The organism is Acinetobacter sp. BZX-2 (assembly GCF_055179795.1).
The window spans coordinates 403,700-461,370 of sequence record NZ_CM143686.1; the positions used below are offsets into that span (position 1 = coordinate 403,700).

Annotated in this window: 51 protein-coding genes (2 of these 51 running past the window's edge); 30 read left to right on the plus strand and 21 right to left on the minus strand. The window is 37.9% G+C overall.

The genetic code is table 11. From position 1 onward, the window contains the following. Both ubiE and ACY45D_RS01835 read right to left on the minus strand, forming a co-directional pair. A protein-coding gene (ubiE, locus tag ACY45D_RS01830) for a bifunctional demethylmenaquinone methyltransferase/2-methoxy-6-polyprenyl-1,4-benzoquinol methylase UbiE (protein WP_463108208.1) crosses the window boundary here: on the minus strand, positions 1–929 show its 5' portion. The gene continues 16 nt to the left of window position 1, outside the view; only the first 929 of its 945 coding nucleotides appear in the window; it begins with the start codon at positions 927–929; the stop codon falls past the left edge of the window. A 473-nt stretch (positions 930–1,402) separates the two neighbouring features. Then, the gene (locus ACY45D_RS01835; protein ID WP_463108209.1) at positions 1,403–2,107 is read right to left on the minus strand and encodes an FFLEELY motif protein; all 705 of its coding nucleotides are present in this window, start codon (positions 2,105–2,107) and stop codon (positions 1,403–1,405) included. Positions 2,108–2,310: 203 nt separating this feature from the next. Between ACY45D_RS01835 and pap the strand changes: the two genes are divergently transcribed. Next, entirely contained in the window at positions 2,311–3,729 is a 1,419-nt protein-coding gene (pap, locus tag ACY45D_RS01840; protein WP_463108210.1) for a polyphosphate:AMP phosphotransferase, read from the plus strand. Between the two features lie 411 nt (positions 3,730–4,140). Here pap and ACY45D_RS01845 read toward each other — a convergent pair whose 3' ends face one another. Next, positions 4,141–4,653 carry a hypothetical protein gene (locus tag ACY45D_RS01845; RefSeq protein ID WP_089605324.1) on the minus strand — a complete coding sequence of 171 codons (513 nt, stop codon included), beginning with the start codon at positions 4,651–4,653 and terminating at the stop codon, positions 4,141–4,143. A 186-nt stretch (positions 4,654–4,839) separates the two neighbouring features. Here ACY45D_RS01845 and ACY45D_RS01850 point away from each other — a divergent pair, with 186 nt between their 5' ends. The 3 genes from ACY45D_RS01850 (at position 4,840) to recD (ending at position 14,218) form a co-directional block, all read left to right on the plus strand. Next, positions 4,840–8,559, plus strand: a complete 3,720-nt coding sequence (locus ACY45D_RS01850) for an exodeoxyribonuclease V subunit gamma (RefSeq protein WP_463108211.1) — start codon at positions 4,840–4,842, stop codon at positions 8,557–8,559. Then, entirely contained in the window at positions 8,559–12,365 is a 3,807-nt protein-coding gene (locus ACY45D_RS01855; RefSeq protein WP_463109398.1) for a UvrD-helicase domain-containing protein, read from the plus strand. The genes ACY45D_RS01850 and ACY45D_RS01855 overlap by 1 nt, the downstream gene beginning before the upstream one ends. A gap of 83 nt (positions 12,366–12,448) precedes the next feature. After that, on the plus strand, positions 12,449–14,218 hold the full coding sequence (gene recD, locus ACY45D_RS01860) for an exodeoxyribonuclease V subunit alpha (RefSeq protein ID WP_463108212.1): 1,770 nt from the start codon (positions 12,449–12,451) through the stop codon (positions 14,216–14,218). 602 nt (positions 14,219–14,820) lie between these two features. Here the strand turns inward: recD and ACY45D_RS01865 are convergent. Then, positions 14,821–16,119: a serine hydrolase domain-containing protein gene (locus ACY45D_RS01865; RefSeq protein ID WP_463108213.1), complete on the minus strand. Its 1,299-nt coding sequence runs from the start codon at positions 16,117–16,119 to the stop codon at positions 14,821–14,823. 357 nt (positions 16,120–16,476) lie between these two features. Here ACY45D_RS01865 and rpsO point away from each other — a divergent pair, with 357 nt between their 5' ends. The 3 genes from rpsO to ACY45D_RS01880 all read left to right on the plus strand — a co-directional run bounded on the left by rpsO (position 16,477) and on the right by ACY45D_RS01880 (position 20,465). After that, positions 16,477–16,746, plus strand: a complete 270-nt coding sequence (gene rpsO / locus ACY45D_RS01870; protein WP_111858039.1) for a 30S ribosomal protein S15 — start codon at positions 16,477–16,479, stop codon at positions 16,744–16,746. Between the two features lie 257 nt (positions 16,747–17,003). After that, on the plus strand, positions 17,004–19,091 hold the full coding sequence (gene pnp / locus ACY45D_RS01875) for a polyribonucleotide nucleotidyltransferase (RefSeq protein ID WP_463109399.1): 2,088 nt from the start codon (positions 17,004–17,006) through the stop codon (positions 19,089–19,091). Between the two features lie 150 nt (positions 19,092–19,241). Then, positions 19,242–20,465 carry a magnesium transporter CorA family protein gene (locus ACY45D_RS01880; RefSeq protein ID WP_463108214.1) on the plus strand — a complete coding sequence of 408 codons (1,224 nt, stop codon included), beginning with the start codon at positions 19,242–19,244 and terminating at the stop codon, positions 20,463–20,465. Positions 20,466–20,472: 7 nt separating this feature from the next. Here the strand turns inward: ACY45D_RS01880 and ACY45D_RS01885 are convergent, their stop codons facing one another. The 6 genes from ACY45D_RS01885 to ACY45D_RS01910 all read right to left on the minus strand — a co-directional run bounded on the left by ACY45D_RS01885 (position 20,473) and on the right by ACY45D_RS01910 (position 27,713). Further along, the gene (locus tag ACY45D_RS01885) at positions 20,473–20,742 is read right to left on the minus strand and encodes a YdcH family protein (RefSeq protein ID WP_463108215.1); all 270 of its coding nucleotides are present in this window, start codon (positions 20,740–20,742) and stop codon (positions 20,473–20,475) included. 131 nt (positions 20,743–20,873) lie between these two features. Beyond that, positions 20,874–21,212: a chaperone modulator CbpM gene (locus ACY45D_RS01890; protein WP_463108216.1), complete on the minus strand. Its 339-nt coding sequence runs from the start codon at positions 21,210–21,212 to the stop codon at positions 20,874–20,876. Between the two features lie 38 nt (positions 21,213–21,250). Then, a complete protein-coding gene (locus ACY45D_RS01895) occupies positions 21,251–22,213 on the minus strand; it encodes a DnaJ C-terminal domain-containing protein (RefSeq protein ID WP_463108217.1) in 963 nt (320 codons plus the stop codon). 252 nt (positions 22,214–22,465) lie between these two features. Further along, positions 22,466–23,341 carry an Hsp33 family molecular chaperone HslO gene (gene hslO, locus ACY45D_RS01900; RefSeq protein WP_463108218.1) on the minus strand — a complete coding sequence of 292 codons (876 nt, stop codon included), beginning with the start codon at positions 23,339–23,341 and terminating at the stop codon, positions 22,466–22,468. A 95-nt stretch (positions 23,342–23,436) separates the two neighbouring features. After that, on the minus strand, positions 23,437–25,329 hold the full coding sequence (locus ACY45D_RS01905) for a monovalent cation:proton antiporter-2 (CPA2) family protein (protein ID WP_463108219.1): 1,893 nt from the start codon (positions 25,327–25,329) through the stop codon (positions 23,437–23,439). Positions 25,330–25,487: 158 nt separating this feature from the next. Continuing rightward, positions 25,488–27,713, minus strand: a complete 2,226-nt coding sequence (locus ACY45D_RS01910) for a primosomal protein N' (protein WP_463108220.1) — start codon at positions 27,711–27,713, stop codon at positions 25,488–25,490. Positions 27,714–27,867: 154 nt separating this feature from the next. On the opposite strand from ACY45D_RS01910, the gene gspF reads away from it, so the two are divergent. From gspF to ACY45D_RS01925, 3 genes are all read left to right on the plus strand, one after another. Then, positions 27,868–29,073 carry a type II secretion system inner membrane protein GspF gene (gene gspF, locus ACY45D_RS01915; RefSeq protein WP_463108221.1) on the plus strand — a complete coding sequence of 402 codons (1,206 nt, stop codon included), beginning with the start codon at positions 27,868–27,870 and terminating at the stop codon, positions 29,071–29,073. Between the two features lie 49 nt (positions 29,074–29,122). Continuing rightward, on the plus strand, positions 29,123–29,560 hold the full coding sequence (gene gspG, locus ACY45D_RS01920; protein ID WP_010111810.1) for a type II secretion system major pseudopilin GspG: 438 nt from the start codon (positions 29,123–29,125) through the stop codon (positions 29,558–29,560). A gap of 291 nt (positions 29,561–29,851) precedes the next feature. Then, the gene (locus tag ACY45D_RS01925) at positions 29,852–30,187 is read left to right on the plus strand and encodes a hypothetical protein (protein ID WP_463108222.1); all 336 of its coding nucleotides are present in this window, start codon (positions 29,852–29,854) and stop codon (positions 30,185–30,187) included. Positions 30,188–30,248: 61 nt separating this feature from the next. Here ACY45D_RS01925 and ACY45D_RS01930 read toward each other — a convergent pair whose 3' ends face one another. After that, complete coding sequence (locus ACY45D_RS01930; protein ID WP_463108223.1) at positions 30,249–30,671, minus strand: GFA family protein; 423 nt, start codon at positions 30,669–30,671, stop codon at positions 30,249–30,251. Positions 30,672–30,760: 89 nt separating this feature from the next. Between ACY45D_RS01930 and ACY45D_RS01935 the strand changes: the two genes are divergently transcribed. Further along, positions 30,761–31,099: a tRNA-binding protein gene (locus ACY45D_RS01935; protein WP_463109400.1), complete on the plus strand. Its 339-nt coding sequence runs from the start codon at positions 30,761–30,763 to the stop codon at positions 31,097–31,099. Between the two features lie 376 nt (positions 31,100–31,475). Here the strand turns inward: ACY45D_RS01935 and lnt are convergent, their stop codons facing one another. Further along, complete coding sequence (gene lnt / locus ACY45D_RS01940; RefSeq protein ID WP_463108224.1) at positions 31,476–33,035, minus strand: apolipoprotein N-acyltransferase; 1,560 nt, start codon at positions 33,033–33,035, stop codon at positions 31,476–31,478. Next, positions 33,032–33,871 carry an HlyC/CorC family transporter gene (locus ACY45D_RS01945; protein WP_463108225.1) on the minus strand — a complete coding sequence of 280 codons (840 nt, stop codon included), beginning with the start codon at positions 33,869–33,871 and terminating at the stop codon, positions 33,032–33,034. Before ACY45D_RS01945 ends, lnt begins: the two co-directional genes overlap by 4 nt. A 183-nt stretch (positions 33,872–34,054) precedes the next feature. On the opposite strand from ACY45D_RS01945, the gene tusA reads away from it, so the two are divergent. The 3 genes from tusA to ACY45D_RS01960 are packed head-to-tail and all read left to right on the plus strand — an operon-like array spanning position 34,055 to position 35,778. Then, complete coding sequence (gene tusA, locus ACY45D_RS01950) at positions 34,055–34,312, plus strand: sulfurtransferase TusA (protein ID WP_463108226.1); 258 nt, start codon at positions 34,055–34,057, stop codon at positions 34,310–34,312. 26 nt (positions 34,313–34,338) lie between these two features. Further along, positions 34,339–34,929, plus strand: coding sequence for a hypothetical protein (locus ACY45D_RS01955; RefSeq protein ID WP_463108227.1), 591 nt, complete (start codon positions 34,339–34,341; stop codon positions 34,927–34,929). Between the two features lie 15 nt (positions 34,930–34,944). Next, positions 34,945–35,778, plus strand: a complete 834-nt coding sequence (locus ACY45D_RS01960; protein ID WP_463108228.1) for a nucleotidyl transferase AbiEii/AbiGii toxin family protein — start codon at positions 34,945–34,947, stop codon at positions 35,776–35,778. A gap of 44 nt (positions 35,779–35,822) precedes the next feature. Here the strand turns inward: ACY45D_RS01960 and ACY45D_RS01965 are convergent, their stop codons facing one another. Then, positions 35,823–37,535 (minus strand): electron transfer flavoprotein-ubiquinone oxidoreductase, encoded by a 1,713-nt coding sequence (locus ACY45D_RS01965; RefSeq protein ID WP_463108229.1) that lies wholly within the window; start codon positions 37,533–37,535, stop codon positions 35,823–35,825. Between the two features lie 202 nt (positions 37,536–37,737). On the opposite strand from ACY45D_RS01965, the gene ACY45D_RS01970 reads away from it, so the two are divergent. The 5 genes from ACY45D_RS01970 (at position 37,738) to ACY45D_RS01990 (ending at position 42,199) form a co-directional block, all read left to right on the plus strand. Next, positions 37,738–38,349 (plus strand): DUF1285 domain-containing protein, encoded by a 612-nt coding sequence (locus tag ACY45D_RS01970; protein ID WP_463108230.1) that lies wholly within the window; start codon positions 37,738–37,740, stop codon positions 38,347–38,349. 47 nt (positions 38,350–38,396) lie between these two features. Next, positions 38,397–39,275: a glutamate racemase gene (gene murI, locus ACY45D_RS01975; protein WP_463108231.1), complete on the plus strand. Its 879-nt coding sequence runs from the start codon at positions 38,397–38,399 to the stop codon at positions 39,273–39,275. 113 nt (positions 39,276–39,388) lie between these two features. Then, positions 39,389–40,405 (plus strand): DUF4062 domain-containing protein, encoded by a 1,017-nt coding sequence (locus tag ACY45D_RS01980; RefSeq protein ID WP_463108232.1) that lies wholly within the window; start codon positions 39,389–39,391, stop codon positions 40,403–40,405. Between the two features lie 108 nt (positions 40,406–40,513). After that, positions 40,514–41,524 carry a ferrochelatase gene (gene hemH / locus ACY45D_RS01985; protein WP_463108233.1) on the plus strand — a complete coding sequence of 337 codons (1,011 nt, stop codon included), beginning with the start codon at positions 40,514–40,516 and terminating at the stop codon, positions 41,522–41,524. 30 nt (positions 41,525–41,554) lie between these two features. Next, positions 41,555–42,199, plus strand: coding sequence for an MBL fold metallo-hydrolase (locus ACY45D_RS01990; protein ID WP_463108234.1), 645 nt, complete (start codon positions 41,555–41,557; stop codon positions 42,197–42,199). 894 nt (positions 42,200–43,093) lie between these two features. On the opposite strand, the gene ACY45D_RS01995 is transcribed toward ACY45D_RS01990, so the two are convergent. Beyond that, on the minus strand, positions 43,094–43,261 hold the full coding sequence (locus tag ACY45D_RS01995) for a DNA gyrase inhibitor YacG (RefSeq protein WP_010111830.1): 168 nt from the start codon (positions 43,259–43,261) through the stop codon (positions 43,094–43,096). A gap of 72 nt (positions 43,262–43,333) precedes the next feature. On the opposite strand from ACY45D_RS01995, the gene ACY45D_RS02000 reads away from it, so the two are divergent. The 3 genes from ACY45D_RS02000 (at position 43,334) to ACY45D_RS02010 (ending at position 45,691) form a co-directional block, all read left to right on the plus strand. Then, positions 43,334–43,996, plus strand: a complete 663-nt coding sequence (locus tag ACY45D_RS02000; protein WP_463109401.1) for a class I SAM-dependent methyltransferase — start codon at positions 43,334–43,336, stop codon at positions 43,994–43,996. Continuing rightward, complete coding sequence (locus tag ACY45D_RS02005) at positions 43,986–45,212, plus strand: TIGR03862 family flavoprotein (RefSeq protein WP_463108235.1); 1,227 nt, start codon at positions 43,986–43,988, stop codon at positions 45,210–45,212. The genes ACY45D_RS02000 and ACY45D_RS02005 overlap by 11 nt, the downstream gene beginning before the upstream one ends. Before the next feature lie 68 nt (positions 45,213–45,280). Then, entirely contained in the window at positions 45,281–45,691 is a 411-nt protein-coding gene (locus ACY45D_RS02010; RefSeq protein ID WP_463108236.1) for a GFA family protein, read from the plus strand. A gap of 100 nt (positions 45,692–45,791) precedes the next feature. Here the strand turns inward: ACY45D_RS02010 and ACY45D_RS02015 are convergent, their stop codons facing one another. After that, positions 45,792–46,124 (minus strand): HopJ type III effector protein, encoded by a 333-nt coding sequence (locus tag ACY45D_RS02015; protein WP_463108237.1) that lies wholly within the window; start codon positions 46,122–46,124, stop codon positions 45,792–45,794. 747 nt (positions 46,125–46,871) lie between these two features. Here ACY45D_RS02015 and ACY45D_RS02020 point away from each other — a divergent pair. Continuing rightward, positions 46,872–47,711, plus strand: coding sequence for a DUF2071 domain-containing protein (locus tag ACY45D_RS02020; RefSeq protein WP_463108238.1), 840 nt, complete (start codon positions 46,872–46,874; stop codon positions 47,709–47,711). A gap of 75 nt (positions 47,712–47,786) precedes the next feature. After that, on the plus strand, positions 47,787–48,167 hold the full coding sequence (crcB, locus tag ACY45D_RS02025; protein ID WP_463108239.1) for a fluoride efflux transporter CrcB: 381 nt from the start codon (positions 47,787–47,789) through the stop codon (positions 48,165–48,167). Between the two features lie 113 nt (positions 48,168–48,280). Here the strand turns inward: crcB and ACY45D_RS02030 are convergent, their stop codons facing one another. Both ACY45D_RS02030 and ACY45D_RS02035 read right to left on the minus strand, forming a co-directional pair. Beyond that, positions 48,281–48,529, minus strand: coding sequence for a type B 50S ribosomal protein L31 (locus ACY45D_RS02030; RefSeq protein WP_463108240.1), 249 nt, complete (start codon positions 48,527–48,529; stop codon positions 48,281–48,283). Positions 48,530–48,670: 141 nt separating this feature from the next. Further along, complete coding sequence (locus ACY45D_RS02035; RefSeq protein ID WP_463108241.1) at positions 48,671–49,969, minus strand: ABC1 kinase family protein; 1,299 nt, start codon at positions 49,967–49,969, stop codon at positions 48,671–48,673. A 201-nt stretch (positions 49,970–50,170) separates the two neighbouring features. Here ACY45D_RS02035 and ACY45D_RS02040 point away from each other — a divergent pair, with 201 nt between their 5' ends. Together ACY45D_RS02040 and ACY45D_RS02045 are read left to right on the plus strand one after the other, a co-directional pair. Further along, on the plus strand, positions 50,171–50,392 hold the full coding sequence (locus tag ACY45D_RS02040; RefSeq protein ID WP_463108242.1) for a DUF1737 domain-containing protein: 222 nt from the start codon (positions 50,171–50,173) through the stop codon (positions 50,390–50,392). Between the two features lie 155 nt (positions 50,393–50,547). Continuing rightward, positions 50,548–50,901 carry a hypothetical protein gene (locus tag ACY45D_RS02045; RefSeq protein WP_463108243.1) on the plus strand — a complete coding sequence of 118 codons (354 nt, stop codon included), beginning with the start codon at positions 50,548–50,550 and terminating at the stop codon, positions 50,899–50,901. Positions 50,902–50,938: 37 nt separating this feature from the next. Here the strand turns inward: ACY45D_RS02045 and ACY45D_RS02050 are convergent, their stop codons facing one another. Beyond that, positions 50,939–52,234, minus strand: coding sequence for an MATE family efflux transporter (locus tag ACY45D_RS02050; RefSeq protein ID WP_463109402.1), 1,296 nt, complete (start codon positions 52,232–52,234; stop codon positions 50,939–50,941). 97 nt (positions 52,235–52,331) lie between these two features. Then, positions 52,332–52,793 carry a DMT family transporter gene (locus ACY45D_RS02055; RefSeq protein ID WP_463108244.1) on the minus strand — a complete coding sequence of 154 codons (462 nt, stop codon included), beginning with the start codon at positions 52,791–52,793 and terminating at the stop codon, positions 52,332–52,334. 122 nt (positions 52,794–52,915) lie between these two features. On the opposite strand from ACY45D_RS02055, the gene hemW reads away from it, so the two are divergent. From hemW to ACY45D_RS02070, 3 genes are all read left to right on the plus strand, one after another. Then, the gene (hemW, locus tag ACY45D_RS02060) at positions 52,916–54,070 is read left to right on the plus strand and encodes a radical SAM family heme chaperone HemW (RefSeq protein ID WP_463108245.1); all 1,155 of its coding nucleotides are present in this window, start codon (positions 52,916–52,918) and stop codon (positions 54,068–54,070) included. 170 nt (positions 54,071–54,240) lie between these two features. Beyond that, a complete protein-coding gene (locus ACY45D_RS02065; RefSeq protein WP_463108246.1) occupies positions 54,241–54,486 on the plus strand; it encodes a type II toxin-antitoxin system RelB/DinJ family antitoxin in 246 nt (81 codons plus the stop codon). Beyond that, positions 54,476–54,769, plus strand: a complete 294-nt coding sequence (locus ACY45D_RS02070) for a type II toxin-antitoxin system RelE family toxin (RefSeq protein ID WP_463108247.1) — start codon at positions 54,476–54,478, stop codon at positions 54,767–54,769. Before ACY45D_RS02065 ends, ACY45D_RS02070 begins: the two co-directional genes overlap by 11 nt. 133 nt (positions 54,770–54,902) lie before the next feature. On the opposite strand, the gene ACY45D_RS02075 is transcribed toward ACY45D_RS02070, so the two are convergent. Further along, positions 54,903–56,726 (minus strand): acyl-CoA dehydrogenase C-terminal domain-containing protein, encoded by a 1,824-nt coding sequence (locus ACY45D_RS02075; RefSeq protein WP_463108248.1) that lies wholly within the window; start codon positions 56,724–56,726, stop codon positions 54,903–54,905. Positions 56,727–56,963: 237 nt separating this feature from the next. Here ACY45D_RS02075 and ACY45D_RS02080 point away from each other — a divergent pair, with 237 nt between their 5' ends. Then, positions 56,964–57,671 carry the start of a hypothetical protein gene (locus ACY45D_RS02080; protein WP_463108249.1) on the plus strand. Its footprint extends 1,659 nt past the window's final position, so the window shows 708 of its 2,367 coding nt (coding positions 1–708); its start codon is at positions 56,964–56,966; the stop codon falls past the right edge of the window.

Genomic DNA, 57,671 nt, shown 5'->3' on the forward strand with positions numbered 1-57,671 from the left:
CGATGAACTGCGACAATACCACCTGTAAGGTTGTGGTAATCACAATTCTGGAAGCCTGCATTTTCCATCATACTTTTGAGTGTACGTTGATCAGGATGCATGCGGATCGATTCTGCTAAATATTTATAACTTTCAGCATCATTTGCAATGATTTTGCCCATGATCGGAAGTGCTGTAAATGAATACAAATCATAGAGTTTAGAGAAAGGTTCAAACACAGGTTTAGAGAATTCTAATACCAATAAACGACCACCTGGCTTAAGCACACGATACATTGCTGCAAGTGCTGCATCTTTATCGGTCACATTACGTAAACCAAAACTGATGGTTAAAAGATCAAAACTATTATCTTCGAATGGTTCTAAAGTTTCAGCATTTGCCAAAACGAAATCAACATTGGTACAGCCTGCATCGATTAAACGATCACGACCAACATTGAGCATCGATTCATTAATATCAGACAATACAACATGACCTGTTGGGCCAACTTCACGGCTGAAAACTTTCGCTAAGTCACCTGTACCACCTGCAATATCAAGTACACGCTGACCACGACGCACGCCAGACATATTGATTGCAAAGCGTTTCCATAGACGGTGAATACCGAAAGACATTAAGTCATTCATAATGTCGTATTTGCTTGCCACAGAATGGAAAACTTCAGCAACTTTTTGTGCTTTATCTTCACTGCTTACGGTTTGATAACCAAAGTGAGTTGTTGCACCAACGTTTCCTGTATTTGCACCACGTGGCAAATTGTATTTAGGCACAGTGCCAGAAACTGGGGTATCTACCGACTGTTGTTGTAATGATTGTTGCTGACCTTGTGGGGTGCCTTGCGGTAATGGTTCACTTAAAAAAGGACTGACTTTGTCTGTATTTGTTGCCGACTCTGTTTGTGGGGTTGGCTTTTGGTTTTCATTCGACATTTAAGTCACTCCTGAACACAAAAATTAGAAATTTCGTCTTGCGTTGCATAATGACAGATTCTGTAAATTTTTGCAGTGTTCATCATGCAATTGTTATGAATAATATACAGAAAATGATTGTGAATAAAGTGAGACAGCTATCCAAGCTTCATTCTAATTACCTGAAATAATTTAAAAATTATAATATTGTTGGTTCATTTGCTACTGTATACGAAATTCATTCTCCAGCCTTATATTTGATTAAAGGCAAGACTTTTATGGCGTTTAAGAGAGGTTTCACTAGTAAAAGCCATGTTTTATACATGCAACATCGTGAAGATATGCCTAATAGAAACGATATGAAATAGATGAACAATAAGATTTTAAATGAGTCAAAGCACCCATGGTTTTGACTCATCGTTTTTTTGATTCATTGCTTTGTAGATGACTTTTCAAATCAGCCTAATCAAGCTTATATCTTATAAAAATGTGAATTAACGAAATGGATCCGCTTGCCCTGAATGGACTTTTTCCACAATATCACGTTCTTTTACCGTAAACGCATGAATGAATTTTTCTGCTGATTTCATTGGTTTCATTGCAACAAAGCCTTCGCCAATAAAGTCATACATCAGCTCAAAATGATATTTAGTAGCCGTGCCTTTACACATTTTAAATGCGGCATGCATGATGAATGAACGCATGTATTTATCTAATGCTGCGCCCAAATCATCTAATAACTGTAGTTGTTGATAACGTGCCTGTTTTTGATCGAGTTTAATCAAGGTTAAACGCATCATTTCATCGTCGATCGCTTGATCGGCTGGATAGTCTTTGAGAAGTTGAGCGGCAACCTCTTCATCGAGTTGCATTGCCAATACAGCCAAACCAACCGATTTTAATCCTGTTTTAATTGCATTTTCAGGAATCATTTTTTCAGCTTTGTGAGCATATTTGAGCAGACGCTCAATTTGAATCGCTAAATCATCAAATTCTGGCCCACCATATAAACGATTGATAAAATATTTCGCCATCAACTGATATTCAGGCTGATTAAACATTTCATGATGGGTGTGTTGAATGCGTATCTTCAACCAATCTTGCGCTTCATGTAAGCGTTTTTTTAAAATCGGATCGGTATGGTAGCTGAGTTGTTGGTATTGTTCTAAAAGCTGGTCAAGTGCTGCAAGTTTAGACATGTAAAACTCTAAATATCATTTTTTAAAAGCATAAAGGCAGTTTAACGCTATCTCTATGACAATTGAATCAAAAGAAAGCATGAATAATGCCAGTCAGTATTTTTAATCCGATCATTTTTTAATTTTCTATACATAAAATATATAAATTTCAATGTGTGAAGTCGTTATACTCAAATGAAATAACTCATTTGAATGTGAAACTTATGTTAGAACAACAATTACAAATATCTGTACGTGATGAAGAAGAATTATCAGTAGATTTAATTGAAGCACAGTACGCTTTGAAAAATTCACGAGATCAAAATAACGCAAAAAGCTTGGTTATTCTGGTGAGTGGCATTGAAATGGCGGGAAAAGGTGAAGCAGTAAAGCAACTGCGTGAATGGGTTGATCCTCGTTATTTACGTGTTAAAGCTGATCCTGCACATTTATTTGAAAGTAAGCAAACTTTTTGGCAACCGTACTCTCGTTTTATTCCTGCCGAAGGTCAAATTCAGGTGTTTTTTGGCAATTGGTACAGTGATTTATTGGCCACAGCTTTGCATGTATCTAGTCCTTTGGATGAAACGTTATTTGATGCCTATGTCGAAAATATGCGTTCTTATGAGCAAGATTTAAAAAATAATAATGTTGATGTGATCAAGGTTTGGTTTGATTTACCTTGGAAAAATTTACAAAAACGCATGGATGATATGGATGCTTCGCAACAACGATGGCATAAATTATTTGGTTTAGATTGGCGTAATAAAAAGCAATATGACAATGTCCAAAAACTTCGTCAGCGATTTACAGATGACTGGTATGTAATTGATTGTGAGGATGAAACTGTTCGTGATCAACAATTTGCACAATATATTTTACATGCCTTAAAACAATTGCCGAAACACAGAACAACCGTCCGTACCAAATGGCGACAAGCACCTATTCCAGAGCAGCTGTTAAATCCATCCACTGAGCAAATGAGTAAAGAAGATTACCAAACTGAATTAAAAAAACTGACCAAGAAAGTATCCGATGCATTACGTAATGATTCACGCAACGTGATCATCACTTTTGAAGGGATGGATGCAGCAGGTAAAGGCGGTGCAATTAAGCGAATTGTGAAAAAGCTTGATCCTCGTGAATATGAAATTCATACCATTGCAGCACCTGAAAAATATGAGTTACGTCGTCCTTATTTATGGCGGTTTTGGACTAAGCTAACAGATAAGGGGGAAATTACGATTTTTGATCGCACTTGGTATGGGCGTGTTTTAGTTGAGCGAATTGAAGGGTTTGCGAAGCCGATTGAATGGCAACGTGCTTATGATGAAATTAATCGCTATGAAAAGGATTTAACCGATAATCAAACTGTGATTATCAAATTCTGGTTGGCGATTACGAAAGATGAGCAAGAGGCTCGTTTTAAAGCTCGTGAAGAAACACCACACAAACGTTTTAAAATTACCCCTGATGATTGGCGTAATCGTGGACATTGGGATGATTATTTGAATGCTGCTGCGGATATGTTCGCGCGTACCAATACAGTCTATGCACCGTGGAATATCATTGCAACCAATGATAAATATTCGGCTCGGATTCAGGTTTTAAAAGCGATTTTAAAACAGTTAAAAACGGATTGATGATTTAAGAGCAAAGTAATTAATTTTTATCGGTATTTGATATGGAAAGCAAAATAAAACTTTGTCCACGTTGTGAACAAGGCTATATTCAAAAAAAGTTATAAAATTCAATAATCAAATTATTTATATTTGCGATGAATGTGATGCTATTTGGTTTGATGATGATTTAGTCATTAGCTTACATAAGTTTATTGATTTTGGCACTTATATGGAAGGGCTTTCTAGGCAAGGTGTGTGGTCAGAATTAGATAGGGCATAAAAAAGTGGATTTATCATCTTAATACCAGTTAGTTAAGCATTTTAAATCCTCCCCAACCCTCCTTTTCCAAAGGAGGGAGTACCAATTTTAAATGAGTAATCATTAAATTACTCTTAAATAGTCAGCATTAGATTTATTATCTGCATTTTACATCAAGCAGATTTCACCACACTGGCTTGTTGTTTCTGCTGAATGCTCTTGGCAAGTTTGTAGCAATCTTCAACATGTGCTTCGGCAACCTTTTTCATTACAATATAGCCTAAGCTGGCAGCAATGATCGAGCCACCTAAAGGAATAAACTTAGTCACTTGTTTAGTAATGACTTTAGCTGCAATATTATTTAAAGATGATTTTACTGCAGTCCGTGCAACCACTAAGCCTGAAAACTCAAAGCCACGTTTACGCAATTCATTCCAATGGATTTTCTTGGTTTCAGGGTCATAAACACTGATTTGATCAGGCGCTAAGCCAAAACGTGTGTTAATTTCTGGAATCAAAAAAGACAGCATTCCCACATCAATCACAACATCAAAGAAAGGCACAGGAACAACCGCCGCACCTGCCGATACATAAGAACGTTTTTTTACCAGTTCTAAACACTCTTCTCGAATTTGTTCTAGGTTTAAATTTGGGTCGATCGAGTCTGGAATTTTATCAATTTTCATAAAACAATTACCTTTGATTCAAGCTTTTTATCATATTTCTGGCGAAGCTGCTTTTAAGCTTGAAATTGTGAAGTTATTTCCAAATAATGCTCTAAAAATGCCATAGTATGATCCAGATGTATAGTGGCGAATGTTTATGTTTTTGTGCACTTATACAAATCATTGAATATTAACAGTTGAGGGATTATGGCAATTCATGTGATTCAAAGTCAAAGCATTGAGGTATTGGTGCAAGGTCTATTGCAAAATACAGTCAAGCCTTCGAAGAATCCTTTTGCTGTGCTCCAAACACAACATTTTATTGTCCCAAGTCCTGCAGTTCAGGAATGGCTAACACAAAAAATTTCAGAACAACAAGGGATTAGCGCCAATAGCTTTTTTCATCAACGTATTCGTGGCTTTCAATGGTTTGCTTATCAGCAGGTTTTAGAAGATAAGGACAAAGTCCGTAAAGCCAATATTCCACGTTTGATTATGAAGTGGCGAATTTACCAGACTTTAAAAAGCTTTATTGAAACAGATGAAAATACGGTTGCAGAAGATCACCCGCTTCATTCAATTATCCAGCGTATTTATGATTCTGCTTCACAGCTTGAAAATGGTTTAGACAAGCAGCTGAAAAAACAAAACATGTTGTATTGGGTGTCTGAACAAGTCTCGAAATTGTTCAATAACTATATGCAATATCGTGGCGATTGTTTACGGGGGTGTGAACAGAATTATGCTGAAATGTGTACATGCCAAAACAATTGGTTAGGACAATGGGGGCAAGGGCGAGAGCTTGATTTAGAACAACAATTTTTTAAGACCAATCAACAAATTTCAGCTTTTACTTTAAATCAGGCGCAGCAATTAGAACGTTGGCAGCGATGGTTGTGGCAACATACTTTTCATGAAGATTTCACCGAAATGCAGAGTATTGATGCTGATTTTTGGCAGGTGATGGATGACCCTGAACGCCGTCACAAAGCATTAAAAAAATTACCGAGTCGTTTGATTGTTTTTACTTTATTGGATTTACCACCAAGCCAATTACAATTTTTAAGACGTTTGGGGCAATATTTAGATGTGGTGATTTTACATTACAACCCATCGCAAGAATATTGGGCGGACAGTGTCGATCCAAATTGGAAAAAGCAATATGATTTAAGAGTCAAAGAGCGCTTTATTGCAAAGCATCCTAAAGCGACCGATGCGGATATTCAAAAATTCTTTGATGAATTTACTTTAAATTTTAATGCTGAAATTCGTGAATCACGCCATCCGCTATTAACACGTTTTGGTAAACAAGCCCGTGACCATTTCTCCATTTTATCCAATCTTTCATCAGGTGAAGAGGGGCAATGGGTCGATGCTTTTGTTGATGAAGAACCGACGCATTTATTGTCCAAGTTACAGTCCGATATTTTGTACTTGGTTGAGCCAGAAGCACATGCATATCGCTTAGAAAAGCAGGACGATTCAATCCAAATCCATGTTTGTCATTCTTCGCTTCGGCAACTGGAAGTGTTAAAAGACCAATTGATTCACTGGTTAGCGCAAAGCAGTGTTGAAAATCCACATCGCCCAAGTGATGTACTGGTTTTAGTCCCTGATTTAAAACAGATTGAGCCACTGGTTCGTAGTGTATTTCCACATGTACCCAATCAAGAGGGCGTTTATCTACCTGTTAAAATTGCAGGGGTGACGCAACTGGATGCAGTTAATGCATGGCGTGCTGTTTTGGGGCGAATTGAATTGGTGGAAGGTCGTTTCACGATTGAAGATTTTGCAGATTGGTTAAATTTAAATGCGACCCAATTACGTTATGCACTAAATATTCAAAATACTGAACGTATGATCGCTTTATTGATCAGTGCAGGGTTTAAGCGTGGTTTGGATGATGCACATTTGCAACGCGGTTTAAGTCCAGACGATGAAGATTACCGTTTTAGTTTTAAGTTTGCTTTAGATCGTTTGGTTTTGGGTGTTGCGATACCTGAACATGCGATGTTTGAAAATACGCTCAGTTATGCGCAAGTTTTACCCAGCGATTTTGAGTTGATCAGTACATTAATTACAATCTATCAAGATTTTGCAGATCGTCGCCATTGGATGACAGCGCATGAATTAGGTCTGCAATCAGGTCTAAAATCTGATGCTGAAACATGGTTGAAAATGTTGATGCAAGATATTCTCGAATTTGAACAAGCCGGTGTTGAGGCATTAAAAACAGTTCGTGAAATTGTCAAAAAACAAGAACGTATGCTGACGCTAGCCAGTTTCTATGACGAGCAAGAAAACTCTATTCTTAAAAATATTCATTTACCATTACCGTATTTACTCACTGAAATTCAAAATATTTTAGAAGGTCAAATTGATCAGGCCTTACCAACAGGTCAGATTACCTTTAGTCAAATTGGTTTGATTCGTCCATTGCCTTATAAATTGATTGTGATGATGAATTTAGATAGTGGAAAATTTCCGAATCGAAGTACACATTTACCTTTTGATTTAATGGAGATTCTTAAACCTCAATTGGGTGATCGCTCACGTTTGGAAGACGATCAAGGGGCATTTTTAGATGCTCTGCTGTTAGCACAAGAAAACTTGTGGTTATTTTATAATGGTTTTGATGTGAGTGATGGCGAAGTTCGTGATCCATCCAGTGTGTTGCAAGAATTGATTCAACATATTGCTTTTATTAGTCAATCTGAATCCAGCTCATCTGAGCAAGCAAATACGATCATTGAAAAGCATGGTATTGAAATTCCTGAACAAATTCAGTCGCTATATCACATTCATAGTTTACAACCCTTTGATCCTAGTGGTTTTGAAACAGCAGAAAATATTCGTTACCAAGACCAATGGTACCAAGTGGCACAACAAATCCGTCAAGCTGATAACTTATCGCATAGAGAAGCTTGGGCAAATACGACATATCCTGTTGCTCAAGATGAGGTCACTGTTTTAGATGCAGGGCAGTGGATTCATGATGTGAGCTTCCCTGCGCGGTTATATTTAAAAACCTTAGGGGTTGAAAATTTGAGTGCGGAAGATATTCCTACACAAATAGAACCTTTGGTTTTAGATGGTTTAGCACGTTATCAGATTCGGGACTTTTTACAAAAGCAAGATTTAGGCAAAGACATTCTAGCTGATCAATCGGTCATTCATGGTATTGAGCAACTACAAAATCAGCTACAAGATCAGTTGCCAATCGGTAAAGTGCAGCACAGTGCTTGGCAAATCAGTTTGGCTGAACAAGAGGCTTTGAATGCTCGTTTAAAAAGCTATGCCGCAGAAGTCACCCGAACCACGCAACGTCAATGGCGCATTGAAGATCAACTGGTCATTAACATCACTGTACCCGTGCAAGCTGTCAAGGATTGGGTCAGTTTAGATGCATCCAGTGGGCGTGCCAAACGTCGTACAAAAGTGTGGTTAGAGTATTTATTGTGGCTCAGTTATTTAGATTTAGATGATGCTCAATCCTTAGATTTGCGACGTATCGCTTTGTTTAGCGATGTCACTGTGATCAGTACAGGGATCACTTCCAAACAGGCCAAAGCATACTTACTCGCATGGTTTGAAGCCTATGCTTATGCGCAGTCACAGCCTTTGGTTTTACCTGCGGCATTGCTACTCAAGCTGGCTGAAAAAAACAAAGCACTTGAATGGTTTGAAAATGAATCGGGACAAATGGTGATTGATAATTTGGGCGATCTATTCAAAGAATGGAATGCAGAAGGTGCGCGTTTTAGCTCTTTCTCTGTTGAAGATAATGAAGCGACCAGATTTCATCGTGATTGGCAATTTATTCTGCAAGAACAGGATGCGACAGCACTGTTAAAGCATGCATGTGAACAATTTGCGTATGACTTGTATCAACCGATTTATCAGCATCAATATGTGGAGGAAGAATGATGAGTAACACTATTTCTCCACAAACTACTATTGAAACATTGGCAGTGCCAACCACAAAAAAAGTCTCTATTCAGCCGATTGCCGACATGCAATTTTCAGGTTTGCATTGGATCGAAGCTTCAGCAGGAACAGGAAAAACTTATACATTATCCAGTTTAATGGTGCGGATATTTTTAGAAAAATATTTACCTAAACAAGTCATTGCAACCACCTTTACCCGTAAAGCTGCGGCTGAATTAAAAAGTCGTATTCGGTCACGACTGCAAGAAACCTATCACTATTTTGAATCCTGTCGTGAATTCACTGAACAAGAGGTTTTAGCCAAAGCGCAGCAAGAGTCTGATCCATTATTTTCCAAGTTATTAGAAATTTTTGCCTCACGTATTGCCTATGCATGTGAGCGATTAAAATTGGTGATTGATCAGTTAGATGAGTTATTCGTTGGGACTTTAGACAGTTTTAGCCAAAAGCTATTACGTGAATTTGCTTTTGAAAGTGGCAAAATTGAACGTGCTGAAATTACAGATGATGCGAAAAGTTATAGCCACCAATTGATCCATGATGTACTTCGTGAATGGATTCAAAAACAACCTCAACCAATCATTGATAGTTTGATGTTTGCAGGCGAATTGCATGGGGTGGATTACTATGTCGCAACCGTTGAACAAAGTTTAAATTTTGCTTCGGCAAACTTTGTTGAACCGCAATTTTCTACTGTTGATTTTGAGCAGTTTCAAAGTGCAGTTGAACAACTTAAACACATTCCACTAGATCAATTACAGTCTTTAGCAGACTATTATTTATTGGATGGTGAACATTACAAACAGGTGAATGGCACCAAGTTTAGAAATGGACGCTTTAATCGTATTTTTGCTAAAAGCCTGCCACAGATTATCCAAACATTGCAGCGCTCGGGTGCAAAACATTATTTAAGCCAAACGCTTTCTGATGCTAAATCAGACTTCGCTACCTTGGTTAAAGTACTGCGAGAACAGCAAATTTTTAAGAAATCGGCTGCGGAAAATGTACAGACGACGTTTTATCAGCATCAAATTATTCAACAATTATTGAATATTTATCAAGAGATTGAAAAGTTTGAAGCGCAATTGGCTGGAACAGATACATTTTTAAAATATTATCTTGCTCAACAAGTGAAAAAGCGTTTACCCCAAGTGTTACAGCAGAAGGGTGAAACGACATTTTCACAACAGATTCGAACGCTTGCTGAAGCACTACAAGGTGAGCAAGGGCAACGCTTTGCGACATTTGTACATGCTGCTTATCCTTTGATTCTGGTCGATGAATTTCAAGATACCAATCAAGATCAAGATGATATGTTGGCGCAAATTTGGCGTCATCCAAGTCGTGTAAAAAACGGTTGTATGATCATGGTTGGGGACCGTAAACAAGCGATTTACGGTTTTCGTGGTGGCGACATGCTGACTTTTTTAAAAGCACATCAGGATGTTTTTGGTAAAGAAGGGCATGAGTACAATTTGATTTATAACCATCGCTCAGTAAAACCGTTGGTTGAGGTGGTTGATGCGTTATTTCAAAGACAAATAGATTTTGGTGAGCAAGTTGCTTATACCCCAGTTCAAGCAGGTTCAAGACCGCATCCCGATTTAATTGATCACGGTGCAATCAATCCGCAACCATTACGATGGCTGCAACTGGAAGATAAAAATAAAGAAGCAGAACAAGTGGCTTGGAAAATTCGTGATTTACTCAACCAAGGTATTCAAGGCAATTTATATTTTGCAGAAAAATCGGGGAATCGAGCACTTGATGAAAATGATATTGCGATTTTGTCGAAAAACCATGATGGCTTAGATAAAGCGCAATCCGCTTTAGAGTTTTTAGGGATTCGTACAAATCGCCCCTCGAAAAAAAGTGTTTTTGAAAGTCAGATTGCCAAGGACGTGGGTGCTGTACTTGCTGCGATTATGCATCCCTATGATGAGGCTAAAATAAAACGTGCTTTACTCAGTCGATTATTGGGCTTTCAATTGACACAACTGATTGAGTTGGAACAACATGTAGATGGCTTAAGTCATTATATAGAGCAGTTCGATCAGATTCGTGAGATGTGGTTGAATCAAGGTTTTTTAACGGCTTGGCAATACGCACTGACGCAATTTCAGGTGTGGACAAAACTGGTTGAAAAACAAAGTCGTGACAATGAACGTGTGGTGGTGAATTTACGTCATTTAACCGAATTATTAAGCCAGCACAGTGAGCAATATCAAGGGGCACAAAATCTTTATCATTGGTATTTAAAACAGCTGACTATGCCAATGGAACGTGAGTGGGAAATGGAGCGCAAACTGTCCAATGAGGCAGGGGTTCAGCTGATGACTATTCACCAATCCAAAGGACTAGAATTTAAATTCGTGTTTTTATTGGGTGCAGACAAAGATTTTAAGGAAATGCACAAAACACTGAATTTTTCGACCATGGAACAACTCAATTCTGTGACTGGAAAAGTTGAAGTACAACGTGTGGTAGCTGTGAATGATACCAATACACTGAAAAAAGAAGAAATTGCGCAACACGATGAACGTGCATTGGCCGAGCATCATCGCTTATGGTACGTGGCATTGACCCGTGCCAGTTATCGTGTTTATGCCATGATGCAGGACAATGTTGGAAAATCAACAACAGGTTTGGCATTTTGGCGAGGTTATCCTGTCACAGCATTTCAGCATCCTGACAGTGCTCAAGAGGATTTATTGCTTGAACGACCGATACGATTAGAAGCGCCAAAAACTGAAATACATGTTCCTTTTATTGCAGAAGCATTTCCGACACAACGTTTTTATGCACGTGGTAAAACCAGTTTTAGTGCGCTAGCACAGCATTTAACACGACAACAAATTCAAGATGCTTTGGCTGTTTCTGAACAAGTTGTAGAAAGTGCCGAAGATGAAATTCAACAGCCTATTGCGCAAGCTATCGCAGATGAAATATCACAACAACCGATCGCATGGATTAAAGCTAATTTTCCAAAAGGAACAGTGGCGGGTAATTTTTTACATGAAATCTTTGAACACGTGGATTTTAAAGACCGACAATATTGGCAACTTGAAATTCATCGCCGTTTTAAAAATGATTATTCATCATTATGGGCTGAATTAATTACACAATATCAATTGGCTTTTCCGCAACAAAGTTCCGCAGACAATCAACATATTGAAGACACTTTATTGCAATGGATTTCGGACTGGTTAGCAGATGTATTAAGCACAGCAATTTTGAATCATTTTCAATTAGGGCAGCTTGAAAGGCATGAGTATTTGTCCGAATTTCCTTTCTATTTAGCATTGTCTGATCGGATATTGGCAACCAAGCGGATTCAGCAACTCTTTGATGAATATGATATTCATATGCCTGAGTTTAAAGAATCGAATGCAGCTCGTTATTTAAATGGTTCAATTGATTTGGTTTTTTTTGATGGTCAGCAATATCACATTGCCGATTATAAAAGTAATTTCTTAGGTTTAGACCAGCAGAACTATACGACACAAGCCATACAGGAAAGCATGTCACATGCCAGTTATTGGTTACAAGCATCGCTGTATTTGGTGGCTTTGCATCGTTATTTGACTGTACAACTTGAAAATTATCAAATCGAGCGTGATTTAGGTGGTGCAACCTATCTTTATTTACGTGGTATGAATGGGCAAGCTGAGCAAGGCTATCACTTTTGGCGACCAAGTTCGGAGTTTATTCTCCGACTGGATGCAATTTTGGGATATTTTGCTGAGGATAAAATGCTTAAAACCTATATGCAAAACATGGGATAAATGATTTTATCTTTTTATTAACATAAGGTTACCATGTGGATAACCATGTTTAAAACCTTGTAGATAACTCTGAGGATAACTGTGTGGAAAATAAACAAGATTTGGACACTCAAACACCGCAATGGATCGCGGCGTGGAGTCAGTATCTGTTACAGCAGTTTTCCACAGATCAACAGCAAATCGATCAAGCAAAGTTACTGATTGAAGAAGTGCTAGAAGCAAATTTGCAAGGTGATAGCTGTATTGTTCGGCACGATCAGAATTTACAATGCTTAGGACATTTAGCTTTATCGGAACAGGCTGCACAAAATCAGGTTGCGCCTTTTGTTTATGATGCGCAATATCTTTATTTGTATCGTTATTGGAAATTAGAGCAACGCTTAGCCACGCAAGTTCTTCGTTTGCAGCAACAGCAGATAGACCCTATTGATGTTGCACCGTTTGATGATCTTTTGACAGATATACATCAAAAATCAGCATTAAATCGTGTTGCAAATCATGCTTTTAATATCATTACTGGTGGGCCAGGGACAGGTAAAACATACACTTTGGCACGAATCATTGCAGTATTACATCGTGCGATTCCCAATATTCGTATTGCTATGGCAGCACCGACGGGTAAAGCTGCACAACGTATGGGCGAAGCCTTACAAAAGTCGTTGTTAGATCCTAAATTACAAAAGTTTAGATTACGTTTAGAGCAATTCAATCCGATTACAATTCATCGTTTATTGGGCTTAGGCAATCAACAGCTTCCGCGTTTTAATCAAAGACAACCTTTACCTTATGATGTGATCGTGATTGATGAAGCATCGATGCTGGATCTCAATCTGGCGACTTTATTATTCGAGGCTGTTCCAGATCATTGCAGACTAATTTTATTGGGTGATGCCAATCAGCTCGCTTCAGTGGATGTCGGTTCAGTTTTGGCAGATTTACAACAAGTTCCCGCACTACAAGACAATAGAAGCCATTTGCTGACCAGTCAGCGCTTTAAAGGTGATGCTTTGATTGGGAAAATGGCACAATTTATTCAGTCGCAAAAACAAGTCGATTTAGAGCAAAGCACTTTATTAAATGACTTTGAAGATCAAGTGGTACAGGCTTCAGTATTAAAACCGATTGTTTTGCAAAAAGACATGCAAGATATGATTCAACTGGAATATTTACCTGAAGAGATTTTACAGGCTGATTTAGCTTCGTATTATCAAAAACTCAGTTGGGGATTCCAAAGTTATTTTCAAAGTATTAAACAATATTTAAATGCTGAAAATTCAAATGATTATATAGATGTTGTCACGCAAACATTTGACCAATATCGAATACTGACCGCCGTGCGACACGGTATGTTCGGACTGAATCTTTTGAATTTAGAGATGGAAAAAGCTTTATTTGAAGCGATTCCAAGTTTATACCGACAAGGTGACTGGTATGTAGGACGACCTGTGATGATGACCTATAACGATTATCAACTGGGGCTTTCCAATGGTGATATTGGCATTTGCTTTAAACATCGTCAGCAACCAGAACAATTTGAAGTATTTTTTCCAAGCTTAAATAAATGGATTTCCGCAACGCGGCTTCCAAAAGTCATTCAAACCGCTTTTGTTTTGACGATTCATAAATCACAAGGTTCAGAATTTACCCATACCGCTGTGGTTTTAGATCAAGCCGCGACGAAACTTTTAAGCCAAGAGCTGATTTATACAGCAATAACCCGTGCGAAATCTGTTGTAAGTTTACTGGTTGATAAAAATGCTTTTAGGCAATCATTGCGTATTGGAACGCTGAGAATGAGTGGATTGGTTAATAAAATTAATAAAAATAACTCATTGTTAATGAAATGTAATTAATTTACATCATGTACGAAATTGCTTACATGAATTCGAGATATTAGCGCATAGAGCTTCATATGGCTTTCTGAGATGATGAACCCCATAAAGAGCTCAGCAAGGATCGTTGAGTAAAATCGCATAATAATAACGAGTTAAAGTCGAGAGACTGCGAACTTACATGAAGTAAGTGATAAGAGGAAACTTACAGCCGCTAAGCCTTGTAGTTTTGGGAGAGACTACAGGGCTTTTTTATAATCAAAATTTTTATTTAAATGTTCTTTATAAATAAACTTTCCATGTTTACTCAATGTGGGATATTTCTTACATCGAATTGTGGTAAACACGACTTTTGTTGGAAAAAAGATCTGTCATAATACAAAGCATAAGGAAATGCAAAAGATTAAGAACATGGACCGTATTAATAAAACGTGAGTAAACACGAAAATAAAAACAATAAATTAAACAACAAGCAAAATAAGAAACTACAGCGTAAAACGAAAAGCCCTAAGACTCGTCTTAGGGCTTTTTCATTAAACTGATTTCACTGTCTTAATTTCTTAATCTTAATAAAGTCATCTTAAAAGAGACTTTGATTTAAATTCAGTTTTGCCGAATTGAAACTAGACCAAATCCATTGTGGTACGGTCTGTACTAAACAAAGCACGACGCTGTTCTTTTGGAATTTTTGGACATTGGGTGGAAATCTGTAACAGCACATTGGCTAAAGCTTTCAAATGCGTACCGACAACGGATTTCCCAGTATTTAAAATACTGACACTAATATCACGTTCAGGATCTGCCCAGCACAGGATATTAGAAAAACCTAAATGACCAAAAGCTTGTCCCGTGTGTGGACCAAAAATCCCAACAGGATTATTGCCCAACATTGGGCCTAGGGCATAGCGCATTGGTGCTAAAAGGGTACGATCGATACTGGTGGGTGAGGTCGGTAAAGTTGCTCGGAAAACAGTTTGCGGGCTCATAATCCGTTTGCCATTGTACTCGCCACCATTGAGCAACATTTCAAAGAAACGATTGGCCTGTTCAGCACTGGTATAAATATTACCTGCTGGGCAAATGGTATCCATAAAACGATGGTCATTGGTCACATCAACTGCAAGCTCTAGCCCACCACCCAAAACATGATCTAAATAATAGTCAGTGCCTAATTTTGGATGAATACCAGTTGCTGTACTTTGTGCAACTTGATCACGAAACTCTGGCTTTAAGCCGTAATTGAAATAGTCCATCCCCATTGGTTTTTCAATGCGTTCATGTAGGAACTGGCGAATATTTTGACCCGTAACACGTTCAATGAGTTCCCCTAAGACATAGCCTGCAGTCACGGCATGGTAGGCAAGGTGTGTGCCAGCAGGTAATAGCGGTTTTGCAGCAAAGAGATGGCGTAAAATCTGTTCACGATCAAACAATAATTCAGGCGTGACTTCCATTTCAATACGAGGAATTCCACCACGATGCGACAATAAATGAAAAATCGTCGCACGGTTTTTACCATTTTGTGCATATTCAGGGATGTAATGACTAATCGGATCAAGCAAGTTGATTTCACCGGTTTCATCTAACATATGAATCAGCATGGCTGTGACGATTTTAGAGGCTGAAAATAAACAAACAGGAGAGTCAGGAGTAGCAACAATGGCATTTTTAGCAAGCCCATTGGCACTATTACCTTGTGCATAACCTATACTGCGATTCAAGACCATTTGACCTTTACGTCTGATACAAACACTAATCAGCGGGTGATTTCCAGTTTTGTATAAAGATTCAATACTGTGCCAAATTTTTTGCACTTGTGGATGAGTCATCCCCCCAAGTTCAGCATCAACTTCATTTTTGGACTGTATAATTGTGCTTAAATCCCTAGGCACATAACAGGTATTGGTTGAAAATATTTTCACGTTGTATTCCATCGTTTTTTTTATAGATGCCAGTCTGCCTTTAGAAAATTTTATTGTCAGTGTCCTAACTGCCCAAGCTTAGTCATAAATTTGCAAGTATGAATTTTAGATGACCTTGGGCAAATCATTCAATTACTTTGAGTTTTCTTATTTTCTAACCACTTTAAGCAAAAGAGTAATGCAAATAATCATGGCAAGTATTTAAGATAAGCGACAAATATCACCACGATAATTTTGCAATCTTAAGGTAGTTCCTTTAAAATAGACCACTGCTGTAGTGATGCACGGCAATCAAATTTAATGAATTACATTAAATTGATTTTTATCATATATTTATAAGCATCTCGGAGAAATCGAATGGCTTTAACAAACGCAGATCGCGCAGAGATCATTGCAAAATTCGCTCGTGCTGAAAATGACACAGGTTCACCAGAAGTACAAGTTGCTTTATTGACTGGTCAAATCAATGATTTACAAGGTCACTTTAAAGAACATAAACACGATCATCATAGCCGTCGTGGTTTGATTCGTATGGTTAACCAACGTCGTAAGCTTCTTGACTACCTTAAAGGTAAAGATGCTACTCGTTATAGCGATTTGATTGCTGCTTTAGGTTTACGTCGTTAATTCGATTTAAACTTTTATTTTCGGATTATTGCATGCTGAATGCTGTATTGATGAAAACTAAAGTCGATCTAGCTTTTGACTAGATCTTTGGAAGGGGCGAATGTTTCGCTCCTTCTTTGTGTTTAAAATTAGTGTTTATTCTCTAGTGAAGTCGGCTTCTAAGCTTTGTCATTTATGTCGTTAAAATGAATGTCAAACCTTAGGGGTCTCCACTAGAATAACTGTTCAAAAGAACTAGGAAATAAAAATACATGTCAATGTTTAATGTTATTCGTAAAGAATTTCAGTATGGTCAACATCAAGTTGTACTAGAAACGGGTCGTGTTGCACGTCAAGCAAATACAGTTTTAGTGACTATGGGTGGCGTAACTGTTTTAGTTGCAGTCGTTGCACAGCCTAAAGCAAAAGCGGGTCAAGACTTCTTCCCATTAACAGTGAACTATCAAGAAAAACAATATGCTGCAGGTCGTATCCCAGGTGGTTATGGCAAGCGTGAAGGCCGTGCGTCAGAAGCTGAAACTTTGATTTCACGTTTAATTGACCGCCCAATTCGTCCATTGTTCCCAGAAGGTTACTTCAACGAAATCCAAGTCACAGCAACAGTTGTTTCTTCGGATAAAACGATGGAAGCTGATATTGCAGCAATGTTAGGTACATCTGCTGCATTGTCGATTGCTGGTATACCTTTCCGTGGTCCAATTGGTGGCGCACGTGTTGGTTTAATCAACGGTGAATATGTTCTAAACCCGAACAACGAACAGTTGAAAGAAAGTGATCTTGACCTTGTTGTTGCAGGTACAGAATCTGCTGTATTAATGGTTGAATCTGAAGCGAAAGAACTTTCAGAAGACCAAATGTTAGGTGCTGTACTTTTCGGTCATGACGAAATGCAAATCGCGATTCAAGCGATTAAAGAATTTGCAGCAGCTGCTGGTGCAGTTGAATCTACTTGGGTTGCTCCAAGCAAAAACGAAGCACTTTTAGCTCAATTGAAAGATGCTTTTGAAGCAAAAATTTCTGAAGCGTATACGATTGCTGTAAAGCAAGATCGTTATGCAGCGCTTGATGCTCTTTATGCAGAAGCAGTTGCACAGTTTGTTCCTGAAAATGATGAAACAGGTATTGCTGACGAAGTAAACGAACTTTTTGAAGATCTCAAATATCGTACTGTACGTGACAATATCTTGTCTGGTAAGCCACGTATTGATGGTCGTGACACGAAAACTGTTCGTGCTATCGACGTACAAGTGGGTGTGTTAGATCGTGCACACGGTTCTTCATTGTTTACACGTGGTGAAACTCAGGCGTTGGTAACAACAACTTTGGGTAATACACGTGATGCATTGATGGTCGATACACTTTCAGGCACAAAAACTGACAACTTCATGCTTCACTATAATTTCCCTGCATATTCAGTAGGTGAAACGGGTCGTGAATCTGGTCCTAAGCGTCGTGAAATTGGTCACGGTCGTTTAGCGCGTCGTGGTGTTCAAGCCGTTCTTCCTGCTGCTGACCGCTTCCCATACGTGATCCGTATTGTATCTGACATTACTGAATCTAACGGTTCATCTTCAATGGCTTCTGTATGTGGTGCGTCATTATCGCTTATGGATGCAGGTGTTCCACTTAAAGCACCAGTTGCAGGTATTGCAATGGGTCTAGTAAAAGAAGGTGAGCGTTTCGCTGTTCTTTCTGACATCTTAGGTGATGAAGATCATCTTGGTGATATGGACTTTAAAGTAGCGGGTTCTGCAAACGGTATTACTGCACTTCAAATGGATATCAAGATTGAAGGTATCACTGAAGAAATTATGGAAGTTGCATTGAATCAAGCTTATGCAGGTCGTATGCATATCTTGAACGAAATGAACCAAGTGATTTCACGTGCTCGCCCTGAAATTTCAATGCATGCACCGACATTCCAAGTGATCAATATCAACCCTGATAAGATCCGTGATGTGATTGGTAAAGGTGGTGCGACGATTCGTGCAATCACTGAAGAAACCAAAGCTGCGATTGATATCGAAGACAATGGTACAGTTCGTGTATTTGGTGAAACTAAAGCGGCTGCTCAAGCTGCAATTGCTAAAATCCAAGCATTAACTGCTGAAGTTGAACCAGGCAAAATCTATGTAGGTAAAGTGATTCGTATCGTTGAATTCGGTGCGTTTGTAAACATTATGCCAGGTACAGATGGTTTACTTCATATCTCTCAAATTTCTAATGAGCGTGTTGCAAACGTGTCTGACGTATTGGCTGAAGGTCAAGATGTTAAAGTACAAGTTGCAGATGTAGACAACCGTGGCCGTATTAAATTAACCATGAAAGATGTAGACCAAGCATAATTTCTGAAATATTCACATGGGGTCACTCATGTGAATAAGATTGATTAAAAAAGCCCGCCTTGTGCATTGTCAAAGTCATAACTTTGGCTTGCTCAGGGCTTTTTTTATGGCATGATGTTAACAAGTAAACACCAACTATAATTGCGATTTATGCAAACATTTTATTTTTTTCAACATCAAGATGAACACCATACCTGCGTGCAGCGAGAAAATAATGCACAAGCGGAACAGCAATTTATGTGGATTGATTGTACCCGTGAAGACGTGGTCAATCGTGCAGAACAGTGGCAAAAAGAAATTTTAGATGTCACGGGTATTCATTTAAATGAATATCATATTCGAGATATTTTAAATATAGACCATCCTTGCGCATTTGACGCGATGGAAGAATATGATTTACTCATTTTCCGTAAGTTGATTACACCTGATGATCAAATTGATAAAGGCGAAATCGCAACGGATAAGTATGAAAGTGTCTATGGACTAGCGACTTCACCGATTAGTTTTATTATTACCTCACAAGTTTTAATTACCATCCATGAAAAAGGCAATCATACATTTGAGAGCTATCTGTCACGTATTCTCAATATCACCAATAAAAGTTTAGATGAGCAAAATAAGCCACGTAAATTACCAATTACACCACTCGATTTAGCGTTGCGACTTTTAAATATCATGATTGATGGTTATTTGGATCTGCGAGGCCCACTATCAAAACGTGTTGAATTTTGGCAGCAAGAATTATTGCAAGGCAACCGCCGATTTGCCAAATGGCATCAGCTTTTTCAAGAAAATTTGGGCTTTCAGCAAATTGAAAATTTATGTGAAGAACAGATTGATGCACTACAAGAGTTGAGAGATGAAATTGTAGAAAATTACTCTCATTTGAAAGGTAAGAAAAAGGCAGAAAAACAAGATATTATGCTGGTTCGTGTGGATGATCTTGTGAGCCATGTGGAGCGTATTCAAAAATATACAGTGCGTTTGAGTAATGCAATACAATCCGCAATTGATCTACATTTCTCTGCAATCGCCAATCAAACCAATGAGAATATGCGAATACTTGCGATTATTACGGCTGTATTTGCACCATTAACCTTGTTAACGGGTGTTTATGGGATGAATTTTGAATTTATTCCAGGGCTCAAAAATCCAATTGGCTTTTGGATGATGTTAATGGTGATGCTGATGTGTACTGCGATCCTCATCGTTTATTTTTATCGGAGACATTTGGTTGGTCGAGGGGAAAGAAGTGTTATTGATATGTTAGCTCAACAACACAAAAATCAACGTGTGGATTTGCTTTGGTTCTTAGACTATGAGCCGATTAAGCAAACCATGAAAGAAGTCGAAAAAATCACAAAACTGAAATAATTTACAGTTATTCTGTTTCAGGATTCATTTGAGCTGTCTTTTGTAGAATAAGATAAAGTTGATCTTTTAATTTTAATTTTTTACGTTTGAGTAACTCAATGTCTGTATGAATATGATTGAGGGGATCCAGTTCAAGCTGACTAATTTCACGATCCAATTCATCGTGATCTGTCAAAAGTTTAGCAAAATGTGGGTCTTCTTGTTTTAATGTACACATCAGCTGTCTGTGTTCAGGAAACATGTGTTTAAGTTTTTTATTCATCACCTTGGAATTCATAGTAGCACGTCACCTCTTGTAAAAGATTTTAATCGATTAACAAAACAACTTCGCAAAACATCAAGAATAGGCCACAGATCATGACAGGTTAAATATTAACCTGTCACTAGCTATTAACATTTTGAAATGAATTAGCGTGATTCAAAGTGAAAATGTTTGACTTGTTTGCGTAATTGTTGAACTTCGTCAATTAAATCCATCATCATTGCAACGGCGGAAAGACTGGCTTCAAAATCGCGTTGTAGACGGTAGGCACGACGAGCACGTGAAATATCTTCACCAAAAAATTGATGGATTCTTTCTTCAGGACGGGCAGGTAATATCTCGTATTCCAACAGTTGTAAAATCCACTCAGGGCTTTGACCACAGGCTTGAGCAAAGTGTTTCAGATCTAAATTTAAGTTTTCGTCAACGATTTCTGCATCCTGATAACCGTCATAAACAATCTCACGATATTGAATAGTTGTCATGATTGCTCTCCTTTGGCAGTGTTAATTTGCATACAGGTTTATGAACGAGGGTTAAAATGAGAAAAAGCATCCGCAAAGTCTTGATAGGCTTTTTGCTGTGTTTCTGTTTCAGCTTTCGGATACACAATATTAATCACTAAATATAGATGTCCCGGTGTTTTATTGGGAATCCCTTTGTCTTTTAAACGTAACTGCTGATTATTTTTGGCATTTTTAGGCACAGTGACTTTGATTTTTCCTGCAGGTGTATCAACTTCAATACTTTGTCCTAAAGCCGCCTCCCAAGGGGTGACATCAACCGTGTAATACACATCTGCACCTTCAACACGGATACGGTCTGTATCTTGGTATTGAATTTCGATGTATAAATCACCATTTTCTCCACCATTAACCCCTGTTTGACCTTGTTTAGAAAGGCGAATTTGTTGTCCTTCTTTCATTCCTTTTGGAATTTTAACTTGTAAGGTTTTGCGTTGAACCTCAGGTTCACCATAGGCGTTATAGGTTGGGATTTGCAGGGTAATACTTTGTGTCGCACCCTCATATGCAACATTAATCGGGACTTCTATACTGGCGTGTTGATCTTCACCTTTATAGCTTCTTTGCTGTCTAGAACTGCGTTGACCAAAATCATGTTGTTGACCGCCACCAAAACCGCCACCAAAGCGACCAAATAAATCTTCAAAGCTACTAAAGTCTTGTGCATTCCCTTGATTACTTTGATGATAATACTGTCCATCACCAAAACCACCTGCACCTTGGCCTTGCCCAAATCCGGCAAAACCTTGCGGGTGTTCTAGTTCAAAGTCATATTGTTTTTTCTTTTCTTCATTGCTGAGCGTGTCATAAGCCACATTGATGGCTTGCATTTTTTCTTCAGCATTGGCTTCTTTACTCACATCAGGGTGATATCTTCTTGCTAATTTGCGATAAGCCTTTTTAATTTCGTCAGACGTTGCTGTTTTAGCGACACCTAATTCTTCATAGAAGTTTTTTGCCATATTTAAAGTCATTATTTGTTTAGCTTTATTCTATTTTTATGCTTTTTTTAGGGCAGATGGAAGAGGGACTTAGTGTGCTTATTGTTTCAAAAGTTATCTATTCAGAGAAAATAGATGAAAGACCTGAGCCTAGAGATTTGTCCTGTCTTTTGTACAGAAAATATATAGAAAAATAGCAGCAATATTTTGAACACTTAGCCTGAAATAAGCGGCTTCAAGTTTCGCTTATTTCAGAGCTAAGGTATGGATTCATTAGCTTAAATGCTCACCAAAAAGATCCAATGCTTCTTTTGCTGTAAATTGATATTTCTTATTACAGAATTGGCAATCCATTTCGATTGGATTTTGGATCTCTAGTGTTTCTTTAACAGCATCTAGGCCAATTTGAATTAAAGCATTTTTGCACTTATCACGTGAACATGTGCAATTAAACTGCAACTGCTCAACTTCAGGTAAACGAACTTCTTCTTCGTTATATAAACGATATAGAATTTCTTGCGCACTTAAATCTGTCAATTCTTCAGTTTTCAGTGTTTCTGTGAGCATGGTTAAACGAGGCCACAAGTCTTCATCTACACGTTGTTGTTCTTCTTCATTATTACGTGGTAATAATTGAATCAGTAAGCCACCTGAACGCTGTGCAGAACTTGCTAAAACAATGCGTGTTGGGATTTGTGCAGATAAATCATAATATTGCATCAAGCAACCAGCCAAAGTCGGTTGATCTAAAGCAACAATCCCTTGATAGCGTTCACCAAACTCAGGTTCGATATTGATAAATAAAATCGGCTTTATCAAAGAGGATAAGACCGTTCGACTGTCTTCACCTTGCATAAAACGAGGGTCTTCTTCGTAGTCTGCTAAAGCGCGAACATCACCTAAGTGGTTACATTCAGCCATTGCCCATTTAAATGTACCTTCAGCCTGAATTTGTAAGCTGATACGTCCCTTAATTTTTAATGTACTGGCTAATAATGCAGTCGCACTGAGCATTTCACCTAAAAGGATTTGCACAGCAGGTGCATAGCTTCGTTGTGCCAAAATCGTTTGTAGTGCTTGTTCCAAATGCACAACTTCACCACGCACAGGACTATCTTCAATATAAAAACGTTGACGTAAATCAGACATAAAATTCTCCAAATCCCTGCTTAGATGGTGACGATATTTTAAATCACAAGTTTCATCTTATTTAAAAATCATTTTATAGGAAAAAAGCTGATTTTTTATAAGGGTGAATTGTCGTTATCTCGTGTGACATTGATTCGATCCTGATTGCTATGTGACACTTGGATACGTTCAAGCCCAGATTCATCTTGATTTGGATCATCTTTAAATTTGCTTGGGTCTTGAGTCGATGCTTGGCTGTCACTTTCAAATAAGTGTTCAAGTTCTGACAAGAAATTCTTATAGCTTTCAAACACTTTTTGTTCATCTGCATAAATATGCTGCTGTCGGGCTAATAATTGCTCATCGTAGTTTCGAAATATTTCAATACTGTCGTAGGCTTTTTCTTTAGAAAGACCTAATTCACATAGCATGCGATATCCCATCCCTAAAGAAGTCAGATAGGTTTCACGCCAAATATGTTTCACACCTAAATCACGTAATAAATGCGTATGGTGACGATCACGAGCACGGGCTAATAATGTCAGATTTGGATAATTCAAACGAATATGCCGTGCCACATTCATGGAGTCTTCAACATCATCAATGGCTAAAACAAAAACTTTAGCATGTTCAATACCTGCCGAACGCAATAGATCAGGCAAAGTCACATCGCCATAATATAATGTTCCACCATAACGGCGAACAAAATCGATTCTTTGTAAATTATTATCAATCGCTGTGAATTTAAAATGTTGCACACGTGCTAAACGCGCAACAATTTGTCCAACGCGACCAAAACCTGCAATGATTAAGGCTGGATGTTGATTGGGAATATCATCATATTCAGGTTGAATGCCTTTATTTAGCAAGGGAACAATTTTATTATTCACTAACCAGAAGAAGATCGGTGTCATCACCATAGAAAGTGTGACGACTAAAGTCATCGGTTCTATGATGGCTTGAGAAAGGACTTTTTCACTTTTAGCCACATTGAGTACCACAAATGCAAATTCACCACCTTGAGCCAAACACACAGCAACCATAAAACTATTTGACCAACTCATATTTTTAAGGCGCGCGATGATTAACATCACTAGTGCTTTGATCAAGATCAAAGTAAGTGCTCCACCGATAATCAATAACGGCATATCAACAATTAAAGACAATTGTGTGGTCATGCCCACGGTCATAAAAAATAGGCCGAGTAATAAGCCTTTAAATGGCGCAATACTGGCTTCTAATTCATGGCGGAACTCTGAATCTGCTAATAGAACTCCAGTGAGGAATGCGCCAAGTGTGGTGCTGATTCCAATAAAATCCATCAATAAAACAACACCGAGAACGATAAAAAGCCCAACCGCTGTAATCAGCTCAGTTGCACCACTTTTTGCGACAAAGCGGAAAAAAGGTCGCATTACATAACGGCTGAATAAGAATAAGCCTGTGAATGTTGCAATGATTGCAGCAAAGTACGCAATGCCGTGGTGGGTGGACTCACCACCTGCCAATAGCGGAATGACTGCAAGTAATGGAATCGCTGCAATATCTTGAAAAAGTAAAATTGAAAAAGACTGTTGCCCATGCGTGGTATTGAGTTGTTGTTTCTCAGCGAGTAATTGTAAAACAAAAGCAGTTGAAGAAAGGGCGAGGGCAAATCCAATCACGAAGCTTGCAGAGAGAGACTGTTGCAGAAGCAGATACGCTGTTCCCATTAGAACCAAGCCTGTTGCCACGACTTGTAAAGTTCCCATCACAAAAATGGATTGACGCATTTCCCAAAGTCGTTGAGGACGAAGCTCTAAACCAATCAAGAACATCAGTAGAATGACGCCAAATTCGGCAAGATGCATGATCTCTTCAGGATCATTGGCAATATTAAATACGCTAGGGCCAAGAAGAATCCCTGTAAATAAATAACCGAGTACTGTGGCGATCCCGAGTTTTTTACCTAGAGGAACCAGTAATAGAGCTGCACCGAGGAAAATGGTGATTTGTAATAACAGTGACATCCATGCGCCTTTTGTCTTTCTCTTCTATCGAAATTGTAACTTGGTTTTGTGAGCGATTTTGAGCTATTTATGTGGTCATTTTCTTCTAAATCCAGTTGTGATTACTCTCTTTGAAAATGAGTTCTAAACCATTCTGATGCAAAAACAATACTAAGTTACTAACTCAGTTCTTGTGGATCGACATCAATGGTCACTTTCATATTCGATGGTTTTTGATGCAAAAGGTTTTGCCACCATTGACGAATATAGAAATGCATTTTTGCACGATCTTGTGATAACAATACAACATGCGCTTGGTAACGACCTGCTTTACGCTCCATTGGCGCGGGAATTGGCCCCCAAATATCAATTAAATTTTCCTCAGAATTTTGTCTAAGTAATTGTGTCATTTCGGTGAGGAATTTTAGATTTTCATCCTGATTTTTAGACTCACAACGAATCAAAATAGCATAACGACATGGGGGTAATAACGCAGCTTGACGGTCTTTTAAGGTTTGTTTGGCAAATGCACGATAATCTTTTTCAATCAATGTATTTAAGAGGGGATGATCTGGACGCAAAGTTTGCAAATAGACTTCGCCTTTCTTTTCACCACGCCCCGCACGTCCTGCAACTTGAATGATTAACTGTGCTGTGCGCTCTGTTGCACGGAAATCAACACTCAATAAACCTGCATCAATATCTAAAATAGCCACCAAGGTTACATAAGGAAAATGATGTCCTTTGGCGAGCATTTGCGTCCCCAATAAAATGGTGGGTTCACTCTTTTGGATTTGATCATAAAGCCGTTGCCAACTTCCAACACGACTGGTCGAGTCACGATCAACTCGTAACACAGGAAAATTCGGAAAGAGTTCATTTAATGTTTCTTCAACTTTAGCTGTCCCTATGCCAATCGGTTTTAATTGGGTTTGATTACACTTAGGGCATGCATCAGGTAAGCGATTAATTGTGCCACAATGATGACAATGTAAATGCTGATAAGGTTTGAGATGCAAAGTAAAGTGCGCATCACAATGTGGACAATTGGCTTGCCAACCACAACTTTCACAAATTAAAACAGGTGCATAGCCACGTCGATTTAAGAAAATTAAAACTTGTTCTTTTTTTTCTAAGCGTTTTTTGATCTCAGCAATTAAAATATCACTTAGCCCATTTTGTTTTTTAGCGACTTTTAAATCGATTAAATGCATTTTAGGCATGACTGCCGAACCTGCACGTTGATTTAATTCGATACGCATGAGCTTTTCTTGACGTGCTAGATAATAGCTATCGATACTCGGTGTCGCAGAACCTAAAATAATCGGGCAATTTTCAAGGTGTGCACGATACATGGCGACATCTCGTGCATGGTAGCGAAAACCTTCTTGTTGTTTGAATGAAAGATCATGTTCTTCATCTAAAATAATTAAGCCCAAATTGGGTAAAGGCGTATAAATTGCTGAACGTGTACCGAGAATGATAGAAGCTTTGCCTGTTTGAGCATGCTGCCAAGCTTGTAAGCGTTTAGTATCGTTTAAGCCTGAATGGAGTAGGGCAATATTGCAATGAAAGCGTGATTGAAAACGGCTAATCGTTTGTGGGGTTAAACCAATTTCAGGCACTAAAACTAGCACTTGTTTGCCTTGTTTTAAGACCTCATACATCACTTGCAAATAAACTTCTGTTTTACCACTGCCTGTTAAACCATCCAATAAAAACGCTTGGTATTTATTTTGCGATTTTAAAATGGTTTGAATGGCTTTCTTTTGATCTTCATTTGGTGTTAAGGGCATTTGTGCCAATTGCACGGGTTCAGGTTTTACATTCTGTTCTTCTAAATCGCAACGAACGATTTCTTTTTTCTCAAGTGCTTTTAAAGTCGCTGTTTCAATCCCACTCAAATTCAGAATATTTTCATGCGTTCCTTGAGGGTGCAATTTTAAAATCTTATAGGCTTCTTGTTGCTTTTCAGAACGTTTTACTTTGTCTTCAGCATTTAAATCCAAGACTTTCCACGTTCGAGCCAACAGGTTATAGGGTTTGCCTTGACGCAATAAAGTTGGTAAAGCTGTTTGAATAACTTCGCCAATGGGAAATTGATAATACTGTGCAGACCATGTCAATAAACTTAAAACTTTACTGTCTAAAATTGCTTGATCATCTAAGAGCTCGGTAATGAATTTGAGTTTGAAATGTGAGTCAATAGGTTCATCAGGTGCAATTTTTTTAACAATGATGCCAACAAGGTTTTGTCTGCCAAATGAGACAGCTACACGTGCGCCAACTTCTGCTTGAGCATATTGTTCAGCGCTGACTTGATAGTCAAAACAGTCGTTCAAATAGACAGGAACAGCAACCTGAATACGGTGAATGTGTTGTGGCGTATCAATTGTGTTCGGCATATAGAATATTCAATGGCTCAGTGATGAAATTGTATCGTGTACAGATTCGGCTTATGTTAGAGTGTGATCATCATTTATAAACATAAATATGAATGATTTTTAGGGTTTGACGCAACAGCGTAATCAAAAAATTTTGGAAAACTAGAGCATAATAATGCCAGCATATCAGTTTACTGCGATAGACACTTCTGGAAAACAGCAAAAAGGTGTGTTAGAGGGAGATTCAGCACGCCAGATTCGCCAACAATTACGGGATAAAGAACTTATTCCTGTAACTGTAGATGCTGTGGAGCAAAAAGACAAAAACAAAACGTCTGGGTTATTTCAACGTAAATTCTCTGCCTATGATTTAGCTTTGATGACACGGCAACTTTCGGTTTTAGTTGCGGCAGCGATTCCTTTAGAAGAGGCTTTACGTGCTGTGGCGAAACAAAGTGAAAAAGTGCATGTGCAAAATTTATTACTCTCTGCACGCTCAAAAGTTTTGGAAGGACATTCTTTAGCACAAGCCATGCAGCAAACAGGAAGCTTTCCAGATTTATATATTGCAACAGTAGCAGCTGGTGAGCGTTCAGGACATTTGGATTTAATTTTAGATCAATTATCGGATTACACAGAAAATCGTTTTGCGATGCAAAAGAAAATTCAGGGTGCCATGATTTACCCGATTATTCTGATGTTTATGTCTTTCGCAATCGTCATGGGTTTGATGACCTATGTTGTTCCAGATATTGTCAAAACATTTGATCAGAGCAAACAGGCATTGCCGTGGATTACTGTGGCTTTAATGAAGGCAAGTGAAATCATTCGTCAAGCTTGGCCATTCATGCTGGTTGCTAGCGTGATTGGAATTTTTCTATTAATACGTTTTCTACGCACGACTGCTGGGCATTATGCCTTTGATCGTTTAACACTCAGATTGCCATTATTTGGTAAATTATCACGTGGTATAAATGCAGCACGATTTGCAAGTACCTTGTCTATTTTGACTCAGTCAGGTGTACCATTGGTGGATGCATTGAAAATCGGTGCAGCAGTCAGTAGTAATTGGGTGATTCGTGATGCGGTGAATATTGCTGCGGAAAGAGTGACGGAAGGTGGAAATCTAGCAACGCAACTTGAGCGTTGTGGTTACTTTCCACCGATGATGGTACAAATGATCAAGAGCGGTGAAGCTTCTGGTGAATTAGACCGAATGTTGAGTCGTGCATCGGATATGCAAGATCGTGAAGTATCTTCATTTATTTCAACCTTACTGGCTTTGTTAGAACCGTTGATGTTGGTTTTCATGGCAGGTATTGTTTTGGTGATTGTGATCGCTGTAATGTTGCCAATCGTCAATATGAACAATATGATCTAAGCGACCTATATTTTATTATTTTTATAACGAAATTTGAGAGAGATTTTGAATGCAACGCATGTTAAATAAAAGCAAACAGTCAGGTTTCACATTAATCGAAGTGATGGTTGTTATTGTGATTTTAGGTGTTTTAGCGGCGTTAATCGTACCCAATGTGATGGGCCGTGGTGAAAAGGCTAAAGTTGATACCACTAAAATTACGTTAAAAGGCGTTGCTGGCGCTTTAGATCAATATAAATTGGACAATGGACATTATCCAAATACCCAAGAAGGCGGTTTAGATGCATTGGTAAACCAACCTGCGACTGCAAAAAACTGGTTACCTGGTGGTTATGTGAAAGGCGGTTATCCGAAAGACAGTTGGGAAAATGATATTCAATACGTGATTCCAGGTTCTGAAGGACGCAAATTCGATTTATATTCTTTCGGTGCTGATGGTAAAGAAGGTGGTGAAGGAAATGATGCAGATGTGTATTACCAACCTTAATTGAAGTTATTTAGAAAGCGATTTAGATTGTTTTTATAGGATTAATCACTTCACTTGATTGAGTTAATAAATATTGAGCGAAGTGATAATCTTTCCTATTTGATTAAAATAATATAAAGTATTGAAAATATTGAATTTTAAAATAATTTTCTGTTTGAGAGTTATAATGAGAATTATTCCCATATTTAATAGTTACAAGAAAGTTAAACTAAGGATAAAAATAGACTTTTTATTTAATAGAAAGCTTGCATAATAGATTCTAAGGTAATTTGAATTACCAAGGAGGATGAGATGAAAGCATTATTATTATCAGATGAAATCAGCCAGTTTCATTGGATGATGCTGAAATCTGTTCTTTTGATTCTGAGCTTATTACCCATTAGCCAATTTTTTATGAATATTTGGCAAGATGCAGATGCAAGCAGCCAAATCATGATTGGTTTTATGGCAATCAGCGTATTTAGTGCATTAACGATTTTAAGTTTTTATAGTGCTTTGAATATGACCGTTGTACATTTAAAAACTGAATTCTCATCGTTATTAGAACAATATATGGTAAAGATTTACCGTTATATTCCAATGCTGTCTTTAGCCGCAATGGTGTCATATTTAGTGACGCAGATTTAAGCTATTATTGATCTGAAAAAACCGAGGATGTCCTCGGTTTTTTGTGTATGGTCATCATATCTTATTTAAAAATATCAATAGTTTCATTCCATGTTGGCAGATGCTCATAATCAGTAGAATCCAAGTAAATTTTTTCCCAATTGGCTTTTGAACTTAAACAAAAATTTAATTGTTGAGTCGGGTAAATTTCGCCGTCAATAAGTCCTAATGGAATCCAAATCAAATGGGTTTGTCCAATCTGGTTAGGTACAGGTGAGCCACATTTTTTACAAAATGATGAGGTAAAACCTGTGTCTTTTTTATATGTAGAAATATTGTCTTGTCCAACCAGCCATTCAAAGTCATTTGCTTGAACTATTGTTGCATGGTTGGCATGTGTACCAGATTGTTTACGACATAAACTACAATGGCATTGATATGTTATTTCAATTTTTTTATTGACCTGAAAATGTATTGAGGCGCATAAACATTGTCCTTTTAGCATGATCTTTTGTCCGTTTTGTGTGAAGTTGTTGTTATAAAATTTATTTAGAATAAATGTGAATGAACGATAAAAACACGAATGGTGAAGCGATGCAACAGATCGAATGGAATGATTTTTTAAAAGTAGAATTACGTGTAGGAAAAATTATTCAGGCTGAGGTTTTTGAAAAAGCGCGCAATCCTGCTTATATTTTACATGTCGATTTTGGTGAAGAGCTTGGTATTAAAAAATCCAGTGCGCAGATTACCAATCTTTATCAGCCCGAAAATTTGATTGGAAAACTGGTCGTTGCTGTGGTGAATTTTCCAAAAAAGCAAATTGGCCCAATTCAGTCTGAGTGTTTAGTTACAGGTTTTCATAATAAGGATGGATATGTAGCGTTGTGTGTCCCTGATTTGGATGTGCCTTTGGGGACGAAATTACTTTAACGTCAGTTCGGGATAAACTTTGATCTAAGTTATTGAAAAAATAGATCAGGCACAGCGGAGTCTTACCATTTACAATCAGATGTAAGGATTAACCTTCGGTTCGACCTGAGAGGTATTACCTCGCAAGGCTTTCGGGAAAAGTAGGCAAAACCATTTGTCAGTCGCCAACTCGACAGATACTATCTAGTCCCTAATATATCGCAAAAACAGTATATTACAGATGTAGTCCTGCCTCGAACAATGCGACTGACGTTACCGCGTATCATATAGTTGGGAGCAATTTTATCTCGAACTCAGGTTGCTTTAGTTTTTTTATTTAATTTCAATTCTGAATCGATCCTCTCGCCTCTAAAAAAGGAGAGAGGATTTATGTGAATTAACGTCTAGATTTAAAGCTAATATCAACTTTTTTAGGACGATAGATCCATCCTAAAATCAGTAACAATAACGAGAAGCCTAGAATTGGCCAATCACTTAAACGGGTATATAAGGTTTCGCCTTGCATAGCTGGTAATTCGCCACGAAGTACGGCCTTTTTGTCTACAGGTGCTTGCTTGACGATATGACCATTGTGGTCAATAAATGCTGTCACACCTGTATTGGTTGCTCGAATAAACCAACGCCCGTTTTCTTTAGCACGCATCTGCACCATTTGAAGATGTTGCAAAGGGCCTGCTGTACCCGTAAACCATGCATCATTGGAAACAGTCACCAAGAAATCACTATTGATTGCATTGCGACGTGTAAGGTTCGGATAGGCAACTTCATAACAAATCGCCGCAGCAAGGTGATGTCCTTTAATATTAAATGGTTTTTGATCACTTGCACCACGTGAAAAACCACTCATGGATGGATCATTTTGTAAGGCAGGAAGTACCCAGCTTAATAGGCCTGATAATGGAATATATTCACCAAATGGTACAAGGCGTTGCTTTTTATAAAGCCCAGAAGAATCAGCACCTGAAGCCATCATACTGTTGTAATACATTGGATAGCCATTTTGTTGAGACTCTTTTAAGTCCCAATAGGGGATACCTGTGACCCATGCTGTTCCTGAATCTTTGGCTTGTTGATCCATAAGTTCCAAAAACTGTTCAATATCTGTTTGGAACAATGGTATTGAAGATTCTGGCCAAACAATTAGATCACGTCCCCATTCGGTACGGCTAAGATTGATATAAATTTCAAGGGTTTTAACTTGGTATTCAGTCAACCATTTTAAATCTTGTGGAATGTTACCTTGAATGAGTGAAACTGAAAGTGGCTTCTCTGCTTTGGGTTGTACAAAAGTGATATAAGAAGCACCCCATGCACCCAGTAATAACAAGGCAGATGGAACGATCCAAAACACTTTTTTATTCAAGATTTCAACCAGTGCTGTGGCAAGCAGAATGACCACAAAGGAAACGGCAAATACCCCAAAAAGAGGAGCGTAGCCATCTAAGAAGCGCTCTGTAAAGGCATAACCTGCAAACAACCATGGAAACCCTGTAAAGACCCATGTTTTAGACCATTCAAATAACACCCAAAGTGGTGCGAAGGTGAGTGGTGTTTCAGGAAAAAATCGTCGATATACCCAAGTTTGGATTGCAGTAAAAAGCCCCATTAAAAGTGCCATGATGACAATCATTAAGACACTTAAAACCGCATTGGTATCGCCATAAACATGGATAGATGTGTAGAGCCAAAAAGCACCGACAAACCATAAGCCAAAACCATAACTCCAACCTAATGCAAAAGCTTGCTTAGGCGATTTTCCCTTTAAACATGCATAAAGCAATGCAGGGGACAAAATGGCTAACCACCACCAATAATAAGGTGCTAGTGCCAAGCTAAACACCGCTCCCGAAACCAGTGAAATGATTAAAGGGAATATAAAAGGAAGCTGTGCTTGTTGTTGTGATGGATTTAGTCGCTTGTCGAAGAATGCTATCATTTACGTACAGCTCGAATCAGATGAATAGTGCGGACATCTGCTTCAATAATGGTAAATTGCCAATCATCAAGCTCAATCACTTGACCTTGTAGATCACTCACTAAACCAATTTCTTGAAGCAATAAGCCGCCAACAGTTTCTACTTCATCATCAGAAAAATCAGCATCTAAAACATTGTTAAAATGTTCAATTGGTGTAAGCGCTTGCACAATCCATGTGTTGGGTGTGCTATGTGATTTATCTGGAATAATAAATTGAGCTTCTTCATCGACATTGTCATGCTCATCTTCAATTTCACCGACAATCTCCTCTAAAATATCTTCTAGAGTGACCAGCCCAGCGGTTGAGCCATATTCGTCAATCACAATTGCAATATGCGTTTGTGTATTCTTCAACATTCTTAAGACTTGGTCTGAACGAGCGCTTTCTGGAACAAATAAGGGTTGGCGCATTAAAGAATGTACATCGACCACAGATGAACGATCTGTTAAAAAGGGTAAAAGATCTTTGGCTAATAAAATACCAACCACATTTTCAGGTTGATCTGCCGAGAATACAGGGAAACGTGAATGCGCAGATTCAATAAGAATATCCAAAATATCTAATAATTGATCATCTTCTTGTAAGCTTACCATTGCCGTTCGTGGCGTCATGACTTCACGAATCTTGGTTGCTGGAAGGTCTAATACGCCTTCTAACATTGCCACTGTGTCAGGTTCTAAAAAACGACGTGAATCTTGTACTAATTTTAACAGTTCATCACGGGTTTCGGGTGCAGTACCTAACCATTTGCGTAAGCCACGCATTCCCCATGATGGGCCTGATTCCTCGTGCATGATCTTTCCTAAAGACGCTGAATATCTAATAAATGAATTTTTATCATACCGAAGAAAATGCAGATGTCTATCTCTTAAAGTGATGAATCTATGCATCATATAGCAATGGACATACAAGTCTTATCGATTATTCGAGTTTATGTTAAAATTTGCGCTCTATTTTTCCCGTTTTGAGAGCCTAGCATGTCTGAACAGTTGCCTACACCGAGCATTCAGTTAAATACTCGTGGTTTGCGTTGTCCTGAACCTGTGATGATGTTGCATCAAGCAATCCGTAAATCTAAATCAGGTGATGTGGTTGAGGTGTTTGCAACAGATAACTCTACATCATGGGATATTCCTAAATTTTGTATGCATCTTGGGCATGAATTGATTTTACAAGAAGAGGTCTTGGATGATGCTGGAAATAAAGAGTTTCATTATTTGGTGAAGAAGGGCTAGTGAACCAATTGTAAAGGTGATTGGGGATGCGAAAACAAGAATTTGAAGTGCATCTGACTGCCGATTTAGATCGTAGCTCTATTTTTTATCATCAGTTTAAAATGCTATGTATGCAGTTAGAGGCAAAGCCACTTGAAATTATACTTGCACGTGGTGAGTATCCACAGCAAATGATGTTATCTAAAGTTGTTTTGGGAATAGATTTAGCATCTATTCTTATGCAATTAGATACTTGGATTGAAGAATTTAAACAACACAATATCCAGATTATTAGAATAAAAGTTGAGGTGCCATTTCAGATTCAAAATAATCAACTAAATCAAACTATTGATTATTATGAATGGCATGCATTGATTGAGTATCACGATTCTTTAGCACTTAAAAAGCTGTGTGATACACATCATGTTCATCTTTCTTATAATGCTTTAAAGCAACATGAGAATTATCGGTTTTTGACACTGCGTGAAACGGGTTTGGCAGCAAATTTTTTAACACGGTTGCAGAACGTGAAAGCTGAATTATTCAATCAAAATAGAATAATTATCAAAGAGCGGTTGGAAAGTTGTATTTATGATACAAATGTTATTTTAGATCGTGGTTGGCTTCTTGCTAAGTAAATAAGAAGAATGATGATGAATGAAATTACGCAACGGGCTTATGAAGGACTGATTCGACGTTCAGCGCAAAGCCATAAATATTTTCCGTTTATGCTCAAAGGTAGTTTTTTAACACGGCAATATTTCCCTTTACATATTGAACGTAAGCCACAAGATTTGGACTGGGTATGTTTAGAGCCATTGGTTGATCGTCATGACGCTAAAAATCATCTAAAGGATTGGATACATTATTTAACGACTGTAGAACTAAATGACGAAATCCGTTACACCTCATTTTCAAAAGATAACTTTTGGTGGGAGTTGGATTATGTTATGTCCGAAGATTTTCCCACGGTCAGTACACATCTCTCAGCGTGGGTAGGGGGGCAACAAATTGAATTAGAGATAGATGTTTCATTTAATCTTGAAATTCATGATTTTTATGAAAATTTAACGTTCCATCCTTTATCGGGTCATAATTTTAAATTGACGCAGACACCATCTCTTGCAACTCAAATAGCTTGGAAGTTACATCAATGTATGGTGAATCCGCGTTTTAAAGATATATTTGATCTGACTTATTTGCTTAGACATACTTTTTTTCAAGATATTTTTGCACAATTATCAGCAGTGAAAACTTTAAAAGCTGAATGTGAGCGAGATGGGATTTTACTTTCTGATCATTTAAGTGCTAGTAAGTTAATTTTACCAGAGGCGCGTAGAACACTTGCGCAGCATTGGAAAAATGAAAGAGTAGGTTTTAACTTTACTGACTTAAAGAGTATTCCTGAATCATTTGAAAACTTTTGGAATCATTTTACGCAAGCATTAATTGATACTGAGTTTTTAGAATGTATAGATAGTGAGTAATAAAAAATCCCTTCACAATGAAGGGATTTTTTATTAAAAATAAATTACATATTCGGGTAGTTTGGACCACCGCCACCTTCTGGTGTTACCCAAATGATGTTTTGTGAAGGATCTTTGATATCACAAGTCTTACAATGTACACAGTTCGCTGCGTTGATTTGGAAACGCTTAGAACCATCATCATTTTCCATGATTTCATAAACACCAGCAGGGCAATAGCGTTGAGCAGGCTCATCCCATTTTGGCAAGTTAACACGAACTGGAATCGTAGGATCAATCAACTTCAAATGCGCAGGCTGATTTTCTTCATGTACTGTATTGGATACAAAAACTGAAGATAAACGGTCAAAAGTTAATTTACCATCTGGCTTTGGATAGTTTGGTTTGAATGTAGCAACATCTACAGTTTTCAATAAGCTGAAATCAGGTGCTAAATCATGCAAGGTAAACGGTACTTTAAAGACATTTTGATCGATAAAGTTAAATGCACCACCCATCCATAAACCAAATTTATGCATTGCTGGGCCAAAGTTACGAGAGCGATATAGCTCTTCTTTTAACCAGCTGTTTTCGAATTTGTCAGTATAAGCGGTCAATTCTTTAGCAAAGAAATCTTCGCCTTCAGTGACACGTGCAATGGCTAAATCACCACCTTTACCAACACCTGCTTGAATCGCTTCAAACACAGCTTCGCCACACAACATACCTGATTTCATGGCAGTGTGAGAGCCTTTGATTTTGGCAAAGTTCAAGAAACCTGCATCATCACCAATTAAACAACCGCCTGGGAAGGTCAATTTAGGTAAAGAGTTTAAGCCGCCTTTAACAACAGCACGCGCACCATAAGAAATACGCTTACCACCTTCAAGATACTGCTTAATCAGTGGGTGTGTTTTCCAACGTTGCATTTCAGCAAATGGATACATGTGTGGGTTTTCGTAAGATAAATCAACGATCATCCCCAATGTTACTTGGTTATTTTCTGCGTGATATAACCACCAACCACCAGAAGAACCTGTTTCAGCTAAAGGCCAACCTGAACCATGCATCACCAAACCTGGTTTATGTTTTGCAGGATCGATTTCCCAAAGTTCTTTAATACCAATCCCGTAATGTTGTGGATCAGCTTTTTCATCAAGATTGTATTTTGCAATCAGGCGCTTACCTAAATGACCACGACAACCTTCTGCAAAGATTGTGTATTTAGCATGCAATTCATAGCCAGGTGTAAAGTTATGAGTTGGTTCGCCATCTTTACCAATGCCCATATCACCCGTTTGGATGCCTTTCACCGTACCATCTTCATGGTAAAGGACTTCGGCAGCAGCGAAACCTGGGAAGATAGAGACTTCTAGTTCTTCAGCTTTGGTTCCTAACCAACGAACAACATTACCTAATGAAATGACATAGTTGCCATCATTGTGCATCGTCTTCGGCACCATCCAATGCGGAGCTTCTTGAGACTTTTCAGCAGACATTAAGAAATATGTTTTGTCTTCAGTTACAGGAACATTTAAAGGCGCGCCTTCTTCTTTCCAGTTCGGGAAAAGTTCATTCATGGCACGTGGTTCAAGTACAGCACCAGAAAGGATATGCGCACCAACTTCAGAGCCTTTTTCAACCACACAAACAGAAAGGTCTGGAAGGTTGTTTTCAATCGCTAATTGACGAATTTTAATCGCAGTAGAAAGACCAGCAGGGCCTGCACCTACGATGACTACGTCAAACTCCATCGATTCACGTTCGATGTGTTCCATGTAGGACTCCTCATATTTCAAAGGGTGGCAACCGTATACATTTATTGAAAATAATAAAGCGGTGCTGCCGTGAGTGTTCTAAAAATTCCGTGATACGAATTAAGGCTCGTATCGATAATATATTTTGCGTTAGTATAGTTTCAAACCTTGATCTAGCCAATTGGCTGAGTCGTCTTATTTTTTAGTCAGCAGGGTATAAACCATGGTAAATCAAAATAATTCAACATCAGAGGTTCAAAATCAGTCTAGTGCTGATAATAAAAACTTAATGAGTATTGCACAATACTTAAAAGATGCACACTCGGGTCACAAAAGGTCAATTCCACCTTTAGAGCAATGGCATCCAAAGCATTGTGGCAAAATGGATTTGAAGGTAAAAGCCAATGGGGAATGGTGGCACGAAGGTCAATTGATTAAGCGTCAAGCGCTTTTAGACCTGTTTAGTAAAGTGTTGTGGAAAGAAGCAGGTAAGTTCTACCTTAAAACCCCTGTAGAACAGATTGAAATTGAGGTTGAAGATGAACCTTTGTTGGTCAATCAGGTCGATCAAATTGATATTGACGGGCAGTCTTATTTACAACTGATCACAACCAACCAAGATATAGTGATTGTGGATCAAGAACATCCTATTTTCATGCGTGATTTTCAAGGCGAAATGCGTCCTTATGTACATGTGCGTTTTGGAATCAACGCACTGATTCAAAGGCAAGCTTTTTTTCACTTGATTGAATATGGTGAATTACTTGAAAATGAACAAGGTGACACCATTTTATCTCTACAAAGTGGTGATTTGCACTTGCAATTGGGCACTTGAAGTTTAAGCTTATTAATTATTTTTGACTCATACAAATAGTGGATCAAATGAGCGCCATTCTCCCTTTATATCCTTTAGAAAACCCAATGCCAAAAGCTTCGGCAGATGCACCTATTGGTATTTTTGACTCAGGAATAGGTGGTTTATCCATTGCTCAAGAAATTGCGAATTATTTGCCGAATGAACATTTTGTCTATTATGCAGATACGGCACATGTGCCTTATGGACCGCGTTCAGATCAAAATATTCGTGAGTTAACGGCCAATGCAATTGAATGGCTATATCGCCGAGGGTGTAAAGTTGCAGTTGTAGCGTGTAATACGGCATCTGCATTTAGCTTGGACTATTTACGTGAGCACTATGGAGAAAACTTTCCGATTATTGGTTTAGTCCCTGCTTTAAAGCCTGCGGTACTACAAAGTAAAAGTAAAGTCGTTGCTGTTTTAGCGACACCTGCTACATTTAGAGGGCAATTGATTAAGGATGTGATTCAGCGTTTTGCGGAGCCGTCTCAAGTTGAAGTTTTGAATGTAACCTGCTTAGACCTTGTGCCGTATGTGGAAGATGGCTTGCACAATAGTCCAGAATGCAAAGAAAGTTTAAAGCGAGTTCTAGATCCGATTGTCGATAAAAATGCAGATCATTTGGTTTTAGGCTGTACACATTACCCATTTTTAAAATCAGCAATTCAATCTTTATATGAAAATCAATTGACTCTGGTGGATTCTGGTTCGGCAGTGGCACGACAAACGGCACGTATTTTACTTAAAAATGAGTTAATATCGAAAACGATCTCAAATGATAAGACTCGGTTACGATGTTTTGTTAGTGGGCAAAATGCAAAAGAGTTAGAAAACGTTTTAAAACATTTAATTCAACCAGAAATTACATGGTCAATAGAAAATATTGTTGATAAACTCATCTAATTCTTTCAATATTGAATAGATTTTTAAATTTTTAATATAAGTGTAGGGCATATTACTCCGATAATAATTCATGGAAGAATTAAACGAGTAATATGACAAGAATGGGTTGACCTATGCTCGATAAACGTTATCAAGTTTTTATTACTACATCTGGCAAAGATATGCAGCCAGAACGGATGGTTGTTTCACAAACACTCATTGGTATGGGGTTCTTTTCTTGGGGATTAGAACAACGCACACCATTGAGTACTGCTTTTGCACGCCGTCAGATTGACGATTGTGATTATGTCTTATTGCTTCTCGGTAGTCAGTATGGTGAGCAGTCTGTTTCTGGTGTGAGCTATATGCACTTGGAATATATTTATGCAGTGACCAAGCAAAAGCCGATCATTGTCTTTATGCATGAAAATCCAGATGCACGTGAAGCCCATTTACAAGATGAAGCGCATCTTCTAAAAGAAAAATTTAAAGATTTTAGACACCAACTTCAAAAAGAAGTTGAACAGGTTGTAACCTATCGGACATTGCGTGATTTAGAGTTGGCTGTGCGTTCGTATATGCCGCAAATGCTAGAACGTTATCCCGTTGTTGGTTGGGTGAGACCACAAAATATTCAAGTTTTACAAGATGAAATTGATCGTTTAAAAGCCAAATTGGCGCAAGTGACTGTTGAACAAGGCAAGAATGAGTCTGATCCATTTTTAACTCTACCTAAAGTTTCTTTGCATGAAGCATTTAGTTTTGACTATCGAATGCATGCTTATCAGGACGGTAATTTCAAAGAATTGTCTCCTGTTCGTGAAATGACTTGGGCAGAATTATTAAAGATTTTATCGATTGAATTCCGACGCCCGACGCCTGAAGATTTCTTTTCTAAGGTGTTGAATGAATATTTAAATAATACAGGCTTAACAGATGCTCAAGTTGTTATGCCTAGAGCACATGCTGTGTCTAGAGCTCAAATCAATATTCGTTCTTTACATACCATTAAACAGCAGATGCGCCAAAATGATTGGATTACCCCAGTAGGTCGCGATGATCGTCAACGTATGTTATGGCAGATGACTGAAAAATGTATCAAACTATTGGAAAGTTATCAGCGAATTGGTCAACGCTCATCAATCTTTTAATTGAATAAGCAAAGATATTTGATTGTAGAAGGTTATCTAGAATTTTGTTTGGTAGAAGACTCTGCTAAGCTAAGGTCTAGATTTCGATCTTGTTCAAATTGAGTAAAAATGTCTATATCTAAACCTAAAGTTTTGATTATTTTAGCAAATCTTGGAACTCCAGATGCGCCAACCGTACCTGCGGTACGTGCTTTTTTAAAGCAGTTTTTATCTGATCAACGGGTTATTGAAATTCCTAAGCTGCTTTGGGCATTGATTCTACATGCTTTTGTTTTACCCTTTCGCCCGAAACGTGTTGCAGAAGCTTATGCACAAGTTTGGTCAAACGACTCTCCTATGCGAGAAATTCTATTTGAACAAGTTGCTTTGTTGCAAAAAAGCTTACTGAGCCGCAATAGTGATTTAGAGTTAGATATTGTTCCAGCCATGACTTATGGTCAGCCAGGAATCGATACTGTGCTCAAAGATGCATCGCACAAACTGTATGATCACATTATTCTTTTGCCTTTATTTCCGCAGTATTCCGCGACATCAACAGCACCGTTATATGATGCTGTGGCGCAATGGTTATTGAAACAGCGGAATATACCGGGCTTAAGTTTTATCCGTGATTATTATCAACATCCGCTTTATATTCAATCACTTGTAAATAGTGTGCGAGATTACCAACAGCAACATGGTCAGGCTAAAAAATTATTGATGTCTTTTCATGGTATTCCTCAACCTTATGCAGATAAAGGCGATCCTTATGCAGATCGTTGCCGAGTAACAGCATTTAAAGTTGCGCAAGCATTGGGTTTGGCTGATGATGAATGGGCAATCAGCTTTCAGTCTCGTTTCGGTAAACAAGAATGGGTCAAGCCTTATACCGACCAGTTATTGCTAGAGTGGGCAGAGTCTGGTGTTGATTCTGTGCAAGTACTTAGTCCTGCATTTTCTGCGGATTGTCTAGAAACTTTAGAAGAGCTTGCCATTCAAAATGCTGAATTATTCTTAAGCAAAGGTGGTCAATCTTATGCTTATATTCCTGCTTTAAATGGTCGCTCTGATCATATTCAATTATTTGAAAGTCTTCTTCAGGCGCAATTAGATACAGTGCGATCTAATTTGGCGGTTTGATATTTTCAGAACTTTCTTGAGGAAATTATTATGTTGCAAGTCAAAATTGTCCCAGTTACTGCATTTGCGCAAAATTGTTCGATCGTTTGGGATTCTGAAACAAAAGAAGCGGTATTGATTGATGCAGGTGGTGAGCCTGAAAAGTTGAAACAAGAAGTTGAAGCACTGGGTTTAAAGGTTAAAGCTTTGTGGTTAACCCATGGTCATTTGGATCATGCAGGTGCGGTGGGTGCATTGGTGAAGGAGTGGAATGTTCCAGTGATTGGGCCACATAAAGAAGACTTGTTCTGGTTGGATATGATCCAAGAGGTCTCGGCTCGTTATGGTTTTCCAGTTCCAGAGCCTGTTCATGTAGATCAATGGCTCCAAGGTGGTGAAAAGCTAACTTTAGGTGAAGAAGAATTTGAAGTGCGCTTCGCGCCGGGTCATACCCCAGGTCATGTCATGTTTTATAATGCTAAATATGGCGTGCTTTGGACGGGTGATGTGTTGTTCAAAGGATCGATTGGGCGTACAGATTTTCCGAAAGGTAATCATCAACAGCTTTTAGATTCAATTCAACGTGAATGTTTTAGCTTACCTGATGAGACACAGTTTATTTCTGGACATGGGCCGATGAGTACCATTGGCTTTGAAAAACAGCATAATCCATTTGTTGCAAGTAAAGCAGGTTAAGTATTTATTGGTGATTAAGGGGTTATTGATTTGAATAACCCCACATAAAAAATGGTTCTAATCTGTATTGAGGATTAGAACCATTTTTTATCTGAAGAACGAAATAGCGGAACGAGTTTGTTAGACATAGATGAAGCCATATCCACACCATAATTGTTGTTGCTACAGGATTGGAATTTCAAGCAAAAGGATCAAACAAATGATCTTTCATTTCCAATCTAAGGATAAAACTTGCGATTGCGAATAGACCAGCGATCGAAATCAAAGCAGTATCTAAGTTATACAGTCCTAGCAAAAAAAACACGGCACCCATAACGATAAATACACTCATTATTGTTTTAAAAGTTATGTATAGTTTCACTTTTAATACTCTCTTTTGATAAATAATTGGCATTTTTATCTTTAAGTGAGTGATTATACATAGGTTAAATTTTTAAAACAATTATGTTAAGTCAAATTAAAGTATGAAAATTTCAGTGTCCTCTGAAAGGGTTGCTTACTTTATTTTTGGTTTCTAGTGTAATTAATACAATAGAAATAGCGAATAAAATTCCTACAAAGATAAGTGATAAATCAAGTGCATAAATGCCTATGAAAGTGAAAAATATGCACAATAGAGATAAAATAATACTCAATATTTTTAGACCTATATACATTTTATAACTCCTACCTACGCTTGAGTTTAATGATGAATTGCTATAATTAGCTTTATAGTTAAAATGTGATAACAGTTTAACATTATCACATTTTTTTGATCTCGTTAAAGTAGCTATTTATTATGAATAGTATATGAATTATGTATTTAATGATGACGTAAAGTGAACGATGTTCAGTTTATGTCATGATAAACTTATCTTTAAAAATTGTAAGAAAATGATAAGAAACTTATAAAAATTATAAATCTTCTTCTTGAGGGGCATCTTCGGTAGGCAGTTTATAATCTTCATTTGCCCATGCACCTAAATCAATCAGTTTGCAACGTTCTGAGCAAAAAGGCCTAAATTCATTATTTTCCCATGTGGTTGGCGTTCCGCATCGTGGGCATGGGAATGATTTAGTCATGTTGAAATCCTCATTTTAAAAGCAAAATTCGTGAAGAGTTGTTAAACTTGCACTGATTTTTCTTAGTTTGATCTGATTATGCCGATTCGTCAATTTCAAGCACAGCGTATGCATGCTCCTCGTGATTTTCAATCCATTGAAAATAGTCCAATTTGTGTGGAAATTGGCGCAGGCAAAGGCAAACATGCATTGCTTTTTTCAGGACAACATCCGCATTTGAAATTGATTGCAGTTGAAAGAACACGTGAGAAATTCATCGCAATGCAAAAGCAGCATCAGCTTGAAGGACAACCCAATTTAAAGCCATTGCATGCAGATGCAATTCCTTGGGTGGTACATGCTTTGTATCCAAATCAAATACAGCAGTTTTTTATTTTATACCCAAACCCTGAACCACATAATCCTGCACAGCGCTGGCTGAATATGCCGTTCTTTGAGTTTTTAATTTCAAGATTACAAGGCAATGGTACGGTAACATTGGCCAGTAATATTCCAGAATATATTGATGAAGCTGAACAACAACTGAAAGAGGTTTGGAAACTACCTTATGAAAAACAGGTGATTGCTCAAGATTCTGCACGAACGCATTTTGAGATTAAATATTTAGAGCGTGGAGAGTTATGCCAACAGCTGATTATTCAAAAACCTGAAAATTATTCGACTCGTTTTGATGAGTTTCAGCCTTTGCAGGGTAAAAATGCACAAACTTCGCTAGAGAAGTCTGATGTTAAATAAAAAAATTGCGATCGTTGGTGCAGGCCCTGCGGGTTTGATGGCAGCAGAAGTGTTGAGTCAATTTCCCAATCAAAATTATGAAATACATGTTTTTGAGCAAAAACCTTCAGCAGCGCGTAAGTTTTTGATGGCAGGGAAAACGGGTTTGAATATTTCCCATGCCGAAGCGATTGAACAATTTATTCAACGTTATGATCATGCCGAATGGTTGAAACCGTGGATTGAACAATGGGATGCACAATGGATCCAAAATTGGATGCAAGGTTTAGGCATTGACTCCTACATCGGCAGTTCAGGGCGAATTTTTCCTGTAGAGATGAAAGCTGCGCCATTGTTAAGAGCATGGTTAAAGCGTTTGGCTGAGCAAAATGTACAGTTTCATTATCGCCATCAAATTTTAAATTTAAAAAAGCAAACATTAGAAATTCAAAATTTAAAAGATGAACGTATTTTTACACAAGAGTTTGATGCGATTATTCTCGCCTGTGGTGCTGTTTCATGGGCACGTTTAGGCAGTGATGGTGCATGGCAGCAATGGTTGGATATTTCTGAAATTGAATCTTTTCAAGCCAGTAATGCAGGGGTTGTTAGAACGTGGTCTACGTTTATGCAACCTGTATTTGGGCAGCCGTTAAAGCGTGTTGAAGCGTGGGTTGATCATGCGGAAAAAACCCAAGGTGATATTGTGATTAGCCATTACGGTTTAGAAAGTGGTCTGATTTATAAGCAAGGCCGTGCTTTGCGCCTTTTGCAAAAAAAATCTCAGAAATTACAAATAAACTTGGATTTGTTGCCTGATCAAAGCTTTGAACAATTGATTCAAAAATTACGGCCATCTAAAAAGCAATCGACCAATAATATTTGGCGCAAGGCGGGATTGGATGCAGCAAAATCGAATCTGATTCGAGAATTGGTGGATAAGTCGCTTTGGAATCATCCTGAGAAATTAGCTCAACAGATTAAACATTTAAAAATAGAGCTTGATGGCTTTCGTCCGATAGATGAAGCGATTAGCTGTGCAGGTGGCGTTAAACAGCAAGGCTTAACTGAGCATTTACAGCTTAAATCGAATCCTTATGTGTTTTGCTGTGGAGAAATGTTGGATTGGGATGCACCAACGGGTGGTTATTTACTCACAGCATGTTTTGCAACTGGACGTGCGGCAGGGCATGGCGTATATCAATTCCTCAAGGTTGAATCTATACAAAAAGACTAGATATAAGCCTCGAATCAAGTCAGAAAATTATGCTAGTTTAGTGATATTTTCAAACAAGAGATGAATATATGTCTGCTGAAAAATTATATACAGGAAGTTGTTTGTGTGGCGGGATTCACTATGAAATTCATGGGGAAATTGGAGAGATTATTGAATGCCACTGTCAGCGCTGTCGTAAAGCCAATGGTACTGCTTTTGCAACCAATGCACCTATTCAAAAAGCAGATTTTAAAATTGTAAAGGGTGAGGCTTTACTCAAGAAATTTGTATCGACAGCGACGACACAACGTTGTTTTTGTAGTGAATGCGGCTCACCGATTATGAGTATTAAAACAGAAACACCAGACACCTATCGTTTAAGAATAGGGACTTTGGATACGCCACTTGAACACAAACCAACCATGCATATTTTTGCTGCTCATAAAGCAGAGTGGGATACCATTTGTGATGATCTACCACAGTATGATGAACGTCCTTAAATCCTAAAGTCGTTATAGAAATGCACAATGAGCAGAAGAAAGGGATCATTTCGATCCCTTTCTATTTATTTTAGAATGAGCGTAGTCAATTGAAAATGCTTTATTTAGCAGCTAAAGCTTGTCCTTCGAATTGAATACCACCCCAACCATTTTGCATAAATTGACGAATATTTTGATGATCCGTTGCCTCAGGTGTTGCCAATACCGCAGCATAGTGCTCAGCAAATAAATTTAAAGTTTGCTGTTGATCTAGACCGTTGATTTGGGCAAAAGAAAATACTTTAGCACTGCCTTGGTTTTCAGTGGCAGCATTGTGTTGTTGTCCATTTTGGAATGCTGTTGGTGTATGTGTAAAACGTGCTTCGATAAAAGCAATTACATCTGCAAATTTTGCATCACCAGTTTGAAGTTGTGCTAATAGTTGTTGAGCCATGTCTTTTCCAAAATATTCCTAAAATCAAATGTGACTATATCATAGCGAAAATTTATCGAATCAACATCGTCTATGAATATGGATCATACTCATTTTGGGTGTGCCCAAATATTGGATGACCATGGTATGGTTTTTGATTGCATTAAATTGATGATTTTATTTGAAAAGAATAAAAGGAATAGGTGAATTTTTGACATATCACCATTGAGTATGATAAATAATTTGAATGAATTAAAATTGATTTTATCTGGAAAAATAAATGCTTGGGCAAAGCATTTCTGCGTTATTACAAATACATTTATTCGCATGAGGGTTTTCTGATGTATAAAAAATTATTCTTTATATTTTATGGACTGGGTTTCTTTTCTCTATTGTTGTTTAGCTCAGACAAACCGCAGCTCTTTACAATCCCCTTTGTAATGTTTCTTCTTTGTTCATTTTTTGCAGGCCTTTACTATAAAGGCAAAGTGATGAAGAGCCAAAAAGATGCGCCTAAACTTCAATCTATTCTCTATAAAATGTCACCAATCTTATTTCCATCTTTACTGCTCATGGTTAAGGTTGTCGCAAATTAATTTTTATCTGGATTTTTCTACTTGTTAAATTGATTATGCTAAGTCGCTGAACATAATACGTTTCAGCACTGAGTAAACTCACCGATTTGACATCCAGATTTTCAGATTGCATGCAAATAATATTCTATTTTAGAAATATATTGGCGGATGTGTTTGTTATAGGGCGCTATAGATGAGTCGCCATACTTATAAAAATCAGCGTAGTGGTTGGATTGAAAAGAGTATAGCTTTTATTGTCGATCTTGGTTTTTTACTCCATTTTCGCCGTTTTATGATGCGGTTTTTGCCTTTTTTAAAATTACAAAGTCGTGTTAAAAATATTGTGTATTTATCGTGGTTGGTCGACATAGATCAAGTGCGTTCACGTTATCCGCAATCTGTGACCTTATGGGAAAAACAAGGTAAAACTATTTTTACAATATTGACCTATCAGCATGAAAATTTTGGTTTTTCACTTTTGGGATGGTTTAGAAAATTCATGCCATCGCCGAAACAAAGTAATTGGCGATTTTATATTGATCCTGCTCAGCAAGAAAAAACCGTAATTTTTGAACAAGTGATCGTTGATCAAATGCTTTATGTGTTGAGTGGACGATTGGCCAGTGATGCAATGCCTGCACAGTATGCAAAAGCATTTGAACATTTATCCGAAGATCAAAAAATTCATACGACTTTTCGTATTGATCAACAATATCAGCTGCATAGCGTTGTGAAAATAGACACTGAAAAGCACTTACCTGAAGCATGGCGACCGTTATTTTCTTGTTGGGATGACGCTGTACGAAGTCTAGTCGATCAAGACCATGCGTGGGTGGAATGGGTCGATCAGCCGACAAAATTGTCGCAAGGTGATATTGAAATGCCTTTTGATTTTAGCCAAATTCAAGCTGCACAAGTTCTCAATATTGACTGTCCTTTGTTAAAAGAATGGGGTGTAAATGAGCAAGATGTTTTTGCTTTTGTCGTACCTGAATTGGACTTTTATGTGCAAAATGAATATCCATTGAAATAGATTCTCCATGACTCACATGCTAATCTGTGGATAAGTTTGTATTTATACACATTAAATTTCAGGAGTGTTGTGGAAATGAATTGGCTTCTTGTCGCATGTGGTGGCGCTATAGGTGCGAGTTTACGCTATGGGGCAGGATTCATTATTTCAAAACCACATAGCTTATTTCCATGGACAACATGGTCTGTCAATATTTTGGGATGTTTTTTGGCGGGGGTATTTTTTGCCTTTACTCAAAAATATCCTGTGCTACAAAGTGAAACTCGACTGTTTTTAATGGTTGGAATCTTAGGTGGATTTACCACATTTTCCAGTTTTGGCTTAGAAACTTTTCAATTGATTCGCCAAGGTCAACTGCCTATAGCTTTGGCTTATAGCATTTCAAGTGTATTGGTTGGTGTCATTGGATTGGCTGTTGGTTTTTATATTTTCCAAATGATTTTATCTACAAAATAATAAAAAGCTTTGCATAAAAAAAGAAGTCTAAGCAGGAGGATATATTGCTTAGACTTCGAATCTATCTTCACTATATAAAAATATATTCTTAAACCAACATTAACAATACTCAATCAACGTTTAAAACGAGCAAAACGTTTATTAAAGCTTGCCACACGTCCTTCATTACTGGCTTGACGCACTTCGCCTGTATAGAAAGGATGTGATGCGCTAGAGATATCAAGTGTTACATAAGGATATGTTTTCCCTTGATATTCCTTAGCTTGCTTAGTCTGTATTGTGCTACCAATAATAAAATAAGCATCTGCATTGGTATCATGGAACAGAACTTCTTGGTAGTGAGGATGGATATTCGCTTTCATTTCATCTTCCTAAATATTTATGTAATGTTATAATATTGCATTTATAGTGTAACTATGTCAAATCGACATTCTCAATATTCATAAAAGGCTTGCTGAATGATGACAACAAAATTGCTTAAACAACCCTCTGAAAAAGTGTTGCTAATCAATAGATGGAACGAGTTCTTCAAATAGATCGTTTAAATTGTCATTCACTTTTAAATGAATTAAGTTCCAATATTGTCCTGAAATGGTTCGATCGACCATTAATGTATCTGGTGAAGGTTTAAATACATCCCAATATTTAAGTGATTTTTTCACCAATTTCATACCATCATGGTGTGCCGAATTTTCAGCAAAATCATAGTGAGTGGTCAGTGGGCGCAATAAAATTTCGAGCCAAGCTTTATACAGCTCTTCTGGGAACTTATCTTTTTCTGCAAGCGCATCTAAATCCATCAGATGATTTTCAATAGTTACAATATCTTGCTGACGTGCAGCACGAACTAAGCTTTTAAAATGGCTAATAATGTCATTGGATAAAGTTTTAACGCCACCAAAGTCATAAATGATCACGCTACCATCCTCACGGAATGCAAAGTTGCCAGGATGAGGATCACAATGAAAACGTTTCAAGAAAAAGATTTCTTGTCCCAAAGCTCGAATCAGTCGACGACCGATATCATTGCGAACAGCAAGATCCCATGTGCTGGCAGTTTCAATACTTTCACCTTTTTCTAGGCTGAGCGTTAAAATCCGACGACTTGAATATTCTGTGTAGACTTTTGGAATAATAATTTTGCTGTCCAAAGCTTGATGGAAAGTCTTAAATACTTGTAAATTTTGCGCCTCAATTTCGTAATTGAGTTCTTCATGTAAGCTGTCTTGGATTTCTTTAAACAAACGATCCTGAAGCTTTTTATCCACTTTTAAGACGCCCATGAGACGTAAAGCCAAACGAACTTGTTTCAGGTCACTTTCACAGGCTTCGTCGACGCCCGGATATTGAACTTTAACCACAACTTCTGTGCCATTGGGTAAAGTCGCCTTATGTACTTGTCCAATCGAAGCAGCAGCAAAAGGTTGTTCATCAAAGTGTCTAAAGGTTTGTTCTAGTGGTTTGCCCAGTTCTTTTTCTACTTGTTGTTTGATTTCCGCAAAGGGCATTGCAGGTGCTTGGCGTTGTAGTTTGGCAATTGCTCGGGCTACTTCTGGTGGGAAAATATCTTTGTACTGTGATGCAATTTGTCCGACTTTCATCACAGCGCCTTTCATTTCACCTAAAGTGTCTGCAATTTGGACACCAATATCTTGAAACAACTTGCTACGTGCTTCATTTTTTTGCTCTTCATCTGCATTAAAGTTACGAATTGAATTAGATACCGTTTTTGTCGCAATACTTGCTGTCATACTGGCAAGCTTCATAAAGCGGCGACCGGGTGTACTGGTATTTTTAGACATTCGTGAGCATCCTTTAATTTGGATCATGCGTGTGATTGATTTTGATCATAGGCGACAATTCTTAAACTGCCTACTTTAAATTGTTAAATGTTTGTTTCTGTTTGGCTATTCTTATGGGTTCAGTTTTGACTGAGCTTTTATTCATTTATTGGTATCGTTTTGATTTAGAATATTCACAATCTTTTAATTCATTTGTTGTTTATGAAAGTTTATCGTTATTTAACTGGTAAGGATGATACGCATTTTTGTGCAAGAGTGACCAAAGCCTTAAATGAAGGTTATGAGTTGTATGGCGCTCCAACCATGACATTTAATGGGACAGATGTAATCGTCGGGCAGGCGATTGTCAAAGATGCTGTTGATGAATCGGAATTATCAGAACAGTTTCAGAATGCATATCAGCGCCAGTTTGAGAATCATTGATTCTATTGATAATAAAATGATGTGCTTAGGTCATGTTTTAGTTATATATTATTGGAATAATATAATAATTTAAACATTATCAGCCTAAGAGTAAAAAGATATTGAAGACATGGTTAAAGTTTATTTTTCTTCCATTGATCTATGAATTAGGTGCATTGTTACTTGCTATCTTTTTTGTAATTGCCAGTGTTGTATTCGTGTTAGATGAAATGGGACAAATAGGGAAAATCATTTTCTATGCAGTGATAGTGACAAGTGGGCTTTGCTTACAGATCTTTATTGGATTTCAAATTGCCAAGCTTGCACCCGACAATAAGTTGATCAATGCCATAATTTACAATTCTATTTTGGCTTTTGCTTATGTATTAACCATCAATTTATTATTTGAGCCTATGGGCAAAGCGCAACATCAACTGATAGCTTTAATATTTTGCTTAAGTTTAGGACTGCTAATTTATCTTTCAGAACATAGACAAGAATGTGATTTGAGCTTTTTTTATAAAAAATAATGCTGTCATCAACAGCATTATTTTTGAACGTTACAGATTAAGCCTGACTCAAGCGCTTATTATTCATATATAAACGCATCAGCAATAAAATGCAGGCAATACTTAATCCTACAATTAAACCGACCCAAACACCTGCTGCCCCCATGTTTGTATAACGTGCAAGATAAATACCGACTGGAAATGCAATCACCCAATACGCAATCATGGTGATCCACATTGGGCCTTTGGTGTCTTGCATACCCCGTAAGCAACCTGCGGCACTCACTTGCCATGCATCCATCAATTGGTAAGCAATCGCAAATAGAATCAGATAAATCGCAACTTGTGAAACATCGTAATCACTGGTGTACGCAGATACAATCAATGGGCGCAATAACCACATCAATAGCATGGTCACTAGTGCAAATAATGTCCCCGTGATCAGTCCAATTTTTTGTACTTTACGCATCGCGATCCAATTCTTTTCACCGTAATACGTCCCTGTGCGAATGGTCAGTGCGAGTGCCAAAGACATCGGGATCATAAATAATTGTGATGTGACAGAAATCGCAATTTGGTGTGCTGCAACAGTCACTTCACCAAGCGGACTGAGAATGATTGCACCCGTGCTAAAAATACTCACTTCAAAGAAAATAGCCAAACCAATAGGAAGCCCAAGTTTTAGAATCCGTTTGATTAATGCACTGTCCATCTTCTCAAAAACTTTTAAGGGCTGAGTTGCTTGGTAACGTTTGGCTTTGAAAATGTACAAACTCAAGCTAATGAACATGATCCATTGCAAAATGGCTGTTGCAAAACCGCAGCCTGCACTGCCTAAATGTGGAATTGGTCCAATGCCGTACATAAAAATAAAATTCAGAGGAATTTGTACAAGCAGTGCCAATAAGCTAATGAGCGTAATTGGACGAGGATAGCCTAATGCCTCTGAATAACCACGTAAGGTTGAATACATGGTGTACGCAGGCATACCAAAAGCGATGGCATGTAAAAATAAACTGGCTTTAGGCAATAAAGACTCAGGCACGCCAAGTAAAGGCAACAGCAACGGCATGGTTTGTAAAATAAGCATGGCGATAATGCCAAGCAATAACGCAACCCATAAAGATTGACGAACGATAGACGGAATTTTTTCAGGGGTACGTGCGCCGTTCGCTTCGGCAACCAAAGGTGTGGTTGCAATCATAATGCCACTAAAAAGTAGTAACACTGGGATCCATAAACCTACGCCGACTGCAATCGCAGCCAAATCTTCTGCGGACATGTGTCCTGCCATGATGGTATCAATTAATCCGAAACCCGCTGCAGCGAATTGCGTGATTAAGATTGGAAACATCAAATGAAAGAGTTGCTTTAATTCAAAGCGGGTAGTTGTGACAGCAGTATTTGACACAAAATTTACTCGTTTTAAATGTGCTTAGATGAAAAGATGGTTAGCGTTGTAGAGTGAGAAGCACACCAAAAAAAATCACCACGCTACCTAAAAGACGTTGCCAGTTGATCGGTGTTTTTTCTACGCCCAGTAATCCAAACTGATCCATCACCATTGACATGGAAATTTGACCAAAGATAATTAACCCTGAAAGTGTTAAAAATCCAAGTTTTGGTGCAGCGTAAATGCTGATACTAATCGCATAGACGCCTAAACAGCCACCTAACCATAGATACCATGGAATTTGAGCGAATTGCGCAAGTGATGGTTTAGGCTGTGATTGAAAAAACACAAATACGGCGAGCACTATTGTACCAACTAAAAAGGATAAAAGGGCAGCTTGTAGTGGTGAGTAGAGATATTCACGTAATTGAGCATTGATTGCGGTTTGAAAGGTCATGGCAATCCCAATTCCCATGGCTAAAGGCAAAAGCAGTAATAGTTGGCTCGAAAGTTTTATCATTTTATTCACCTTATTTTTTACCTCGGAAATCTACTCTAAAGTAAATTGATGGCTTGTACGTATGCTCAGGTTCAAGTCATGTTAAAATCATTTATTCTTCCATATTGCTTTGAGCTTGTTCCTTGGCTGATTTAATTCCTCAAGATGTTCCTTTATCTCTATATATTCACATGCCTTGGTGTGTGCGCAAATGTCCTTATTGTGACTTTAACTCACATGCCGTGCCTGATGGGAAATTATCATTAGATTTAGAACAAGAATATTTACAGGCCTTGGTTGAGGACTTTAAAACGCAAATTGATTTTGCACAAGGTCGTAAAATTCATAGTGTTTTTATTGGTGGAGGAACACCCTCACTGATTTCTGCCAAAGGCTACCAATGGTTATTTTCACAATTAAAAAGTTATTTAGCTTTTGAAGAGGGATGTGAAATTACTTTAGAAGCCAATCCTGGAACAGTTGAACACGATCCATTTGCAGGATATCTCGAAGCAGGAATTAATCGTTTATCGATAGGTGTACAAAGTTTTAATACCGACCATTTACAAAAATTAGGTCGTATTCACTCAAATAACGATGCAATTTCTGCGATTCAACTTGCCAAAGAAGCAGGCTTTCAGCGAATCAATGTTGACTTGATGCATGGGCTGCCTGAACAGACTTTAGAACAAGCTTTATTGGACTTAAAATTGGCTGTGGAAAATGGTGCAACGCATATTTCGTGGTATCAATTGACCATTGAACCGAATACAGTTTTCTTCCGCACTCAACCGATTTTACCTCTAGACGAGGTACTTGAAAGGATTCAAGAGCAAGGTGAAGCTTATTTACAAGCCAATGGTTTTATCAATTATGAAGTATCTGCGTGGCGTAAGGAAAAACCATCTGCACATAATTTAAATTATTGGCAATTTGGTGATTATTTGGCGATTGGGGCAGGGGCGCATGGCAAGGTAACGCAGCCTGATGGTGTTTATCGTTTCCAAAAAACACGTTTACCCAAAGATTATTTAGCCAAGATTCCTGCTGAGCATGTGCAATATCATCGGATTGAAAATGATGAGATGCCTTTTGAATTTATGATGAATGCTTTGCGTTTAAATGAAGGTGTACACGCTGATCTTTATCAGCAACGGACAGGTTTAAAATTAGCTACTTTGGATAAAGCAGTAGACTCATTACGTGCACGTAAGCTGATGGTAGATGATCAAAATCGTTTGGCATGTACTGAGCAAGGGCATGTATTTTTAAATTCAGTTTTAGAAGCGTTTCTTTAGCATTAAGTGAAATGTAATCGTTGATTGCATGAGTTATTTGTGATTTTTATTACAGTATTTTTGTAGGATCTAGGGCTTTAGAAAAATGGTCAATATGCAAGCTTAGTTTACTTGTAATGCAATATGACTTACAATTTTGATATATTGCAAATAAATGAGAACAATATAATATGGCTACAGTTAATTTCAGAGTTGATGAGGCGCTTAAAGAAAAATCCTACTCGATCCTTAAAGAGCAGGGTATTGCTCCTACTGAGTTCTTTACCAGTGTGCTTGAATATATTGCGACAACTGGAAAACTTCCCGTGCAAAAGGCGCTACTTTCGCAAGAGGATGCAGAATTGTTGGCCATTGTACGTAAACGTATCCATGATTCTAAAGAGATGTTTGAGGAAATCACTTTAGATGACTTATAAGCTTTTACGTCACAAAGATTTCTCTGCTGAATGGGAAAAGCTTCCTGTTACGATACGGGATCAATTCAAGAAAAAGCTTGTTAAAGTCTTAGAGCAACCACATATCCCAAAGAATATGCTGAGAGGTGATCTCGCTGGCTGTTATAAGATTAAATTGCTAAAAGCTGGGTTTAGGTTGGTTTACCAAGTTAAAGATGACGAAGTCGTTATTTTACTGATTACCGTTGGGAAACGAGCAGATAGCGTAGTTTACAACGAAGCAAAAAAGCGTATTAAAGACTAAAAAATTTAAAAGTAATCATTTTTATAAAAAACAGTATAGATGTTGTCTTCCTCAATTTTTCTACCCAAAATAATTTTTTAATCAAACAAAAAGAGCGCCTAAGCGCTCTTTCATTACATCAAAAGTTTAAAACTTAGTAGTCAAAGCTAAAATGCTCTGCTTCTAAAGACATCATGGTTTTTGATGGATTAACCATAGATTCAGCATGACCTTGTGAACGCGGTAATAATTGTTCGAAGTAGAAATCAGCAACTTTGATTTTTGCTTTATAGAATTCAGGAACTTCAGCACCTTCACCAGAAGCAAGTTTTTCTGACGCTACAGCGGCTTGTTGAGCCCAATAATACGCCATCATTGCATAACCAGAGAACATCAAGAAATCTACAGAAGCAGAAGAAACGATGTCACGGTCTTTACGTGCTGCAAGCATGATGCGAACAGTTAAAGCATTCCATTGTGCGCAGATTTTTGTTAAATCCCATGCAAAACGACGCATATATTTATTACGTGCATGTTGACCACAGAACTTCAAGATTTCAGCAGTGTATTCACGAACCACTTTACCTTTAGAAGAAAGTAGAACTTTACGACCAATCAAGTCGAGCGCTTGTACACCAGTTGTACCTTCGTACAATGTTGAAATACGTGCATCACGAGCGATCTGTTCCATACCGTGTTCTTTGATATAACCATGACCACCAAAAACTTGCATACCGTGGTTTGCAGCTTCCAAGCCCATTTCAGTTAAGAAGCCTTTGAGGATTGGCGTGTAGAAACCTAATTTATCATCATATTCATCAAATTTAGCTTGGTCGCCTTGAGCAAGTGCATCTGCCATTTTGTCAGCAAGTTGAGCAGCATGATAAATCATTGAACGACCGCCTTCAGCAATTGCTTTTTGGGTCAATAGCATACGACGTACATCTGCATGGTGAATGATTGCATCAGCAACACGATCTGGATCTTTTTTACCAGAAAGTGCGCGCATAGACATACGCTCTTTCGCATACGGTAAAGCACCTTGGAATGATAATTCCGCATGTGCAATACCTTGAACAGCCGTACCAATACGTGCAGTGTTCATAAATGTGAACATCGCATGTAAGCCTTTATTCACTTCACCAATGAGGTAACCTGTTGCAGCATCAAAATTAAGCACAGCAGTTGCATTTGCATGGATCCCCATTTTGTGTTCAATCGAACCACACGTGACAGGGTTACGTTCACCTACACCGCCATCCGCAGTTGGAATGAACTTAGGAACGATGAATAATGAAATACCACGCGTACCCGCAGGTGCGTCTGGAAGACGAGCAAGTACAATATGGATGATGTTTTCAGTTAAATCATGCTCACCTGCAGAGATAAAGATTTTAGTCCCTGTGATTGCATAAGTACCATCTTCTTTTGGTTCTGCTTTAGTTTTGACTTGACCTAAGTCTGTACCACATTGTGGTTCAGTTAAACACATCGTACCTGACCAAGTACCTGCAGTGAGGTGAGGCATGTAGGTATTTTTTTGTTCATCTGTACCAAACTGCATAATGGTGTTCATACAACCCATACTTAAACCAGGGTACATGGTGAAAGACCAGTTTGCAGTCCCCATCATTTCAGACTTAACCAAATTTAAAGACATCGGTAAGCCTTGACCACCAAATTCTTCTGGGTAAGAAAGACCTTGCCATCCACCTTGGATAAATTGGTTATACGCTTCTTTAAAGCCTTTAGGTGTTGTCACTTCGCCATCTTTAAAATGACAACCTTCTTGATCACCTGATTGATTCAAAGGAGAAAGTACATTTTCACAAAAATCTGCTGCACTTTCGATAATCATATCGACTGTATCTGCATCGGCATTTTCGCCAATAGACAAAGTTTTATAATGTGCAGGATAGTCAAAAACTTCGTTCATTAAAAAACGAATATCTCGGATGGGAGCTTTATATGCTGGCATGAGGTTTAATCCTAATTTAGAAATATTTTTTGATTCTTCGATCGATGATTTCATTATTCATAATCAAACTGAGAATGCATTGATAAGACAATCTAAAAAAAATGTCAGAAATGCTAATTTGTAAGAAAAGATACAGGTAAGTTTGCTTATTTTTTGATAACTTAGCGAGTTTAGTTTTTAAATGTTTTATATTTATTTTATATTGTCATTATAAATATTAGGATGAAAAGTAATCTTATGCAATTATCAAAATTAAGTTTATGTCTTTTGGGTTTGAGTCTATCGGCTTGTTCTACTCATGTTGTAAAAAATAATACAAATCAGGATGTTGCTCAGCGTGCCATACAAGGCATAAATGCATTGTATGAATATCCAAATTTTGATTATCGTGGGCAAGTTCGCGTTCAATTGAATAAAACCAATCAAGACAAAAATAATTCGAAAAATGGTGATACAGCTCAACTTGATCCAACGGTTGAAAAAAAGTTGGAACAATATTTAAAACAGCAAAAAATTCAACTGACCTCTGCTCAGAAAAAAGAGTTATATCAGACGCTTGCTCAACAAAATTCGGGTGACTTTAATAGCTTCGTGGGCAAAGGTGCTGACGTCGTACAAAGTATCTTAAATGATATTCAAATTCAGTATGATGGAACGGTAAATTATCGTCAGAAAATGGCCTCTTTTAATTTGGAAACTAAATATAAAAAGCCAAACCTATCTTTTGAGATGCGTATTCCCACCGTTATTGATTTCAATGAATATAAGTTTTATACACAAATTTTCTCGCTTATCCCGTATCTAGCTCAGCCAGAAGATCAGAATAAATATGCTTATTATGATTTTTCAAAATTTAAGAATGAAATTTCTAGAGTCGATACCAAAGCTTTTGTCGAATTTTTAAAACAGTCTGGTGCAACATCTTATATTTTATCGCCAACTGAG

Excerpts from the sequence above, each read along its gene's own strand:
- ACY45D_RS01995 (WP_010111830.1), bottom strand. The coding sequence starts at position 43,261 with ATGACTAAATCATTCCCATGCCCACGATGCGGAACGCCAACCACATGG.
- ACY45D_RS02050 (WP_463109402.1), bottom strand. The coding sequence starts at position 52,234 with ATGTTTCCAATCTTAATCACGCAATTCGCTGCAGCGGGTTTCGGATTA.
- ACY45D_RS02040 (WP_463108242.1), top strand. The coding sequence starts at position 50,171 with ATGAAAGTTTATCGTTATTTAACTGGTAAGGATGATACGCATTTTTGT.
- ACY45D_RS01935 (WP_463109400.1), top strand. The coding sequence starts at position 30,761 with ATGCAACAGATCGAATGGAATGATTTTTTAAAAGTAGAATTACGTGTA.
- ACY45D_RS01965 (WP_463108229.1), bottom strand. The coding sequence starts at position 37,535 with ATGGAACACATCGAACGTGAATCGATGGAGTTTGACGTAGTCATCGTA.
- ACY45D_RS01835 (WP_463108209.1), bottom strand. The coding sequence starts at position 2,107 with ATGTCTAAACTTGCAGCACTTGACCAGCTTTTAGAACAATACCAACAA.
- ACY45D_RS02015 (WP_463108237.1), bottom strand. The coding sequence starts at position 46,124 with ATGGCTCAACAACTATTAGCACAACTTCAAACTGGTGATGCAAAATTT.
- gspF (WP_463108221.1), top strand. The coding sequence starts at position 27,868 with ATGCCAGCATATCAGTTTACTGCGATAGACACTTCTGGAAAACAGCAA.
- ACY45D_RS02065 (WP_463108246.1), top strand. The coding sequence starts at position 54,241 with ATGGCTACAGTTAATTTCAGAGTTGATGAGGCGCTTAAAGAAAAATCC.
- ACY45D_RS02075 (WP_463108248.1), bottom strand. The coding sequence starts at position 56,726 with ATGCCAGCATATAAAGCTCCCATCCGAGATATTCGTTTTTTAATGAAC.
- ACY45D_RS01930 (WP_463108223.1), bottom strand. The coding sequence starts at position 30,671 with ATGCTAAAAGGACAATGTTTATGCGCCTCAATACATTTTCAGGTCAAT.
- ACY45D_RS02035 (WP_463108241.1), bottom strand. The coding sequence starts at position 49,969 with ATGTCTAAAAATACCAGTACACCCGGTCGCCGCTTTATGAAGCTTGCC.
- hslO (WP_463108218.1), bottom strand. The coding sequence starts at position 23,341 with ATGTCTGATTTACGTCAACGTTTTTATATTGAAGATAGTCCTGTGCGT.
- crcB (WP_463108239.1), top strand. The coding sequence starts at position 47,787 with ATGAATTGGCTTCTTGTCGCATGTGGTGGCGCTATAGGTGCGAGTTTA.
- ACY45D_RS01885 (WP_463108215.1), bottom strand. The coding sequence starts at position 20,742 with ATGAATTCCAAGGTGATGAATAAAAAACTTAAACACATGTTTCCTGAA.
- ACY45D_RS01945 (WP_463108225.1), bottom strand. The coding sequence starts at position 33,871 with ATGCACGAGGAATCAGGCCCATCATGGGGAATGCGTGGCTTACGCAAA.
- ACY45D_RS01970 (WP_463108230.1), top strand. The coding sequence starts at position 37,738 with ATGGTAAATCAAAATAATTCAACATCAGAGGTTCAAAATCAGTCTAGT.
- ACY45D_RS01880 (WP_463108214.1), top strand. The coding sequence starts at position 19,242 with ATGCAAACATTTTATTTTTTTCAACATCAAGATGAACACCATACCTGC.
- ACY45D_RS02055 (WP_463108244.1), bottom strand. The coding sequence starts at position 52,793 with ATGATAAAACTTTCGAGCCAACTATTACTGCTTTTGCCTTTAGCCATG.
- ACY45D_RS01955 (WP_463108227.1), top strand. The coding sequence starts at position 34,339 with ATGCGAAAACAAGAATTTGAAGTGCATCTGACTGCCGATTTAGATCGT.
- ACY45D_RS01980 (WP_463108232.1), top strand. The coding sequence starts at position 39,389 with ATGCTCGATAAACGTTATCAAGTTTTTATTACTACATCTGGCAAAGAT.
- ACY45D_RS01895 (WP_463108217.1), bottom strand. The coding sequence starts at position 22,213 with ATGGCAAAAAACTTCTATGAAGAATTAGGTGTCGCTAAAACAGCAACG.
- rpsO (WP_111858039.1), top strand. The coding sequence starts at position 16,477 with ATGGCTTTAACAAACGCAGATCGCGCAGAGATCATTGCAAAATTCGCT.
- gspG (WP_010111810.1), top strand. The coding sequence starts at position 29,123 with ATGCAACGCATGTTAAATAAAAGCAAACAGTCAGGTTTCACATTAATC.
- ACY45D_RS01925 (WP_463108222.1), top strand. The coding sequence starts at position 29,852 with ATGAAAGCATTATTATTATCAGATGAAATCAGCCAGTTTCATTGGATG.
- ACY45D_RS02020 (WP_463108238.1), top strand. The coding sequence starts at position 46,872 with ATGAGTCGCCATACTTATAAAAATCAGCGTAGTGGTTGGATTGAAAAG.
- hemH (WP_463108233.1), top strand. The coding sequence starts at position 40,514 with ATGTCTATATCTAAACCTAAAGTTTTGATTATTTTAGCAAATCTTGGA.
- murI (WP_463108231.1), top strand. The coding sequence starts at position 38,397 with ATGAGCGCCATTCTCCCTTTATATCCTTTAGAAAACCCAATGCCAAAA.
- ACY45D_RS02005 (WP_463108235.1), top strand. The coding sequence starts at position 43,986 with ATGTTAAATAAAAAAATTGCGATCGTTGGTGCAGGCCCTGCGGGTTTG.
- ACY45D_RS01850 (WP_463108211.1), top strand. The coding sequence starts at position 4,840 with ATGGCAATTCATGTGATTCAAAGTCAAAGCATTGAGGTATTGGTGCAA.
- ACY45D_RS01960 (WP_463108228.1), top strand. The coding sequence starts at position 34,945 with ATGAATGAAATTACGCAACGGGCTTATGAAGGACTGATTCGACGTTCA.
- pnp (WP_463109399.1), top strand. The coding sequence starts at position 17,004 with ATGTTTAATGTTATTCGTAAAGAATTTCAGTATGGTCAACATCAAGTT.
- lnt (WP_463108224.1), bottom strand. The coding sequence starts at position 33,035 with ATGATAGCATTCTTCGACAAGCGACTAAATCCATCACAACAACAAGCA.
- ACY45D_RS02010 (WP_463108236.1), top strand. The coding sequence starts at position 45,281 with ATGTCTGCTGAAAAATTATATACAGGAAGTTGTTTGTGTGGCGGGATT.
- pap (WP_463108210.1), top strand. The coding sequence starts at position 2,311 with ATGTTAGAACAACAATTACAAATATCTGTACGTGATGAAGAAGAATTA.
- tusA (WP_463108226.1), top strand. The coding sequence starts at position 34,055 with ATGTCTGAACAGTTGCCTACACCGAGCATTCAGTTAAATACTCGTGGT.
- ACY45D_RS01905 (WP_463108219.1), bottom strand. The coding sequence starts at position 25,329 with ATGTCACTGTTATTACAAATCACCATTTTCCTCGGTGCAGCTCTATTA.
- ACY45D_RS01855 (WP_463109398.1), top strand. The coding sequence starts at position 8,559 with ATGAGTAACACTATTTCTCCACAAACTACTATTGAAACATTGGCAGTG.
- ACY45D_RS01990 (WP_463108234.1), top strand. The coding sequence starts at position 41,555 with ATGTTGCAAGTCAAAATTGTCCCAGTTACTGCATTTGCGCAAAATTGT.
- ACY45D_RS01845 (WP_089605324.1), bottom strand. The coding sequence starts at position 4,653 with ATGAAAATTGATAAAATTCCAGACTCGATCGACCCAAATTTAAACCTA.
- ACY45D_RS01910 (WP_463108220.1), bottom strand. The coding sequence starts at position 27,713 with ATGCCGAACACAATTGATACGCCACAACACATTCACCGTATTCAGGTT.
- ACY45D_RS01890 (WP_463108216.1), bottom strand. The coding sequence starts at position 21,212 with ATGACAACTATTCAATATCGTGAGATTGTTTATGACGGTTATCAGGAT.
- ACY45D_RS02070 (WP_463108247.1), top strand. The coding sequence starts at position 54,476 with ATGACTTATAAGCTTTTACGTCACAAAGATTTCTCTGCTGAATGGGAA.
- ACY45D_RS02030 (WP_463108240.1), bottom strand. The coding sequence starts at position 48,529 with ATGAAAGCGAATATCCATCCTCACTACCAAGAAGTTCTGTTCCATGAT.